At 42.3% G+C, this 42,332-nt stretch carries 31 protein-coding genes and 2 pseudogenes; 12 read left to right on the top strand and 21 right to left on the bottom strand.

Annotation, left to right across the window (positions count from 1 at the left end):
- The first annotated feature begins 615 nt into the window (after positions 1 to 615).
- On the top strand, positions 616 to 1,077 hold the full coding sequence (locus V7K35_RS11245; protein WP_335078951.1) for a hypothetical protein: 462 nt from the start codon (positions 616 to 618) through the stop codon (positions 1,075 to 1,077).
- A gap of 96 nt (positions 1,078 to 1,173) precedes the next feature.
- Here V7K35_RS11245 and V7K35_RS11240 read toward each other — a convergent pair whose 3' ends face one another.
- From V7K35_RS11240 to folK, 3 genes are all read right to left on the bottom strand, one after another.
- A complete protein-coding gene (locus V7K35_RS11240) occupies positions 1,174 to 1,983 on the bottom strand; it encodes a prohibitin family protein (RefSeq protein ID WP_335078949.1) in 810 nt (269 codons plus the stop codon).
- Positions 1,984 to 2,766: 783 nt separating this feature from the next.
- The gene (locus V7K35_RS11235) at positions 2,767 to 3,315 is read right to left on the bottom strand and encodes an NUDIX hydrolase (RefSeq protein ID WP_335078947.1); all 549 of its coding nucleotides are present in this window, start codon (positions 3,313 to 3,315) and stop codon (positions 2,767 to 2,769) included.
- A 68-nt stretch (positions 3,316 to 3,383) separates the two neighbouring features.
- The gene (gene folK, locus V7K35_RS11230; protein ID WP_335078944.1) at positions 3,384 to 3,899 is read right to left on the bottom strand and encodes a 2-amino-4-hydroxy-6-hydroxymethyldihydropteridine diphosphokinase; all 516 of its coding nucleotides are present in this window, start codon (positions 3,897 to 3,899) and stop codon (positions 3,384 to 3,386) included.
- 542 nt (positions 3,900 to 4,441) lie between these two features.
- Here folK and V7K35_RS11225 point away from each other — a divergent pair.
- From V7K35_RS11225 to psb35, 4 genes and pseudogenes are all read left to right on the top strand, one after another.
- Positions 4,442 to 4,681: pseudogene (locus tag V7K35_RS11225) on the top strand (group II intron maturase-specific domain-containing protein); the annotation flags it as partial.
- Positions 4,682 to 4,825: 144 nt separating this feature from the next.
- Positions 4,826 to 5,248 carry an HNH endonuclease gene (locus V7K35_RS11220; protein WP_335078942.1) on the top strand — a complete coding sequence of 141 codons (423 nt, stop codon included), beginning with the start codon at positions 4,826 to 4,828 and terminating at the stop codon, positions 5,246 to 5,248.
- A gap of 421 nt (positions 5,249 to 5,669) precedes the next feature.
- A complete protein-coding gene (locus V7K35_RS11215; RefSeq protein ID WP_335078940.1) occupies positions 5,670 to 7,931 on the top strand; it encodes a transglycosylase domain-containing protein in 2,262 nt (753 codons plus the stop codon).
- A gap of 161 nt (positions 7,932 to 8,092) precedes the next feature.
- A complete protein-coding gene (psb35, locus tag V7K35_RS11210) occupies positions 8,093 to 8,320 on the top strand; it encodes a photosystem II assembly protein Psb35 (RefSeq protein ID WP_334797596.1) in 228 nt (75 codons plus the stop codon).
- Positions 8,321 to 8,454: 134 nt separating this feature from the next.
- On the opposite strand, the gene V7K35_RS11205 is transcribed toward psb35, so the two are convergent.
- The 7 genes from V7K35_RS11205 to V7K35_RS11175 all read right to left on the bottom strand — a co-directional run bounded on the left by V7K35_RS11205 (position 8,455) and on the right by V7K35_RS11175 (position 15,799).
- Positions 8,455 to 8,877 (bottom strand): tellurite resistance TerB family protein, encoded by a 423-nt coding sequence (locus V7K35_RS11205; RefSeq protein ID WP_334797597.1) that lies wholly within the window; start codon positions 8,875 to 8,877, stop codon positions 8,455 to 8,457.
- A gap of 57 nt (positions 8,878 to 8,934) precedes the next feature.
- Positions 8,935 to 10,437 (bottom strand): 16S rRNA (cytosine(967)-C(5))-methyltransferase RsmB, encoded by a 1,503-nt coding sequence (gene rsmB, locus V7K35_RS11200; RefSeq protein WP_335078938.1) that lies wholly within the window; start codon positions 10,435 to 10,437, stop codon positions 8,935 to 8,937.
- A gap of 87 nt (positions 10,438 to 10,524) precedes the next feature.
- Positions 10,525 to 11,976 carry a glycoside hydrolase 100 family protein gene (locus V7K35_RS11195; protein WP_335078936.1) on the bottom strand — a complete coding sequence of 484 codons (1,452 nt, stop codon included), beginning with the start codon at positions 11,974 to 11,976 and terminating at the stop codon, positions 10,525 to 10,527.
- Between the two features lie 532 nt (positions 11,977 to 12,508).
- A complete protein-coding gene (locus V7K35_RS11190; RefSeq protein WP_335078934.1) occupies positions 12,509 to 14,281 on the bottom strand; it encodes a DnaJ domain-containing protein in 1,773 nt (590 codons plus the stop codon).
- Complete coding sequence (locus V7K35_RS11185; RefSeq protein ID WP_335078932.1) at positions 14,265 to 15,140, bottom strand: PspA/IM30 family protein; 876 nt, start codon at positions 15,138 to 15,140, stop codon at positions 14,265 to 14,267. The genes V7K35_RS11190 and V7K35_RS11185 overlap by 17 nt, the downstream gene beginning before the upstream one ends.
- 204 nt (positions 15,141 to 15,344) lie before the next feature.
- A complete protein-coding gene (locus V7K35_RS11180; protein WP_335078930.1) occupies positions 15,345 to 15,599 on the bottom strand; it encodes a ParE family toxin-like protein in 255 nt (84 codons plus the stop codon).
- Complete coding sequence (locus V7K35_RS11175; protein WP_335078928.1) at positions 15,599 to 15,799, bottom strand: hypothetical protein; 201 nt, start codon at positions 15,797 to 15,799, stop codon at positions 15,599 to 15,601. The genes V7K35_RS11180 and V7K35_RS11175 overlap by 1 nt, the downstream gene beginning before the upstream one ends.
- A 182-nt stretch (positions 15,800 to 15,981) precedes the next feature.
- Here V7K35_RS11175 and V7K35_RS11170 point away from each other — a divergent pair, with 182 nt between their 5' ends.
- Together V7K35_RS11170 and V7K35_RS11165 are read left to right on the top strand one after the other, a co-directional pair.
- Positions 15,982 to 17,181: a Coenzyme F420 hydrogenase/dehydrogenase, beta subunit C-terminal domain gene (locus V7K35_RS11170; RefSeq protein WP_335078926.1), complete on the top strand. Its 1,200-nt coding sequence runs from the start codon at positions 15,982 to 15,984 to the stop codon at positions 17,179 to 17,181.
- Positions 17,182 to 17,452: 271 nt separating this feature from the next.
- Positions 17,453 to 17,815 carry a hypothetical protein gene (locus V7K35_RS11165; protein ID WP_335078924.1) on the top strand — a complete coding sequence of 121 codons (363 nt, stop codon included), beginning with the start codon at positions 17,453 to 17,455 and terminating at the stop codon, positions 17,813 to 17,815.
- A 159-nt stretch (positions 17,816 to 17,974) separates the two neighbouring features.
- Here V7K35_RS11165 and V7K35_RS11160 read toward each other — a convergent pair whose 3' ends face one another.
- From V7K35_RS11160 to lepB, 6 genes are all read right to left on the bottom strand, one after another.
- Complete coding sequence (locus V7K35_RS11160; RefSeq protein ID WP_335078922.1) at positions 17,975 to 18,193, bottom strand: hypothetical protein; 219 nt, start codon at positions 18,191 to 18,193, stop codon at positions 17,975 to 17,977.
- Positions 18,194 to 18,423: 230 nt separating this feature from the next.
- Positions 18,424 to 19,803 carry a glycerophosphodiester phosphodiesterase gene (locus V7K35_RS11155; protein ID WP_335078920.1) on the bottom strand — a complete coding sequence of 460 codons (1,380 nt, stop codon included), beginning with the start codon at positions 19,801 to 19,803 and terminating at the stop codon, positions 18,424 to 18,426.
- Positions 19,804 to 19,983: 180 nt separating this feature from the next.
- On the bottom strand, positions 19,984 to 21,717 hold the full coding sequence (locus V7K35_RS11150; protein WP_335078918.1) for a R3H domain-containing nucleic acid-binding protein: 1,734 nt from the start codon (positions 21,715 to 21,717) through the stop codon (positions 19,984 to 19,986).
- Positions 21,718 to 22,668: 951 nt separating this feature from the next.
- Positions 22,669 to 23,898: a circadian clock protein LdpA gene (gene ldpA / locus V7K35_RS11145; protein ID WP_335078916.1), complete on the bottom strand. Its 1,230-nt coding sequence runs from the start codon at positions 23,896 to 23,898 to the stop codon at positions 22,669 to 22,671.
- A gap of 127 nt (positions 23,899 to 24,025) precedes the next feature.
- Complete coding sequence (locus V7K35_RS11140; RefSeq protein WP_335078953.1) at positions 24,026 to 24,811, bottom strand: MOSC domain-containing protein; 786 nt, start codon at positions 24,809 to 24,811, stop codon at positions 24,026 to 24,028.
- Between the two features lie 298 nt (positions 24,812 to 25,109).
- Positions 25,110 to 25,751 (bottom strand): signal peptidase I, encoded by a 642-nt coding sequence (gene lepB / locus V7K35_RS11135; RefSeq protein ID WP_335078914.1) that lies wholly within the window; start codon positions 25,749 to 25,751, stop codon positions 25,110 to 25,112.
- A gap of 408 nt (positions 25,752 to 26,159) precedes the next feature.
- On the opposite strand from lepB, the gene V7K35_RS11130 reads away from it, so the two are divergent.
- Entirely contained in the window at positions 26,160 to 27,479 is a 1,320-nt protein-coding gene (locus V7K35_RS11130; protein WP_335078912.1) for a dihydroorotase, read from the top strand.
- A gap of 567 nt (positions 27,480 to 28,046) precedes the next feature.
- The gene (locus V7K35_RS11125) at positions 28,047 to 29,222 is read left to right on the top strand and encodes a patatin-like phospholipase family protein (protein ID WP_335078910.1); all 1,176 of its coding nucleotides are present in this window, start codon (positions 28,047 to 28,049) and stop codon (positions 29,220 to 29,222) included.
- Positions 29,223 to 30,016: 794 nt separating this feature from the next.
- Here V7K35_RS11125 and tsaE read toward each other — a convergent pair.
- Entirely contained in the window at positions 30,017 to 30,472 is a 456-nt protein-coding gene (tsaE, locus tag V7K35_RS11120) for a tRNA (adenosine(37)-N6)-threonylcarbamoyltransferase complex ATPase subunit type 1 TsaE (RefSeq protein WP_334797613.1), read from the bottom strand.
- A 92-nt stretch (positions 30,473 to 30,564) separates the two neighbouring features.
- On the bottom strand, positions 30,565 to 31,935 hold the full coding sequence (locus V7K35_RS11115; protein WP_335078908.1) for a gluconeogenesis factor YvcK family protein: 1,371 nt from the start codon (positions 31,933 to 31,935) through the stop codon (positions 30,565 to 30,567).
- Positions 31,936 to 32,109: 174 nt separating this feature from the next.
- Here V7K35_RS11115 and ruvC point away from each other — a divergent pair, with 174 nt between their 5' ends.
- Positions 32,110 to 32,601: a crossover junction endodeoxyribonuclease RuvC gene (gene ruvC / locus V7K35_RS11110; RefSeq protein WP_335078906.1), complete on the top strand. Its 492-nt coding sequence runs from the start codon at positions 32,110 to 32,112 to the stop codon at positions 32,599 to 32,601.
- A 418-nt stretch (positions 32,602 to 33,019) separates the two neighbouring features.
- A complete protein-coding gene (locus V7K35_RS11105) occupies positions 33,020 to 35,326 on the top strand; it encodes an NACHT domain-containing protein (RefSeq protein ID WP_335078904.1) in 2,307 nt (768 codons plus the stop codon).
- A gap of 482 nt (positions 35,327 to 35,808) precedes the next feature.
- On the opposite strand, the gene V7K35_RS11100 is transcribed toward V7K35_RS11105, so the two are convergent.
- Together V7K35_RS11100 and V7K35_RS11095 are read right to left on the bottom strand one after the other, a co-directional pair.
- Complete coding sequence (locus V7K35_RS11100; protein WP_335078902.1) at positions 35,809 to 36,474, bottom strand: LabA-like NYN domain-containing protein; 666 nt, start codon at positions 36,472 to 36,474, stop codon at positions 35,809 to 35,811.
- 179 nt (positions 36,475 to 36,653) lie between these two features.
- Positions 36,654 to 36,863 carry a hypothetical protein gene (locus V7K35_RS11095; protein ID WP_335078900.1) on the bottom strand — a complete coding sequence of 70 codons (210 nt, stop codon included), beginning with the start codon at positions 36,861 to 36,863 and terminating at the stop codon, positions 36,654 to 36,656.
- A gap of 338 nt (positions 36,864 to 37,201) precedes the next feature.
- Here V7K35_RS11095 and V7K35_RS29665 point away from each other — a divergent pair.
- Positions 37,202 to 37,267 (top strand): annotated as a pseudogene (locus V7K35_RS29665) (DUF1830 domain-containing protein); the annotation flags it as partial.
- Between the two features lie 257 nt (positions 37,268 to 37,524).
- Here the strand turns inward: V7K35_RS29665 and V7K35_RS11090 are convergent.
- Positions 37,525 to 41,754, bottom strand: coding sequence for a chemotaxis protein CheB (locus tag V7K35_RS11090; protein ID WP_335078898.1), 4,230 nt, complete (start codon positions 41,752 to 41,754; stop codon positions 37,525 to 37,527).
- Between the last annotated feature and the right edge of the window lie 578 nt (positions 41,755 to 42,332).

Raw genomic sequence — 42,332 nt, 5'->3', positions numbered from 1 at the left:
AGGGATCTGAATGCAAGTTTGAATATCAAGGCGCGTGGGATGCACGCCCTAAAAGCTCAATTAATGTCCTCATAGAGGAGTCGTTGAGAAGCCTACACTTACTCGTCAGAGAAGTGTAGGTACGTCACCCCTACACAAGTTAGATACTCGACTTTCGCTACGGCTGGCTGTGACGCTCCTGCGGACGCTCGCTCCTCTCTACGAGACGCTGCGCGAACGCTAACGCTACGCTATCGCTGACGTGTCATATTTCAAAGCATCATTCATTCTTACCCTCACGATTCAATAAAAAGTGTTATTTTATACTTTATAAATTTGCTAGTTTGTAGCTTAATTACTATTTACAAAACTGATTTTGTCTTAAACTGTCATGAATGCTGAGGGACTAACCCAGATTCTCCAAGAAGCGATCGCACTCATCCGCCTTTGGTAGAAATCAGTTATTGTTAAGTTGTAGCTGAGTTAAACCTAAATTTTGCTTTTTACTATTTTGCTGAAACTATGCAGTGGTAAAACTTTCAGCATCAAAAAGCCAAAACGTTATCACTCCTATACTAGACTTTGATTTAATTTATATATTAAACTACACTAAGACGAGAGGAATAGTGGGTTTTTATGGAAAGCGTCCAAAACGTTAGTCAAGAGTTGAATGTAACAGGAGACACAACTCTGGAGGACTTGCAACAATCTACTCCACAAAAGTTCAAAAAAGACATTTTCAAAAAACTCAGAGGTGGATTTTTTCTCATACTGGGATATTTGTTATCACCACTATGTTGGTGGAATGACTTACTATTTAATCTGCCAATAGCTTATGCTTTTGGGTATGCATGTAGTTTACTTTCCCCAAAATTACTTCTACCTTGTTCAATTCTAGGGTACTGGCTCTCTAATATTGTGGGAATTCTCTTGATGCAATTCGGTTCTAAGGACATTTTTCAAAAAGAACCTCAAGAGCACAACCTCAAAAAAGAATTATTCACTGGTCTAATTTCTTCAACAGCTTATACCTTGTTGATTATACTATTGATCCAGTTGAAGATTCTCGATTCTCCCATTTTATTCTCCAACGGTTAATTTAGCTTATCACGTTTCTAAAAAGGAATCGTTTGTAGGGGTACACATCTGTGCGCCCCTATGTTTTATTTAGCAGATATTTCGTGAAAAAGAAGATCAATTTTCATCGAATTTTAAAATTTCACTTAAATTCAACAATTTTGGAGTTTCCTTACTTACAATTAATGGCAGCTTCCCATTCCATTTTTCTATTGCTTGCCTTTGCAGAATTTCTGGAGTTAAACCATCACGTAATAATCTGTGTGCCTCTGCCTCTCCTTTTGCTAAATTAACTTTTGCCTCAGCCTCTTTTGTTGCTTTCAGTGCGATAAACTCTGCTTGTTTTGCCTCTTGTTCAGCAATCTGCTTCGCCTCCACCGCTTCACCAAATCGTTCTGAAAAATGGACATGAACTAGAGAAATATCATCAACTCCAATGTGATAGCTACCCAGTCGTGTGGACAATGCATCATCTACTCCACCTTTGACTTCTCCTCGTTTAGTAATAATTTCTTCAGCAGTATACTTTGCCATTACTGCTTTTAGTACTTCTTCAACTGCTGGATTAATAATCCGAATGACTACATCTTGTTCATCTCCAATTTCCTGAAAAATGGCATTTGCTTCCTGGGGAATAATATGCCAATTGAGAGCGACATCGGTGAAAACATTTTGTAAATCTTTAGAAGAAGCCTCAGTCGAAATTTCCTGTTTTTGGACTCGAATACTTAATTTTTTCACAGTATTGACTACAGGAATAATTAAGTGAAGTCCTTCTGCTAATATTTGGTTTTGTACTTCGCCAAATTTCATCAATACGCCACGTTCTCCAGCATTTACAATCACACAAGGTGTGAGGAAGAGAGTTATCAGGAACAAAAGAGCAGTCAGTTTACCGGCACTGTTAAATGTTGTAATTTTTATCATTTGTGTGAAACATGTATGCGTCTTGCATAGAGGCACATATTTAGGAATTGTGGGCTTCTTCCCGTCATGCTCTTATAACTTTGGATCTAAGTCAATTTCTACGTAACTCTAGCCAAGATAACAAATAGCGCTTCTTGTTTGAATGAGGTACAACGTAAGGGCGTACAGCTAGCTGTACGCCCTTAAGAATTGCTGTACTTCACGCAATTGAAAACTGCTAAAACAGTATTACCAATAACTAGCAAGTCCTTGACTAAGCAATTAATCTGTTCAATGTACAGGCATATTAGGTAAGCTAGCCACGTATACTTCATTACCCAAACTTAGAGATAATCAAGATTAGAGTAGCTTTATGTTTACCTAAATTACTGTAATAATATCGGAAACATGTAGTATTTTAAAAGGTAAGTTCGCCCTTAATTGAGTGAAGCAGCAGGGCAAATCACACTGTTAATTATCAAAAAACGTACCCAGATGCTTCCCCAACGATAGAGAATATGATCATTAAGGAAATTTGGCAGGAAGCAATACGAGCAGCAACGGTATAGCTACCAGGGATAAGTCGAAAACGCGGATGTTCAACGTATTGACTCGAAATACATTGTCAACGATCATCTCCTCTGCATATTCAAAGCCTGCACCGTAGGCATCTGCGATTGCTAACTTTAGTAGTATATTGGTAAGCTAAAACACATCTAATTTGCATATTAAAATTTTCTCAATATCTTGTGGGGTGGGCAACTTGAGCGCCCTGATTATGCAACTTGAATGCCGATTAGCTTATTAAACTAAAAAGGGACGCGCCAGAAAAAAGCTAGAAACTGATTTAGCATCTATCTGCTCTCCTTCCAGAATAGCTTTCTCTAATTCTTCGGGAGTCAAAAACACAGTTTCGATATCCTCGTCTCCATCTTGTGGTGGTGGTGTCTCCAGCTTTTTTAAATCTCGCGCCAGAAATGCATAGATAATTTCATCAGAATAACCAGGCGCTAGGAAAAATTCGCCTAGTTTGTTCCATTTTTGGGCACTATAGCCAGTTTCTTCTTCTATTTCACGCTGTATCGTTTCTAGGGGATCTTCATTTGGTTCTATAGTTCCCGCCGGAAATTCTAATATCCGTCCCTGAATTGCAAAACGATACTGGCGCACGAGTACAAGTTTACCCTCTGGCGTCACTGGCACAGCTAGAGCGCCACCAGGGTGACGAATACATTCCCATTCTCCTTCGGCTTTATTAGGCAAACGCAAACGATTGACTTCAAAATCAAACTTGCGTCCTTTATAAAACAAGCGTTGTTTCAGCAGTTGTGGTAATTCTCTACCTAATGGCATAGTAAAATCTGATTATCTGTGAATACAGAGGTGAAATCAGCGTTCTTCTGTGTTTAAGGATGGTAATTTTAATTGTCCATCAATAAATGTACATCAGAACAGTCTACTTCTTTGAGCAGTTCTTTAATAACACACCCAGAAACTGGTTCTACCCAATCTGAGGCAATTTCTGCCAGTGGTACTAGCACAAAGGCCCGATCTCGCATTCGGGGATGGGGAATCTGGAGGTTTGGTGTATCCACAATCAAGTCATCATATAATAACAAATCCAAATCTAGGGTTCGTGGTCCCCAGCGTTCCTGACGCAGACGCCCAAATTGTTGTTCAATTCCTAACAAAGCTTCTAATAACTGCTGGGGCTGGATTTCTACTTGCAATGTGACGCAGCCATTTAAGTAATCTGGCTGCTGTGGCCCTACTGCTTTGGTTTGATACCAACTTGATCTGGCTTCTAAAAGAATACCTGGCGTTTGGACTAAAGTTTTGATAGCTGCTTCTAAAATCGCCTGTGAATCGCCGATATTACTACCAAGGGCAACAGCGCTTCGTCTGGACTTGGCGTAAGCATAGCCCAACTCAGGCATCACACTCTCCTGGAGTAAGCTGTTTTCAGGCTGTCTTTGCGAATATTCAAAAAATCTCAATAGTTTTTATATTTATAAAAATTATGATAATTGCAGTAGTTTTACAAAACTCAATCTAATATACATTATTCTATAGTGAGTTTTGTTAAATATTTTATTGATCAAGCGTAGCTATCTAGCCTCTCCCACTCGTCTTAACTAAAGCTCAATTGATAAACTTTCGGTCTTTTTTTTATTGATATGGTAGCTAATTTGCATTACCATTTACTGTAGCAGGAAAGGTAATCAACCTGTTTAAAAACCTGATTGCTGTTTAACATGGAGACGCCGCACCTTGACAATTAAATCTATGGGGTTCTACTTTGTTGTTCTAGTGGCTTGACAATTTTTGTTAAGAGTTAAAACCTGAAAAAACCAGGCTAACTCACACATTCCTATCGGAATTAAGCGAGGATGGTAAAGCCGGATTTGACTTTCTTGGTCATCACATCCAGCAATACCCAGCAGGGAAGTACCGCAGCAACAGAAATGGGCACAGAGAAATATTAGGTTTTAACACACTCATCACCCCATCCGCGAAGGCGAGTAAGGCTCATCAAGAGGAAATCGGGAAAAACATCACAAAACATAGGTCTTCACCCCAAACGGCACTAATAAAAGACCTCAACCCTGTCATAAGGGGGTGGACTTCTTTCTACAAAAACTCCGATGTCAAAAACGCTGGAGAATTATCGAAACAAGATTACCTCACATACCTGAAACTTCGACGATGGGCAAAACGCCGATGTGGAAACATAAATGATGGTCACATCAAATATTGGAGTTCTATCGGCAGCAATAACTGGGTATTCGCAACCAGGGAAGGGACAGCGAACCCCCTTCGGTTACTTAATCATAATGAGTTTGCTTGCAGTAGCACTGACTATGTGAAAGTTAAAGGCGATAAAAGCCCTTACGATGGCGACACAGTTTATTGGAGTTCAAGACTAGGGACACACCCCCAAATGCCCAATCGTAAGGCTAAGTTACTTAAGCAACAAAAGGGTAAATGTCCCTGGTGCGGTTTAAGCTTCCAAGGATGGGATGTAATTGAAATAGACCATAAAATCCCTAGAGCATTAGGCGGTAAGGACGAATGGAAAAACCTACAACTATTACATCGGCATTGTCATGACGAAAAGACCGTAATCGACCTAAAGGAAATAAGGAAGAAAGACCACTCAAAATTTCTAGAGAAACTATCTCAATTCTGGGAAAAGCTTGATTGGGAGTGGATAAATGATATTCCGTTTTTCAAAGGGTTTAAGGTCAGGAAGTCCGGAGTGACAAATGGACAACACACTGAGTAGCCGTGTGCGGTGAAAGTCGCAAGCACGGTTTCGGAAGGGAGGGGTGGAATAGTAATATTCCCCTCGACCCTAACCTTAGAGAGAGAACTACCTCTAGTGAGAGTAACGCAAGTTGCTCTAATTAAATGGACTCGTTGAACTAAGAATCTCCGTGGCTTGAGCCAGAAGAGTGTCAAAATATTACAAAGGTGGTGCTATTATAACCTTAAAGTTGATTGATAATAGTTAAGTAGTTACGACTTTAGATAGAGAAATAAACGTATAAAAGCTTACTTCGTGATTGATGCGAAAACCAACTAATTAGAGTGACTCTAATCGGGAGGAACCGCGATTACCGCTTGGTAATCATCATCAACACGAAGAATCGACAATTGAGATACTACCAGCACATCTGGCGCAGGCAAGGCAGTTACTGAGCAAAATGAAAATTTTACCATCTAGGATGAAGACCAATCAGGCAACTGGCGGTAAACCACTTTATCGTCGCTTATGGTTTTGGGCAGGCTTGGGTGTAGGTGGTGGGATAGTAGCTTTCATCTACGGCGTCAGTCTAATAGATCGCACTTTGCCAGATAAGGCCGAGCTAAACGCCGTGCTTAGAGAGCAAACACTGACCATTAAAGCTGCTGATGGAAGCATATTACAACAACAAGGTGAAGCCAGTAGAGAACAGCTAAAGCTAGAACAAATACCAGATAATTTAAAAAAAGCTTTCATCGCCTCAGAAGATAGAAGATTTAAGCAGCACAACGGATTTGATCCTCAAGGAATTGTGAGAGCAAGTTTGAATAATTTGCGATCGCAAGGTGTGGTAGAAGGTGGTAGCACCATCACCCAACAGCTAACGCGGATTCTCTTCCTGAAACAAGAACAGACAATCTGGCGCAAACTCAAGGAAGTGCGCCTCGCCCAAAAAATGGAGCAAGAATTAACCAAAGATCAGATTCTAGAGCGTTACTTGAATCTGGTTTATTTGGGAAATGGAGCTTATGGTGTAGCAGATGCAGCCTGGGTATACTTTAGTAAATCGCCAGATCAACTGTCACTCTCCGAAATGGCAACGATTGCTGGATTAGCTCCTGCTCCTAGCTTGTACGCCCCAAACAAGAATCCAGAAGCTGCAAAACGGCGGCGAGACTTGGTATTGCTACGGATGCAAGAGGATAAAATAATTACGCCAGAGCAAAGGCAGGCAGCAGTTCAGGAGCCACTAACCCTCAAAAGCAGTTCACCCAAGCGAGTGCAAGTAGAATCACCCTACTTTACCAGCTACATCCAAAAAGAATTGCCGAAGTACGTTTCTCCTAAAGTGCTAGCAAGTGGGGGTCTAGTAGTAGAAACTACGCTGAATCCGACTTGGCAGAAGGTAGCAGAAGAAGCAGTTGCCAAAACGCTGCGAAATCAAGGACGCTGGGAGAACTTTAAGCAAGGATCAATGGTTGCCATTGACCCCCGCAGCGGTGAAATTAAGGCAATGGTTGGCGGAAAAGACTTTGGTAAAAACCAGTTTAATCGGGTTACTCAGGCACAGCGGCAGCCAGGATCGACATTTAAAGGGTTTGTATATGCCACTGCGATCGCTAGCGGTAAAAGTCCCTACGATACCTATGAGGATGCACCCATTGTTATAGATGGCTATGAACCGAAAAATTTTGGTAAAAACTTCCACGGCTCAATGGACATGCTAGATGCTCTCACCCGCTCGATCAATATTATTGCGGTGAAGGTGCTGATTGATGTGGGATTTACGCCAACGATTAAACTTGCCCATGATATGGGGATAAAATCTGAACTCAAGCCCACCTATTCTTTGGCTCTTGGCTCCAACGAAGTGAATTTACTGGAATTGACCAGTGCTTACGGCAGTTTTGCCACCCAAGGATTGTATACAGAGCCTCATGGTATTACTCGCATTCTCAACCGCCAAAGCAAAGTAATCTGGTCAGCTAATTTCCCGTCTCAACGCGCCCTTGACGCTGACAGTGCCGCCATCATGACTTGGATGCTACGCAACGTTGTAGAAGCCGGGACTGGTGGTGCTGCTCAGTTAGATAATAGACCAGTTGCTGGCAAAACCGGCACCTCCGACGAAGCCCGTGATTTGTGGTTTATTGGCTACATTCCCCAGATGGTGACAGGGGTCTGGCTAGGTAACGATGACAACCACCCCACAGACGGCAGCAGTAGTAGCGCCGCTTATACTTGGCATGAATTTATGGAAAAAGCGGCAGAGGGGATGCCTGTAGAAAAATTTCCCAAACGACCCAAGTTAGAAGGTCGCAAAGGCACTATCAAAGCCCAGTCCATCAAACCCAAACAAGTGTTGAATCATTCTATTTCTGATGATGATGACTCAGAAAGGGAAAGTTCTACAAATTCTAATTCTGAAGATAGTGGTTCATCTAGAAGACGTAGAAATAGGAGGAGCTATTCTGAAGAAGAACAATCTAAGGATTATACCCCAAGACGGAGAAGGCGCGATCGCAGCCAAGAATCAAGTTCCAGTAACTCTTCCTCAGAATCATCTACTCCACGGCGGCGATCTAGAAAAGTAGAATCTGATTCTTCTCCCCCGTCTCAAAGAACTCGGCGATCGTTCTCTCCTGCAAATAGCTCAGGTTCTTCAGGTTCTTCACCCTCACAGCCATCTTGGCGGGATAAACTTAGACCGTCTCATGAATGAGGAATTGGGCATGGTGGAGTAAAAATATTGCTTTCCGTGTCCCTGCGTCGACATTTCTGTGCAATATCAAGTTGCTTAAACTTAACTACGGGGGGATGTTACGTGATACGCTCATTTGATAGTGTGTTAAGTACTGTTATTTAACCTTGGAGAATATACTCATGCATTTATTTATGCAGACAGCAGCACCAGGCATAGATGCTGCTCCTCATTTTCCCTTGGCTTTTACCTTGGTGTATGTCGTTGGTTTTATTGCTGCTGTAAGCATCGGTTCAATAGCTTGGTACAATTCAAAACGCCCCGCAGGTTGGGAAAGCAAAGAGCGTCCTGATTTTGTGCCTAAGGTTGATAAAGAAGAGACTCCGGGTCTGGGTGAACCGAAGCCATAAGCAGTAATGAGTGATGAGTGCTGAGTGCCGAGTGCTTAGTTGTGAGTGCCAAACTTAAAAATCATCTATCTACAGACGTAATTAATCGCCTCTTGTCAACTCCTAACTCCTAACTCATAACTCATAACTCTTTGTTAGTTTTGCACTTCAACCCAACGGCGGTAAAGCTTTTGAATTTGTTTTAGAAGTTTAGTCTGAACTGGTTGAGTTGAATCATGCGGTTTGGCTATATCTTGCAATTCAGTTAGGAGTCTGGCTTCTTCAACGGCGACTTCACCATCGCTATAAATTAAGCCACTGATGGCTTCAATCAAGTTTTCACAATCTTCAAGGCTGGGGCGATCGCCTAAATACTCCCGCACCCAGTCATAGCACTCTTTTGGTTGTACAGGAACTAATTCGTACAGCCAAGGCTTAATTTCTGGATCGTTAGCCAAACCCTTTGCTTGAGCTATTTCGCGCAGATATTGCCGTTCTTCTGGCTGGATTCTGCCATCGATCCAGGCTGCTCCAATCAGGATTTTAACTAAGTTTTTCACATTGGAATCGGTAACCATTGCTGCCTCCTCTGGTAGATTCAGGCCTCCACCAAATAGTACAATCCCAAACAGTATTCACTCGGAATTATTGGTTTTTCTTAAGCGCACCATAAAAAAGCCATCCATGTCCAGTCGATGGGGCCACACTTTAAACCAACCTTGAGGCGTGGTATGACCAGAATAAGGTAACTCAAGACCTCTGGGAGACTCAATTTGCCAATCAGGTGACTCAGCTAAAAATGTCGAAATCACTTGTTCATTTTCTGCTGGATGCAACGTACAGGTGGCATAAACTAGTACACCACCAGGCTTGACAAAAGTCGATGTATGTGTAATCAATTCTTTTTGCAGCACCGAAAGTTCTCGGACAGATTCTGGTATCTGTCGCCAACGAGCATCAGCATGACGGTGCATGGTTCCTAAGCCAGAACATGGAGCATCAAGTAATACGCGGTCTGCGGTGTTTTGAAATTGGGCAAAATGACGGCTATCACCAGTGTAAATTTGAATAGATTGTAAATTCAGCCGTTGAGAATTTTCTTGAAGTTTGCGAAGACGAGAAGGAGTGCGATCGCAAGCCCAAATTTTCCCTTTATCTCCCATTAATTCAGCGATGTGGGTTGTTTTACCTCCTGGTGCAGCACAGGCATCAATTACCACCTCACCTGGTTGGGGGTCGAGCAAATGACTTACCAATTGGGCACTACTATCTTGTACAGTCCACCAACCTTCTTTGAAGCCAGGTAGTTTTTGAATTGACCCAGCACTACCAATCAATCGTAAAGCTTGGGGTAAATGACGAACACGCCTCACTAAAATACCAACAGATTGCAAAGCCGCCTCAACTTCCTCGATTGAAGTGCGAAGCGGGTTGATACGCAAGTCAATTGTTGGTGATTGGTTCATCCATTCACACAGTTGTTCTGTCTCGCCAAAATCCAGTTGTTCTAACCAAACTTGAATAATCCAGTCAGGAAAGCTGTGTAAAATCCCCAAGCGTTCTACCTGACAATTCACCTCATCTGGAACGGAACCTAACCCCCCAACCCCCTTCCCTACAAGGGAAGGGGGAGAATTCAAAGCCTCTCCCCTTTTAGGGGAGAGGTTTGGAGAGAGGTTTTCCAGATCGGGTGAAAAGTCAAAGCGTTCCACTAGGTTCTCTGGAAGTTGTAACGGATCTCCCTTTATCTTTTCTGCAAGGCGGATGTACTGGCGTAATAGACCGTTAACAAAACCCGTGAGTCCAGAAAAACCGTTTTCTTTAGCTAGTTGGACGGTGGTATTAACAGCAGCTGAGGCGGGGATACGCTCTTGATAGCGCAGTTGGTAGAAACCCAGATGTAAGATAATCCGGAGGTCTTGTGGTTGTTGATGAGATTTCTTTTTGGCGAGTTGATCAATGAGAGTATCAAGAGTGCGCTGCCTTCTGACACTGCCATAAACTAATTCTGTTAGTAAGCGGCGATCGCAATCAGCTAAATTAACTTTTTGCAGCACTCTATCTAGGGCAACATCAGCATAAGCCCCCTTATGAACATCTCGCAAGGCAATAAAAGCTAGTTGACGGGGGTTTGTCATGGAAACATGAGTCAGGAGGCTTTTGTATTTTAACTCCCAACTCCTGTAGAGACGCGATTAATCGCGTCTCTACTCCTAACTTCCCTATCAAGTCATATATGGGTCTACAGTAGCGATTTCAAGCTCACATGCTCTAGAAACCTGTTCTGCTGGTAATTTCCCAAAGCTGATTAATGGTAAATATGTGGGGTTTGCCATCAGTTCTTTTGCTAATAAAAACCCAGTAATTGTCCAAGTTTGATATTTCCTAGCTTGTTTCCCAATCAGTCGCCCTTTCTTACCGTCGTAATACTCTGGCCATTCATCTGTACTGAGCCGTCCTTGGGCAGTTTCAATAGCCTTTTGTGCAAGACTTATTTTGTTAGTTTTCATAGCCGCAGCTGCCAACATCCACATTAAAACTGGCCAACTACCAGCATTATGATACGACCAGGGGATATTTTTTGGGTCACATCCAGTTACAATTCTATATTCTTCATGTTCCAAAGCTGGGAAACAAATTTTCATTGGCATATCTCCCACCAAATCTTCCCATCGTTCCTCGATGAGAGTCATAATTGCTTGTGATTGTTCTTCGGTGGCTAAGTCGGAAATAATTGCCATTAAGTTTCCCAGTGAAAAGAAGCGAGTATCTAACTGCGAGGGCCCAACATTACCTGCTAAATAACCACCTTTTTTTGATAACCACTTATCTAATTCATAATAGGGAACAGAATCTACATATATGTTGAACAGATTAACAGCACCCTTGCCATATTCTTCACTTTTGAAGTGATAAATTGCATTCAAACGATTAATATCTATCCAATAATGCTGGCGAATATGAGCACATAAAAGAGGCAACCGATTGTCAATGGCTTCAACAATATCAGAATTTCCTTGACAAATTAGCAGTTCACGAGATGCACGCAATGCCGTGTAAAAAAGAACTTGTAGTTCTAGAGGATGCCCATAAATGCCCATCCGACGGTCAATCATACAAGCACCATCTGGAACCAATAGCGTTGGGTACATATCAAAACGATTCGCCAAGCAGATTTCCATAATTAACCTGATACCATTTTGAAATTCAGGTTGATAGGCTAAAGAAAAATCTTCTGTGGCGACTACATAAGCACGTAATAAAATAATCCACCATAGGCAAGAATCTACAGGTGTAACTCTAGCGATCGCATGTTCACCAAAGTCTGCTTCTAAATATTCTTGCCCATTTTCTGATACAACTTTAAAGCTAGCTGGTATTAATCCTCGTCCCGGTTTATAGGCATCTAATGCCTTTTCTTTCGGCTGTAACTTTAAGGTTTCTTCTAAGAAATTACGAACAATATCTGTTCTACCTTTGATCAGAAAAATTAGACCGGCAGAGACAAAATCCCGAACAAAGCACTGATCATAATTAAGCGCCGCTACAGATTCATCATAAGCGGCTACCGTACCAACGGGGCGGCCTTGATAATAGAGAATTGATTTTTCTAGTGTTTGCCATGCTTGTTCCACTTCTTTTAAATTTTCAGTAGTTTCCAATTCGTTTAGGTGCATCGCCAGAATAACTCCATTTGGGTTGTGAATTTGTGGTAGATGCGTCTTCTTTTCTTATTTTTGCTATTCTCAGCATAACAAAAACGCTTCTTTGAATAGCAAATATAATTTATATAAAATTAATCAAATAACTATAAATAAATCTGCTGACATTTATGCAGCTTCATTGCTAGTAAATTTGCTTATAATCGATTACTCTTTTAATGAATTATAGTTGTTGTTATTCACTACAATCAGTAATATAATTATTAAAAATATTCACACAAAATATATTTTGAGATTATTTATTGTTCCGTTTCATGTCCGGAATTTTTGCTTTACTAAACAAAAATATATCTTCAGTGCTGTTTAGGATTTGTGTGAAGTGAAAACTGGTTGCAGTATATTTACTTGAGCAGGATTAGTTTTTGACACTAAGAGGTGAGATTATTCCCCTATAAACTAATAATTTATAACTTTTTGTCAGAATATGCAAGATGAATATTTGAAAAAGTTAAGATGTCAATAGTTCTGAAGAGTTATATATTTTACCCTACTGACATTTGTAAGCGTTTAACTGCTCCTGGAATTCTTTATAAGCTTGATTAATTCCTTGCATTAAAGCTTTTGCGATTGCACAACTGTTGACATCAGGATGATACTGTCTTGCCAATCGAAGGTAAGCAAGTTTAACAACATTGGCATTATCACTCTGATCTACACCCAAAACTTCCCACCATTCCCCAGATAATACGGAGTCGAGAGTAAATTTATCAAAGTTTTGGATTTGACTCCAAATCTTGATGCTTCCGCCATTACCGCCACTTACCAGCGTCTTGCCATCAGGACTGAAAGCAACGGCATTTCGTCCAGAAAGATTTTGTAGTAGTTCCCCAGTATGTAGGTTCCAAAGTTTGATAATACCGTCTTTGCTGCTACTGGCGAGAGTTTTTCCATCGGGGCTGATGGCAACAGACAAAACCGCCGCTGAGTGTCCAGTCAGAGTGGAGAGTAATTCTCCAGTTTGGAGATTCCACAGTTTTATTGTGGTGTCTGTGCTACCACTAATAAGAGTTTGACTGTTAAGACTAATAACAACTGTATTCACAGCTCCCAAATGTTCAGTAAGAATGTAGCGCTGTTGCCAAGTTTTTAAATCCCAAAGCCTAATAGTTTGATCAGCGCTACCACTTGCAAGGATTTTACCATCAGGACTAATGGTGACAGATAAAACTGCATCTGAGTGTCCATTCAAGGTGCGTTTTATTGTTCCCGTGTAACGTCCCCAAATTCTAATCGTCTTATCGGCAGCGCCACTGGCAAGAATTGCCCCATCAGGACTGTAGGTTACCGACTTAACAAAACCATTATGACTGTAGGGAGAACTTAAATAAAAGAATGTCCGGTGAAATTTTTTTGTGTCCATCTGCCAAGTGCTGATTTTGCGATCGACATTACCACTTGCAATTTGTTGTCCATCAGGGCTGATAGCAACAGATAAAACTGCCTCTGCTTGTCCAGAGAACGTGTAAAGCCATTTTCCTGTTTTCAAGTTCCACAAATAAACTTGTCTGTCATCACTGCCACTGCTCAAGGTAGTACCATCAGGACTGATAGCGATCGCATTAACTGCCCCTAAGTGACCCTTGAGTGTGCGTACACATCTCCAGCTTTCAGGTAGCTGGGTTGTCAGAGATATTCTTTCTGGTTCAATATTGGGAGTAGAAGGTTTAGGGGTAACAAATTTTGATTTTTTCTTTAATTTAGCTTTGAGCGCCTGTAACTCAGCTTCGACTTCCAAAGCAGCAAATTTTTGGTTGAAATCTTCACCAGATAAAAATGCTTCTAATTCTATCACTGCTTCTGAATAAGCATCCATCTGCAAAACTTTCTCTTCTATTCGCTCAAAAAGCTGTGCTGGAGTTTCGCTAATTTCAGATTCGTCTAACAGTTTGGCAATACCATAGGCGGCGAGTCCCACCACTGCACCAATTCCCGCCATCGGGACTGCACCAATCCCAAATGCCAGCCCTACTTTAGGCGCAACTAAACCCATACCACCGACGACGTTATAAACACCAGCACCGCCGACTGCACCAATTCCCATTGCACCAAAAGCAGCAGCATCTCCCTGTGCGATCGCATTAATCGCACCATAAGCAGCAGCACCAGCCACAGCGCCAGCAGCCACTACTGGAGTTGCACCAATGCCGACTGCACCAAATCCGCCTGCTAATCCCATTCCGCCTACCGTTGCGGAAACACCAGCACCTGCTAGGGTTCCACCTGCGATAAATGCTGCGCCTGTTTTAGAGTTTTGTGTCATTGCCTAATGTTTTCTTGAAATTTTCTAGAGTTATCAGATTTTGTCTGAGTAAAGCTACTGTTGCTTCCTGCTGCTGAAGCTGAGTTTGAAGAATAAATGCAATTTTGTTTTGAACTTTTTTCTTGAGTACAGCTTTAATAGCTAAATTATCATCATTATTTTTCAAAGCTATATGAGCCTTTCTATTCCAGAATTTAACTTCTTCTTGAGCTTTGTCATAATCTTTCTGGATACACTCTTTATTGTTAACAGCAGTGTTTACAGCTTCTTTTGTCTCGCAAATAGCCTCTGCTAATCTTGCTTTAGTATCCTTTTTATCTGTAGATTGACCTTGCAGTTTAACTTGTGGTGATATTTGTTCTTTGAGCCGTTTTAATTCCTCGTCGGTGTGTTCAAAGTTGAGCAAAATCTCCTTATGAAAATCATCGGGCTGTGAAACCACTTTTGAACTGGCTTCAATCTGTACAACTTTCTCTTCCATACGCTTGAAAACACCCATATAAATATTGGAATTAGGATTGCTGAGTAATACTTCATTCTGCGTTTCACAAATCTTGCTCTCCCAAGAAGCCAGGTTACGTTTAATGTTATCTACTTGTGGTGTTTGCTCCTCTACAAGGTTTTTCAGTCTGCCAGCTATTGCTTGGTAACGTTCCTTCTGGAATTGTGCATGACAAGCTAAATCCTCACGACCTTCTTTCAATGCAAGTTTATATCGTTGTACCCATTTATCAGCTTCAGTTTGAGCTTGCTCGTAATCTCGTTGAGCAATTTTTTGAGCTGCACTGGCGCTAGCTGTTGCTGCACGTAACTTTTTTAGAGCGTCCTGCGCTGAGTTAGTTTGGTCGTCGAGTCCCATGAGTTTATCTGAGTAGCCTTATTACCCAGAGCGTAGACTGATTAATACTGTTGCGTCTTCGTAAAAATTACTTAAGCCTTTAATTCTGCTTTTAATACTACGTCAGAAAAGTCTCAGTACAATATTTCATTACGGCAGGTAAGCTTGAACCCTCACCGATAACCTCTGTTCTGTCCGTACCAACGCAGTGTTGGGCTTCTATAACTACATATCAATAAGCTTGTTGTACTCTGCGTGAGTCCCGATCCAAAACCACAAAATACCATCCTTAACTTCTACACCCAATGCCCTATAGTTTCGCCCTGCCCGGACTGAGCAGTATTTACCAACCTTCTTGAAATGCAGTGATGGATGGGAGAGATCAGACTTGAGTAACTCGTAACACTGATCCGCTATTCGCTGAACCTCTTCAGGCAGAACATTGTAACGTTCCCAAAATCGACGAGTTGTGTAATGCATCAAATTGCTTGAGAGTTCCCCGCCTCAAACTCAGCGATCGCCTCCTGTGCAAAAGTTTCCAATTTGCCATCAGCAATGTCTTTCTCAAATTGTTCATCCCACCGTTGATAGTCTAAATCAGCAAACCATTCAAGGAGCTTATGATACTCGTTAGGTGACAGTTGGAGAATCGCGGACTCAATTTGCTCAAGCGTCAGCATAAGGATACATCACCTTTAATCTAAGCAAATTATAGCTTGCTCAACTAATGATCTTGAGGCAGTAAAACCAATCACTTCTGCTTATTGCGTCCATCCTCTTCTTGTTCAATCTCTATCGTGAAGTTCATAGCTAGTGAAGGTATTGTAATAAAAGCGATTCCTGGATAAAACAAAAAATTTATATGGCCTCAGTTAATTCTAGCAAGCATAAAAAAGCCAGAGCCTTAAAGCCTACCAGCCGCCGCCCTGCGAAAGAACTCTGTAGCGAGTGCGGACTATGCGATACATACTATATTCACTATGTCAAGGAAGCCTGCGCTTTTATTAATCAGCAAATAGGCGAACTTGAAGAAGAAACGCACACGCGATCGCGCCATCTCGATAATCCTGATGAACTCTACTTTGGTGTTCATCAAGACATGATAGCAGCGCGGAAACAACAGCCCATTGAAGGCGCACAATGGACGGGTATTGTTAGCAGCATTGCCATTGAAATGCTCAATCGCGGCATAGTTGAAGGTGTCGTCTGCGTGCAAAACACCAAAGAAGACCGCTTTCAACCCATGCCCGTCATTGCCCGGACTCCAGAAGAAATACTAGCAGCGCGGGTAAATAAACCAACACTTTCCCCGAACCTTTCAGTGTTGGAACAGATAGAAAAATCGGGGATGAAGCGGCTATTAGTAATTGGTGTTGGTTGCCAAATCCAGGCATTACGAGCCGTAGAAAAACAACTTGGCTTAGAAAAGCTGTATGTTTTGGGTACGCCGTGCGTAGATAATGTTAACCGCGCCGGACTGCAAAAATTCTTAGAAACCACCAGCCGATCGCCTGATACAGTTGTGCATTACGAATTTATGCAAGACTTCCGGGTTCACTTCAAACATGAGGATGGCTCATCAGAAACAGTGCCTTTCTTTGGCTTGAAAACAAACCAACTTAAAGATGTCTTTGCCCCTTCCTGTATGAGTTGCTTTGATTACGTCAACTCCCTAGCCGATTTAGTTGTTGGCTACATGGGCGCACCCTTCGGCTGGCAATGGATTGTAGTTAGAAATGACACTGGTAAGGAAATGCTAGATTTGGTGAAAGACCAGTTAGACACTCAACCAGTCATGTCTAAAGGCAACCGCAAGGAAGCTGTACAGCAAAGCATTCCCGCTTACGATAAAGGCGTTACCCTCCCGATGTGGGCAGCAAAACTAATGGGTGTAGTCATCGAAAAAATTGGCCCCAAGGGTTTAGAGTATGCGCGGTTTTCGATTGATTCTCACTTTACTCGGAATTATTTGTATGTAAAGCGAAATTATCCAGAGAAATTAGAAGCGCACGTTCCAGAGTTTGCCAAGCGTATTGTTGGGCAATATAAGTTACCAGAATAGAAAAGTACACAGAGAATCTGGTGACTGGGGCATGGGGTACTTGTACTGAGCTTGCTCTGAGCGTCTTACCCTGAGCAGAGTCGTACCTGCGGCATAGCTACGCCCTAAGCGCCAGCCTCTCTAAGAGTTGGGCGGCATCGTTGGCGCAGCCTGTCGTAGAGAAGTATTGGGCATTGGGTATTGGGTATGGGGCATTAGTTATTCTCCTTGTCTCCCTTATCTCCCCCTATGGTGTACACACAAGTATGACTAGCATAGGTTTCAATTCTAGTTGTTTCATAGGGTTCGTTATGGAGACGCCAAAATAACAAATGAGTACGCCGAAATAACAAATGAGTTCGCCGAAATAACAAATGCGTACGCCGAAATAACAAATGAGTACGCCGAAATAACAAATGAGTACGCCGAAATAACAAATGAGTACGCCGAGATAACAAATGAGTTCGCCGAAATAACAAATGAGTACGCCAAAATAACAAATGCGTACGCCGAAATAACAAATGCGTACGCCGAAATAACAAATGAGTACGCCGAAATAACAAATGCGTACGCCAAAATAACAAATGAGTTCGCCGAAATAACAAATGCGTTGGCTAGCAAGAACCGGAGGCATCGCCAGATTGCAACAATTTAGCTTTGACGCAGGAGGTAACGCACCCTTTTTAAGACACGAGACGCTCTTGCGTTCGGGTGACGCTCCTTTCTTACAAAGTGACGCTCCTGCGTCCTTCGCTTTAGCGTCTCCGAAGGAGAAAAGGCTGCGCTAACAGCTAGTCGTCTGCTCCGGGAAACCCTACCAAGAGCGCTGCTGAACCTTCTGCGTTGTCCCGATGCTCAATAAGCGAGTAATTTCATCAATGATCACCTTGTTGAGCCAAATGGCGATCGTTGGGCTTGAACCACCCAGTAATGTCAAAATTGCCACGTAGCGTAGCTCCTTTGGAACTACCTGCATTACCGTTGCCACACTGCGGCGAAATGCTTGAGATGGAGAAATTTCAATTATTTGCATATGGCTTGAAGTAGCAAATAATAACAAAATTCTCAGAGGTTGTTTGAAAAGTCTAAAAGTATACTAAAAACCTCGCTTCCATTCCTCTCTCCGAAAGGTCAAGAAGCTTTGAAACCCCCATTCCTTTGTAAGGAATGGGGGTAGAAGGGTTATGTTTGGGAGCTTTTGGTGTTAGCAATAATACTTTTCAAACATCATCTCAGTCATTTGCTATCGCTGAGGTGTAAACATTACTGTGGACTAGTTGATTTTTGGAAGTTTCCATATTCTAATTCCTTGAGGTTCACGGGACGATGTATCGCTTCTTGCTTGGCAACATATCCAAAATTAGCAAAGTCAGTAAAATAGCCATCTATTCCTAACTTAATGAACTGTTCAAACTCACGAAGTGGTTGCCCGTGGTAGTCAGGGGACAGAAAATATGAATCGCTGCGGAAGGTGTAAGGATGGAGTAGCAAGCCAGCATTATGAGCATCACTAACTAAAGAAGTTGGCTTTCCGAGGAACTTATCAGCATCACTGATCTGCCCATCTCCATTAATATCAATCGGTTGACCTTGCTTATTCAATCGTGCAGAGGCAGGCACAATTAGCCGTTTATCAGGACCAATTCCTGTTGCGTAAGTTTTAACTTGGGTCAACCCTTTAGGAGTGATCAGATCAGCGTAGGTTTGAGGAACCTTGTGGTAAATAAAGTCATAAGGAGCGCCACTGCTATCAATTAACTGAATCAGAGGAATATCGACTCCAGCAGCTGGCATGATCTTGTTTTTTAATTCTTTAAGATTAGAGACTTCAAAAGATTGAATAAAAATGCGATCGCGATTGGTGTAGCCGTTCGCAACCAACTGATTAATCAGAAGTTGTGAAGTATTGACATGGATCGGAGTGCCATCTAAATATTTACCAGCTTCAGCAAAATATGTCGGGTGCTTGGTTTCGGGATAGATACCAATTTTCCGACCAGTTTTTGCTTCGCTACGTTTGGCAAGGTTGATAACTTCATCAAAAGTAGGGATTTGGAACACACCATTATACTGAGTATTCTGAGGACGAATCTTGGGGAGGCGCTCGATTGCCCGCAGTTTCTTAATCTCAGCTAAAGTAAAGTCTTCTGCAAACCAACCTGTAACACGATTCCCATCAAGGACTTTAGTTGTTAAACGTTTAGCAAATTCGGAAACATCGGCAACGTTTGTTGTGGCTTCTTGGATAGTAGGTTTCCCATAAGCATCGTAAACAATCTTGCCATTGTTATCTGTTTTCACTGTTGCCAATAGAGGTTCGTGGCGAACAATCAGGACTCCATCTTTGGTTACTACCAAATCAGGTTCAATGTAGTCTGCACCAAATTCGATTCCTAAGTTGTGAGAACCAATCAGATCACGCCCAAAATTTCCCACCGTATGTTCTGGACGATAACCAGTTCCACCGCCGCGATGACCGATTACTATCGGAGGCTGTCCATGTAGAGTATTTAGCTTGGGAAGGTTTGGGTTGTGGCTGTACAAGTCAATAGCGTGAACGAAATTGATACTACCTAGAATTACTGAAACTGATAATGCTAGAAAAAAGCAGAGAAATAATACATAACCTTTGAGCCGAAGCATATTTTCAAACCTCGCAAATCTATAACTTTATAGTTTGAGAGTTTGAGGTTAAAGCAAGGTTTATAGGAGTTTAAACTCTGCAATCGGCTGTCTTCTGGGGGATAAGTCCTATTTTCTGATTCCCCTCTCCGCTATGCCTAACGGCAGGCTGACGCCAACGGAGAGGGGCTGGGGATGAGGTTATGCCGGATAAATCCGCAATCTTCTATTTGGTTCTTCGCCAAAACTATGCGACTTGAGGCGATAATGTTCTACCAACTCATGTTGCATTTTGCGGACTTGGGGAGAACGCGGCAATAACTCGACTGGCTGTCCTTTAGGAATCACGATTTGCTCAACAGCAAGTCTGGCTTCTTCAAGAGCGTCCATCTCATCATCGCTACCACTGTGCAAAAACAGTTGCAGTTCGCGGTCATCGGCCATTTCTGGGTCATCCATGTTCAGCAATCGCCGCAAACCACGGGTAATTTGGGGAATGGTGCTGGACTTAATCACGTGGATGGGTACATGACGGGCTTTAGCCATTTGGCGTAATTTGGCGTGGTTTTTGACGTGCGATCGCAGTGCTAAAATTGCATCAGCACTATCTATATCTTTTGTCAATACCACGGGCAAAATTAGCACGCTGATTACCTGTTCTAGTTGGTGGCGGCTGACGCCATAGGGGTAAACATGCAGTGGCAAATCTTCACCATTAGGGCCTGGCTGTCTGGTAGCAGCACCTAAATCAATGCTCTCCGAATAATTGAAGGATTCATCCAGCAAACGGTCAAACTCACTGCGTCCAGTCACCCGCTCTACTGGCAATTGCGGCAGTGCTACCATTTGTCCAGATGAACGCCAGCCATTAGACGGTCGCGCCGGTGCGAAAGATTCCTCCACTGTCGCTAGCTGTCCACCGCGACCGTTGACAACGGCTAACTGCCTTGTAACCCCAACTTTGCCGTGGTCATCAACAGTTCTCGTTTGTGGAGTAGGCTGACGCCCCCGCAGCAGATTATCTACTGTGTCAGCAACACTTTCATGTACTGTCCAGCGTTGCCGTTCCAACATTTCCACAGCAATCTCGAAGGTAGGAGGCGCTTTCCGCTCCAAAACAGTCTTTTGAGAACCCCGGCGTCTGGCTTCGTCGTCTCCCAGTGTCACAGCTTGGATACCCCCAACTAAATCAGCAAGGGTGGGGTTTTTAATCAGATTTTCTATCTGATTCCCGTGGGCAGTACCTACCAACTGTACACCCCGTTCAGCAATGGTACGAGCCGCTAAAGCTTCCAGTTCCGTGCCAATTTCATCAATAATAATGACTTCTGGCATATGGTTTTCCACTGCCTCAATCATCACCTGATGCTGTTGTTCTGGATGAGCCACTTGCATCCGCCTAGCGCGACCAATGGCGGGGTGGGCAACATCACCATCCCCAGCTATTTCGTTAGAGGTGTCAATAATCACCACTCGCTTATCCAGTTCATCCGCCAAAACACGGGCAATTTCCCGTAAGGCAGTAGTTTTGCCCACGCCTGGACGCCCCAGCATGAGAATCGATTTCCCAGTTTCTACCAAATCGCGGATCATGCCAATGGTTCCGAATACCGCCCGACCAACGCGACAGGTCAAGCCAATAATCTTACCCGTGCGATTGCGGATGGCGCTGATCCGATGCAAAGTTTGCTCAATTCCTGCCCGATTATCTCCGCCAAAGATTCCGACTCGTTGAGTGCAATCATCTATCTGTTCTTGAGTAACGGGTACTTCGCTCAGATACTCAGCTTGATTGGGAAAGCGAGCCTCTGGGCGACGACCCAAATCCAAAACCACTTCTACTAAACTATCTCGTTTGGGATGACTCTCTAGTACTTGTTGCAAATCCTGGGGCAAAATGTCTAATAACTTTTGGAGATCGTCTGTAATCGTCATGCTTTATATGGTGACGGAAACAACAGCAAATGAATACTTTCAGCCTTTAACTGTTCTCAAGCGCTCACTTCATGCTCAAACTCCCTACCTTGACTATACGAGTATCAATTATTAGTAGAACTCGATACTCAGTGTTTATGCTTAACAAATGCTCACTCTCTCAACCTATCGGGGAATGAGGGACAAAAGCATACTTCTATTTTATATCTTTAAAGTTGTTGAAGTAATAGTCTAAGAACTTTCACTACGTGGAACCTACAAAAAAACCCCAACCTTTTTAGGGTCGAAAACTAGGTGCGTTATGGTTGTAAACTGATTTACTGATTTAGCAGTCTGATAGCTATCTCAAGCTGCATTTTAGCCTTGTACAGGTTGAGTAAGTTCTCTTGATCCTATCTGTCTCGGTAATTCATAGCCTTGCCTTCCATCGTCAATTTAATCAGCGCTGCTTGTTGAGCAGTCGGTGAGTTGATCTCATCTATTACACCCTCAAGGAATTGGATGACCCTAAAACCTGGGGACTTTCACCCTTTTCCTTGCGTTGACTGTGCTGTTGCTATTTGAGGAATACCATCGAGGAAACAATGTAGGATGTTTTGTATCCTGCATTCTCAGTACGACTAGATACCGGCTCGACGGCACAAGTCGCGTAATTCAGTAATGGTTTTGATTTCGAGTTCTCAACTGTAAATATAGAGTTACCCATTTGTAAAAGTCTTATCGGTGGTGAACCATTTACCAGATGCAGGATACCACCGATTTAAAACTCTAATCCAATGGTTTTATTAGCATCAAGCGTTATTTACATCTCTCAAGAATGCCGAATCTCAAAGGTAATCCTCAGAATTTTGAACCAGCGCAACCAAAAGGCGAAGAACCGTTAACTGACCAATTAAGTTTCAGATTTGCGTGCAAGAGAACCCGTTCTGGGTAATTGTCCTGAGCAATAAATTAACGCTCCTGCTGTAACTTGATTTGGGAAACGAGAGAATGGGCAAGTTCTACAGCTTGCCAAAGTAATCCGTCATCTTCTTCTAGGCGAACAGTCGCCTTAATATTCGTGTTACTTACTTCCTTATTCTCTAATTGATCGAGAATCGGTGACAGCAGTACACGGGCGTAGCTACCGTAGGCGACGCCGGCAATTTTGGATTTTGGACTTTTCTGCGGAACGCTACGCGTAGCTTGCTTCCCCGTAGGGATACGGCGTGAGCGCTCAGTCGAACGATTTTGGATTTCAGATTGGGGATTAGCCTCTTCTAATCCAAAATCTAAAATCGGCAATCTAAAATCGTTTAGCAGTCCCATTGCCTTTAACTTAGCAACGGTATAGCTATTAGTGCCGCCTGCTAACTGCACATATCCCGGTAATTTAGCTGCCAAAACTTTTTGCCCTAATTTCACCGCGGCTATTGTAGTGCCATCGCCAATATCGCCGCTCATGGGGCGACCGTCGGTTTGCCATATTAAAGCACTCTTGAGTGGGGCAATCAGGTCATATATTGCTTTTAGGTAGTCAGTCATCCCATCGCCATCAGGACAGCTGATAGCTAGTAGCTTTAATTGGTCGGCCCACGGTGAAATTGCTTGCCACAATCGCTGAAATTCTGCCAACCGCCCTACTTGTGTATGGATTTCTACGGCATCTACTCCCGTTGACATTATCAATGGCGCGATCGCTCCCGGCGTTGTCACATATGAAGAGGTATAGATTATACCATATGGACAAACTGGTATGCAACGACCGCAGCCATAGCACTTTTCGGATACTACTCCCGAAAAGTCTTCTTTTTTATTGTTGAATATGATTGCTTGTGCCGGACAAATCCGTTCACAGGGTCTAGGGCAATCTGTAGGACACTCTGTAGGATTAAATTCTGCTTTCCGAAAATGGGGGTCTTCTCCATCGTTCAGGCTGACCATCAAAAAGGGTGAATTGCCTTTGTAGTCAAATCCTCGCTTTTGGGCATCTCTAGCAAGAGTTCTGGCTACAAGTAGCGCTGCTTGCGCCGCTGCAATTACCGCTGGATCAGCTGCAACATCTATACAGTCAGCGCCCGCCAAAGTATAGGCTAACGTTAAATTTCTGACTGCCGACAAATGCTGGAAGCTGGCTCCGCAGATCAGCTTGAACCAGTCACCTTGTTTGAGAGATTGTAAAGGGGCGAATATATCGGTCACACTTACTTGATTTTCCAGTTTCAAAAGCTCTCAACTTGTACAAAAATCTATATTTAACTACAACAATTTTAAAATTTTCATGCAAAAAAATTTACTTTGTATTTTTTATTTTAAATAAATGTTAATTTTATTGTGGAAGTATGTTTACATGATCGCCGATTTGTAAAATTTTTCCGGCTGACGATGGAGGTAATTGGGTATTGACACTCAATCTGTAAAAGTGATTAAAAGGCGATGAAGCAACCCAATCTGGCAAGGTTGCTTGCCGCTGGTTCGCAAATATTTTTTGAAAGTTTGGGTAAGCTTCACCTAAGTAAGAATCGCGTGTTGGGACTATACAACGCTGACACGGCTTAACCCCAAAAAAGTGGACATCTCCCACTTGAAAGGAAAATAAATCACCTTGTTCACTAAATAGCTGATCTTCCCAAAATGCTGGTACACCATCAATCTCAATGTTGGCACGCATCCGACGACGCATTTCATCTACACTTAAACCGGGAAACCAAGAAGCTACCTTTGCCAACGTTGCTGTACTAATTACCGTTGAACCTGGTGCAGATGTATCGTCAGGAAAGCCCATTAAAGAGTTTTGCCTGAATGTGACAGCAAACCCAAAAAAATCGCTCAAAGTTGCTTCTAGCGCTTGCCGTTCGTCATCTAGATGAAAAATTTGTTGTGAGTCGCCGCCTGGGATTTGTAGCGAGATAGTTCTATTGAAGAGTGCAAATTGCGCCCTTAGTAAATGGATTTTAGCATGACGCTTGGCATTGACAAATTTACCCTGTTCGTCAAAAATGGCAAACTCACGGTCATACTGTAGTGCGCCACTGGCAAGAACTCCAGCGTTCTCAACTTCAACACCATCCAGTGACTTAACTGGATACACTAAAATCTTGGCTAGGTAAGGCATCATAGCAATTTTGGATTTTAGATTTTCCGAAAAGTTGCGCGGGTTAAGAGCGTTGTAACAAGTCCCTCCGTAGCCAACTTTTCAAGACAAATTTTAGATTAAAGATTGGTGATTTAGCAGTTACCAATCTAAAATTCTTTTGTTACTTATCCACATTAGGAATAAGAATTAAATAACATACAATTTATGTCCCTGACTTACCTCACCCTCAATCCCTCTCCGATATATTGGAGAGGGAAGCAAGATAGAGGATGAAGTTTTGCATTTTATTTAATCCACATTCCTTAGTAATATTAATTTATGGATATAGTGGCGATTTATCTATTCCTCCAACATGATTTAGAGGCCAGAAGCGAACTACAGCCCGTCCAATAATATTCTGGCGGGGGACAACACCCCAGCAGCGACCATCATAACTATTGGTACGATTGTCACCTAATACTAAGTATGAATCGGTTGGTATAGTCTGGGGTTTCGCCAAAAAAGGTGGCTGTGGCCCTGATTGGCAAACATCAATTACTGTACTCTGCCCAGAACTGAGGTAATTGGCTTCTGAGAGGGGTTTGTTGTTGATATAGACTTTGCCATCTCTAAGTTGTACTTTTTCTCCAGGTAAGCCAATCACCCGTTTAATAAAAGCATCCTGGTATTGTTCCTTTTGTAGTTCTTTAGTCGGTGAAAATACTACAATATCTCCCCTCTGCGGGTCAGCAAATTTATATTTCAACTTATCGACAATGATTTTGTCTGCCTCCCACTGGTTTGGCGTACCATGCAGAGTCGGTTCCATCGATCCAGAAGGAATCCAGCGTGCTTCAGCAACAAATGTACGAATTCCCAGAGCTAGAACAATGCTCAATACAATTGTTCTACCTAGCTCTGCGATCCAAGAATTATCAGGTTGTTGACTAGAATTGTTATCAGGCACTTGATTTTGCATGAAATTACTTAACTGAACGAAAGATGTAGGTAATTAACTCGCCTAGTGAGACTTTATTTGTTAATCTTAACGGGAAAACTTTAATTTCCTAGTCATGTTCGCATCTTGACTACCAATTTTAGATTGTGGATTTGAGATTTGGGATTGGGGGTGTTTCTTACGGGTCATGCCTCGCCTTTGATGGGTGAAACCAATGTAAAATCCCCAAACGGCATCCCTTCTAGGGTACGATCAATAACAAAATCCTAAATCTAAAATCCAAAATTGATTAACGGGCTTCTTCGTAAATTAAAAATAAACTTTTTTTTAGCACACGGCAAAAATTGGTTACTCCGATCGCGAATAAGTTTAATCTAAAAGCATGGTTCTCTGTAATACATAGCTCCCTGTCTGAACAAAGTTAACTTTATGTCATCTCCACAAAATTTACTGATTCGCCGCGCTCGTATAATTCTACCCAATGGTGAACTGATGATTGGGGATGTGTTGACGCGCGATCGCCAAATAGTCGAAGTTGCCCCAGAAATCTCCCAAACAGCACTAGCCACTGAAATTGACGCACAAGGGTTAACTTTGTTGCCAGGAGTTATCGATCCGCAGGTGCATTTTCGAGAACCTGGACTAGAACATAAGGAAGATTTATTCACCGCCAGTTGTGCCTGTGCTAAAGGCGGAGTCACTTCTTTTTTAGAAATGCCCAATACGCGCCCCCTGACTACGACACAGCAGGCTTTAGACGACAAGTTAGAACGTTCCTCCCACAAGTGCTTGGTTAATTATGGCTTTTTTATTGGGGCCACAGCAGAGAATCTCCCAGATTTACTTTTGGCAAAGCCAACACCAGGAATTAAGATTTTCATGGGGTCGATGCATGGTCAGTTGCTGGTTGATGGTGAAACAGCCCTCTCGACGATATTTGCTAAAGGTTCGCGCTTGATTGCCGTTCATGCCGAAGACCAAGCTAGAATCAACCAACGACGCCAAGAATTTGCCAACATCCACGATCCAGCTGTTCACTCGCAAATTCAAGATAATCAAGCGGCCTTGCTTGCAACCCAACTGGCATTAAAACTTTCTCAAAAATATCAACGTCGTCTGCATATTCTGCACATGTCAACTGCCGAGGAAGCAGATTTGCTGCGTCAGGAGAAACCTAGTTGGGTAACAGCAGAGGTGACACCACAGCATTTGTTGTTGAATACTAGTGCCTATGAGAAGATTGGTACATTAGCACAGATGAATCCACCTTTGCGATCGCCCCACGATAACGAAGTTCTCTGGCAAGCTTTGCGCGATGGCGTGATTGATTTCATCGCTACAGATCACGCGCCGCACACCTTAGAAGAAAAAGCTCAAGAATACCCCAATAGTCCTTCAGGAATGCCTGGGGTAGAAACTTCCCTAGCTTTAATGTTAACTGCGGCGATGGAGGGAAAGTGTACTGTTGCTCAAGTTGTGAACTGGATGTCTAAAGCTGTAGCTGTGGCCTATGGTATTCCCAATAAAGGAGCGATCGCACCTGGTTACGATGCTGATTTAGTGCTTGTAGATTTAAACACATACCGTCCAGTCCGGCGCGAGGAACTTTTAACTAAGTGCCGTTGGAGTCCCTTTGAAGGTTGGAACCTCACCGGCTGGGTTACAACCACCATTGTCGGTGGTGAGATAGTTTATGATAAAGGCCAGGTAAATACGCAAGTCCGGGGTCAAGCTTTAACTTTCTTGTAGCAAATATTTATTTAAGCTTACGTAATAGACAAGGAATTATACATTGAAGTCATACTTTAACTGGCAAGATTTTCATCTACCAGAGTTAAGGTTAGTAGTCTGTCAAGTTTAAATTGATGGGTAAGCAAGTTCGTAGTTAGGACTTTAGTCCTAACTTTCTAAATATTAAAGTGCTTACTACAAACCCTGAAAACTAACTTGACAAAGTACTAAATCTTGCTTGATTAATTAACTTGTCGCTTTATCCGCAATCGCGACTTGAAACCTTAAATTTATTAGTATCTTAGGTAAGAAACAGTTTTTGTACCTGCGGCCACTCTCAATACAGTTCAGATCAAAAAACCCCCACTTCCATTTACCCCCTCTCTAAAGAGTAAATGGAGGAAAATAGCCCCCTTCCAAGGGAAAGCAGTGCATTGCAAAATAATTCTGTCAGAACTTTGGAGAGTTGCTTCGCTTGTTGTACTTCAAAGGAGAATCCGCTATGAAAGCAACTGCGATAGGTTCGAGGGATCTTCGAGAGCTAAACAAGGTAATGGAACCTAGAAATAATTAAGGAGAATTGCTATGTCCTTCAAAATTTTGGCTTTAGACGGTGGCGGTATTCGTGGAGTCATTGCAGCACGAATACTTCAACAAGTAGAACAAGAAATAATAAATCAGGGGAAAGGAAACTTTTTACACGAATACTTTGACCTGATTGCTGGCACTTCTACCGGCTCAATATTAGCAGGAGGGATTGCTATAGGAAAAAAAAGTGATGAAATGATTAAACTGTATAGAGATAGAGGTAAAGATATATTTCCGCCAGATAGAAAAGAGCGCTATAAAAACTTGCCGTCCATCATCAAACCAATTCTTGATGTATTTTCAGCACCTAAATATTCTCATGATGGAATTATTAGTGCCCTCAAAGATGCGTATAAATCCACAAGAATAAAGGATATTGAAAAACCTATTATCTTGATTCTTGCTTACGATACGCTATATCGTAATACAACCTTTTTTACAAATTGTCATCCCGATCTAGGGGACAGATGGTACGATGACTGTTATTTATGGGAGATATGTACCGCTTCTGCCTCAGCTCCCACTTTTTTTCCACCATATAAATTAAAACCTGTAGATAAAGAAAAATTTGGTGATTGGGAATTCCCACACATTGATGGAGGAGTTTCTGCTAATAACCCCTCTCTTGCAGCTTTGAGTCTAGTTATGAGGATCAGTCAGTCTTCAGTTTCTCCAACAATTAAGCAAAAATATAAACTTGATAATCTGCGATTGGAAGATATTTCTATCCTTTCTATTGGCACAGGTCAAACTGGTGAACCATATCAATATGAGCAAATAAGCAAATGGAGAGGCTTAGACTGGGTGCAACATATTTCTAATATCTTTATGGAACCTACATCTGAGATTGGTAGTACGATTTGCCGACAAATCATGGGTGGATACGATTCTAAACGTTACTTACGGCTTCAGTTTGACTTAAATGAGACATTTAAACCAAAGCCAAAAGAGACTTATAAAGATCCTCGGATTGTATTACCTCCAGAAGACCGAAAAAACCGATTTACAGGACAAAAAGTCACTGAAGAAATAGATAACGCTAGTTCGGAGATTATTCAGCAGTTAATAGATACTACCTCTGCATTCATTGATAAAGGTCTTACGTACTATACCAGAGACGACTCCGGTTCTCAGGTTAAAAAGGCGATCGCTTCTTTCATTAAAGATAACTAGTGCATCCACGTAGGCATATTAATCTCAACTAATTTAGGATAAAATATCTCGTATTTCTACGAAAATTATGTAGAAACACGAGATATTTTATTTTAATTGTTTTTGATGTCAGTGCTAATTACAGATGTGAATATAAAAATCATTTGCTATTTAAATTTATTTAAAATAATTTAAAAAATCATCAAATAGTTTATTTTTTTGGATAGATTTTGAACTAACTTGGGAATACTAAGCGTAAGGAAAGTTAGACAGAATTATACAGAACTTGATTGTTGTTTAACTTTTCTCTTTTAGCTTTCGCTGCTAAATAATCCAGATTGCTTCTCTGAATGACAGTAGGAAACTAATCTGGTTCAACCAAGCTGACTAAGTTCTGTAAAAACTCTCATTTAACCCAAGAACAGTTTATTTACATTTGTTTGATTCATCCACCATCTATTTAAATCATGTTTTTACTGCTGATTACAGCAATAAAACCACTAGATGCCAATCCGGAATATCTGTCAATACTGTTCAGTTATGAATCACTATAGGTTCATTACTAAAAGAACCGGATTGTAATTCAACCTTGGATCTCTGTTTTTAGCTTTAACTGAACCTGATTGCAAAATATCTGCTGTTGAATAATTCTTTCGTTTATTTTTGGTTTAGATAACAATGTTAGTGATTTACAATGGTGAGCGTGGTAGTGGCAGATAGGACGAGTGGGGAGTTCTCCCTCGACTATTTGCAGAAATTTTCTAGTGTTGTGATCAAAAAAGTGAAATCCCCCATATTTAAGTCGGGAGATGAGCTTAAATCGCGGCAATGACTTCGCTAATGGTACAATTGAATGGTATAAGTTCGACTTGACGTGTACCCCCATGCCCATAAGTCAAACTCACACTTAGATAACTGTCTGGCTTGTAGGGTAATCGTTCCGCCCATTCAACTGCCACAACTCCTGGTATGACCTCAACACCTTCCCAGTAGCTTTCTAAATTCAGGGCTGCAACTTCTTGTGGTTCTAAACGATATAGATCTAGGTGGTAAAGGGGGAGGCGTCCTTCCGTGTACTCATTAATTAGGGTAAAAGTGGGACTGACAATAGGTTCAGCGATTCCTAAACCCTTGCCAATACCTTGAACTAGGGTAGTTTTACCAGCACCTAAATCACCTTCTAATAAAATTACACTGCCAGGAGTTAGGGATTGACTGAGAGTAATACCTAAGCGTAGCATCGCCTCTGTATCTGCAAGAAAGATTTTCATAATTAGTCAAGAGTCAAGAGCAAAGCCGGAGACTTGCGTTGCCTCCGGTTAAGAGTCAAGAGCTAGCTCACTATGAACTTTGGACTATTAACTCATCTTCCATGATGAGCTCTACCGTACCACCGCAACAACACTTGTGCTAGTTTCTGTGGATTGTGACGGACAAAACCCGTTTCATCTTCATACAAAACATTGGCTGGAACAATCCTTCGCCCTAGCTGAGTTACGGCTTCTCTATCCAGGAAAACCGGATGGGAGTTTTGTTCGGCGTAGCGGATGAGTGATTGCTCCGAGGGGGATTTTTTGTGGATTAGTACAGCATCGAATAGCCGCCTTTCTCCACAAGCAGCATCAATTGCTCTAATATGATCTGCAACAGTGTAGCCTTCGGTTTCACCTGGTTGAGTCATTATATTGCAGATATAAATACGGGGGGCATTTGTTTGAGCGATCGCATCGGCAATTTCTGGTACTAGTAAATTAGGAATCAGGCTAGTATAAAGACTACCTGGGCCAATAATGATGTAATCAGCTTCTTTAAGTGCCTTAATAGCTGCTGGGATTGCTGGGGGATTAGCTGGAATGCAGCCAATTTTGACAATTTTACCGCCAGCTTTGGGAATGCTAGACTCCCCATCAATGCGGCGACCATCGGCTAATTCTGCCCAGAGGCGAACATCACTGAGAGTTGCTGGTAGTACTTGTCCCCGTACCGCTAGCACTTTGGAACTGGCTGCAACTGCTTGTTCTAAATCTCCAGTAATATCGCTCATTGCCGTTAAAAACAAATTGCCAAAACTGTGACCCGTCAACCCATCTCCAGCCCGAAAGCGGTATTGAAACAATTCTGTTAATAACTTTTCTTCATCTGCTAGGGCAGCCAAACAATTGCGAATATCCCCTGGTGGTAGCACTCCAAATTCTTGACGCAACCGCCCAGAAGATCCACCATCATCGGCGACAGTCACAATAGCAGTAATATTAGCACTGTAGGTTTTCAGTCCCCTCAACAACGTAGAAAGTCCCGTACCACCACCAATTACTACTATTTTCGGGCCTCGGTACAATCGATGATGTGCCAGCAAGACATCGATAAGTTCTTCTCCGCCTTCTGCTCTTAGTACCTTAGTAATTGAGCTTACAGTGCGAGTTTGCCCCCAAAGCACTAACAGCAAGCCGCCAAGCAGCACCAAAGGCCCACTGATATAGTTGGGTAAGAAGTTGGTGATTACTAAGAGAAAATTTTTAAACAACTCGATCATCCAAAAAATTGGGGTCAGCTTAATCCAAATAGCTAACCCCAAACTCGTTAGCAGTACACCCCCAACACTGATCAACAACCAACGTTTTACCGATAGTCCAGGGGATAACCATTTGAACCACTGATTAACCCGATAGGAAGTACGAGAGCGCGACTGCTTTTGCAGGGCGTTGAGGGCTTGTCTGAGAAAACCAATTGACATACCTGATTTGGAGCAGTGCTACAAACAATAATTAACAGAAAATGTACACCACTTGGTTTTAAACACCAGGCGTGGAACTATTATATTTGTCAATTCCTTTAGACTAAGAGCAAGTTGTGAAGATTGCCAGTATTCCTAGTTAAACAATACCCTAGCTTGGTAAAAGTGAATTTAATGGAAAAACGAATTTTAGGATTAGATCCAGGACTGGCAATTTTAGGATTTGGAGTAATTACCTACACACAAATTCCCAACAAAGTGCAAGAGACTACAGTAAATATGCTGGATTTTGGGGTAATCAAAACGTCAGCAGATGTAGAAATGGGACAGCGCCTATGTACCTTGTTTGATGATTTACATACCCTGATGGAGGAATTTCAACCAGATTTAGTAGCGATCGAGAAACTATTCTTCTATCGGATGTCAAATACAATCCTAGTTGCACAGGCGCGGGGCGTACTCATTTTAGTGTTGGGCCAGCGTCGTCTTCCCTACGTAGAGTTTACTCCTGCTCAAATTAAGCAAGCTTTAACAGGCTATGGCAATGCTGATAAGTTAGATGTGCAAGAGGCGGTGGCGCGGGAGTTGGATTTAGATGAAATTCCTAAACCTGATGATGCTGCGGATGCTTTAGCGGTAGCTTTGACGGCTTCGTATCAGTTGTAAATGTATATATAAACAATAAAATTCTTAAATTAACAATAAACTTTTTAAGTTAGAATACATTCGTCAAAATCAAGACGCTCGTGGACTCGCTACCGCTACGCATACACAATTATATTCAAGCGTATAGAAGTGGTACAATAATTATGAGTACTCAATCGTAGAAAAATTTTAGACTTGCCACAGCGCTATATCTACTAGATATAGAAAAACGTTCTCCGGCACAAAACATTAAGTTACAAAAGATACTTAAAGCTTGAGTATGTATTAAGAATAATTCCATTACAGGATATTGGCTGAAGATGCTTTAAACAAATCATTAGCATTTAAAAATAGCTCACTTAGTTTCTAAGTAGTTCCGAAACGAAATGTTGCAATAATGTCAAATTGAAGAATTCTTATTTGATATGTGTAAGCTCCTATGGTCAAGCGATCGCTCCAGGGATCAGTAACTGGAATTCAAGAAGCCAAAAAAGCGTTCGCTGATAAGGGGTGGACACAAGACAATTTGGCTTTTGAAGTCAACTTAAAGACTCGCCAACCAATTTGGCGGTTTTTTACTGGGCGTCCGGTTGAGCGTCATATCTTTATAGAAATTTGTTCGGTGTTGTCGTTGAACTGGCGGGAGATTGCGGCTAATCCTCCAGAAGAATTTCCGGAATCAAAAAAACTTAGTGCTGAATTATTAGATATTCATGCTCTAGTACAACAAGTGCGATCGCAACGCTTTGAGAAAATTGAAGACCAGTGCGGCACTTTGCAGTTATTAGATATTGGTCGCCCTGTTAGAATGGACGACATTTACATCGATCTCAACATTTTGGAGGAGATTGCCAGCCTTCAGTGGTTAGAGTTTGGTGACTTGCAAAATTTTACCTCAAGAGAATTTGATCGCTTTGGCTTAGGTGAGGTATCCCAGATACAAATCGCGGGTATTAGTGCAGTTGAAACTTATTCAAAGCTGCGCGTGTTGGGAAAACCAGGAGCAGGTAAAACTACCTTTTTGCAACATCTGGCGATTCAATGCAACCGAGGTAGATTTGCCGCAAATCGGGTTGCCATTTTTGTTACCTTAAGGGATTTTGCAGACGAATCTAGAGAAGCAGGGGAGTTCCATTTACTCAATTATATTTGCAAGGAATTCTTTACCTCTGGGATTTCAGATGCATTTGTGCTTGAAACTTTGTTGTTGGAGGGCAGAGTGTTGCTGTTGCTGGATGGATTAGATGAAGTGCTTGATCAACAGAGCAACGCTGTCGTCAACGAAATTCGCAGACTCTCTGAAAAGTACCAAAAGAATATTTTTGTCGTGACTTGCCGCACCGCAGCTAAAGCTTCGAGCCTCAGACGCTTCACAGATGTCGAAATTGCCCCATTTACCTCTGAGCAAATTGTTGCCTTTGCTCAGAAGTGGTTTACAGCACTCTCAAAAACGAATGTCTACCAGAGGCTTGAACAGGCAGTTGAGTTTACCCTGAAACTAGATTTGCCGGAAAACTTACAATTTCGGAGACTTGTCGTCAACCCTTTATTTTTGCACCTCGCTTGCTGGGTTTTTGATCAGCAGAACAAATTCCCAAGCCAAAAAGCTACGTTTTATAAGCAATGTTTACACCTTTTGCTGATCAAATGGGACGAAACTAAAGCAATTGAGCGGGATGAAATATACCAAGGTTTTTTATTACCACAAAAGCTGAAGTTGCTAAGTAAAATTGCTAGCGCCACATTTGAGCAGGGTAATTACTTGTTTGAACAACACATTGTTGAGCAATACATTGGCGACTATATTCGTGATTTGCCAAATGCTTCGACAGAACCAGAGGAATTGCAATTAGATAGTGAAGCGGTACTTAGGGCAATAGAGTTGCAACATGGATTACTGGCAGAACGAGTGCGGGGGATTTTTTCCTTCTCTTATTTGACGTTTCAAGAATACCTGACTGCTCGACAAATCGTTGCTAATTATAATTTACAAGCATTAGAACAACCCTTACAACGTCTGGTGAGTCATATTACTGAACCCCGGTGGCGTGAAATCTTTTTGTTAACGGTTGCCATGCTGCGGAGTGCAGATTTCCTGGTACAGTTGATGAAGCAACAAGTTGATGCGTTAGTGGCTGAAGATCCATATTTGCAAAAATTTTTAACTTGGACAAGCCAAAAGTCTGTTGTCGCTCCCCCCCAGCCTGCTGCAATTCGGGCGTTTTACCTTGCCTTAGCTAGGACTCCTCACCTTACTCAGCCTTTTGCTCTTGCCTGCATCCTTGATAAGGATATTTTTTTGGATGCGGCATTGGACAAGCTAGTAATGGAATGTACTATTGACTGCAAATCTAATTTTGGCAATGCCCTAATCTGCGACGATGCTTTGAGTAATGCTTTAGCGATTGTTCAAGATGCTGGCTTACACCAAGCTTTACAACAACTTAAAGACCTACTGCCTGATCCAAAACAAAGTAAAGAAAGGTTTCAGACATGGTGGCAAAAAAGTTTTTCTGCCTGGATGGAGCAGTTAAAGGCGACGATCGCCAAGCATCGAATTCAGTATCACTGGCACTTCAGCCCTGAGCAACAGCAAGTATTGCAACAATATTACTATGCCAATCAGTTGCTTATCGATTGCCTCAATAGCAACTGCCAGCTAACAGACGTTGTGCGGCAGGAGATTGAAGCTAGTTTGTTCTTGCCGATAGAAGAACTCTCCCAGCGAGAATGGCAGGGATTGTGATGAGGCAGGGGGGAGAGGAGATATATTTTAGAATGCAATAATGAGTCTTTGAACTCGATTAATAAGGCTTTGATATTAGACCTCTTGCAAAAATCCTTGAATCACCCCTCCCCTTGTGAAGGGGCTACGGTGTACACACAAGTTATCGAATTACTAACCAGTCCTCGAATTACCCCACCCTAACCCTCCCCGATATATTGGGGAGGGAACTAGATTTCTTTTTTTCCCCCTTTAGAAGGGGGGATTAAGGGGGGTAATTCGACTTGTGTGTACAGCGTAGTTGTGAAGGGGAGGGGGCAAGATTTCAAGTTTTCCCCCAATATATCGAGGGGATTAAGGGAGGTCTATTCGACTTATGCAAGAGGTCTATTAATGAGACTTATACTATTCCTTTGTGAGGCTGTGCCAAACCCTCTCAATGGCTTTGCTACAAAACGAACTATTGCCACAATAGAGGAAGATCAGCCGGAGTAGTTATAGGCTCACCCTTGGGAAATAGCCAATTGCTGGCAAACACTGTTGTCAAGCTTTTGAACAATTTGTTGAATGGCTGCGAGGTCGGTATAACAGTTAGCAACATTAATAAGGCTAGTACTGGTCATCGATCGCAACCCGACCACTTCAACCCGAACTCCTTGACTAGCAATGGTATTCACCACATAAGCAAAATCTCCATCGCCACTGACTAACACAGCTGTATCGCAATATTGAGCCAGCCTGATCATATCCACTGCAATTTCTACATCCAGATTGGCTTTTTTGGGATTATTCCTCAACTGTGTCACTGCTTTAGTAATGACGCGGAAGCCGTTGTGACGCATCCAGTAAAGAAACCCATGCTGCTTCTCGTTCGTCGGATCGTAGCCCGTGTAGTAAAAAACATGAACCAGGTAATCTCTAGCTGTCAAATAATGCAACAGTTTGATATAATCAATTTCAATATTAAGGTGTGAAGCCGCATAAAACAGATTCGAGCCATCAATGAAAACAATCACTCGACCGCGATCGCTTTGATTGGAGATGCAGTTTTTATCAACAGTAAGTGAATCGGTCGCTTCAAGCGTGGTATCTGTAAAACTGGATTTTTGATTAGATACCTTCTGAGTTGCTTTTCCTAAAATCTTTTTCTTAATAACAGTATTTGCCACTTATAACTCCTTGATGAGGTGGCTGTATCGCAAGGCGGAATTCAAAATTCAAAATTCAAAATTCAAAAAGCTATATAGGACAGACTTTTTGGCGATTTGGAATGGATGGTTTATTTACGCCGTGCTGTACTAGAAAAACTTTCTTTGTTTATCAAAGCAGAATAAAGGCGTGACTAATACTAATACGTCCGCAAATCTGCCTCGGTGAGGAGTATCATCGTTTCTGCACCGACTCTGCCAAAGTCAGGCTCTAGCCCTAATGCCATCTCAATGAGATACGTCCATGTGCCAGATTCAGGTGTGTAGCTGCGTACAATCCCTTCTCCACCAACAAAGCTCACCCATTGAGTATTGCGAAACTTAGGTACCTTCATGAAGGTTACAGTCATGCTTTTGATTCCTCACTTCATAATTGATACTTTCTGTTTTAGTAGAATAAATTAAATATGTTTTGTATCTTTTTAAGTAAAGATGTCAAATATTATCTATAACTTTTGAATGTTTTAGGGGCAAATTATACAATTTATACGTAATTGAAACGTTTGCTTCAACATGATTTTTGACAACAGCATGTAAAGCTAATTGCCAGCAACAGATTGATTGTAAAATCCGCCGTTATGACTTGAGGCTTTGAATCTTACCCCCCAACCCTTGTAGGGTTGGGGTTGGAGGTTAGGTGTGTATTGGACTCAACTGCAAACCGCTATAAACAAAATTCTGATGTTTTTATGTCAATTACACTCGTCATATTGAGATATTTCAGATTAAAAATATTCCAAATTGGTACTTTTAGCGCATTGTTTTTTAGGAGAAAAACTCTTGTTTACAGCAGTTTTCATGTATTTGAACCACATCTGTCGTAGGGGCACAGCAATGCTGTGCCCCTACCGCGTGATCTATTTACCTAAAAATAGCTGTAAAGCACTACTCAACTAAAAATTTCTCCAATCAGGTTATTTAGTGTAGTTTTAGTAAATAAAATCGCTGACATCGCCTACTTACTAAAAATTTTCCGGCTCAATTTGTCAACTGAGTCAGCGGTACAGCCACTCATCTGGCTCGGAGTCCACACAAGTTTGCAATCATCAATACCAATTGAGTCGCGTCAATCGGTTTAGCCATATGCATTTGGAACCCAGCATCAATTGCCATTTGCTGCTCTTGCTCGCTGACATAGGCAGTGATTGCCACTGCTGGAATTTCTCCTCCCGCAGAGGCGTCAAGCGCTCTCACCTGACGAATCAGGGAGTAACCATCTTCCTCTGGCATCCCAATATCTGCTATAAGCAAATTATATCTGCCAGGAGATTCAGTTAGAGCCGCGATCGCTTCCCTTGCAGATGTCACAACCATTACTTCAGCCCCGAAGTCTTCTAACATCCACTTGATTAAGTCGCGGCTGTCTGCTTGATCATCTACAGCTAGGATGCACAGCCCTGCAAGGGTAAGGGATGGATTTTTACCATCTAATGTGTTCATCCCTGACAAAATACTCGCCTCTAAATAAGTTGGCGGTGTAATTGGCGGTGTAATCTCCGGTGGCATTGAGCGCAGAGGCAGGCTGACGATGATCGTGGTTCCTTGTCCCTCGCCTGGACTTTGCGCTTGAACTGTTCCACCGTGAAGTTCTACAAGATGACGGACGATTGACAAGCCCAATCCAAGTCCCTGAGCTGCTTTGCTGCTGCTAGAATTTCCTTGGCGGAAACGCTCAAACACATAGGGCAGCAAGTCTGCCGAGATGCCAATTCCTGTGTCGCTGACTCGAATCTGGGCGTGAGTATCTACAGCTTCGAGCGTGATTTCCACTCGCCCACCGACTGGAGTGAACTTAATCGCGTTAGAAAGTAAATTCCACAGAACTTGTTGTAAGCGGTCAAAATCTCCGACAACCGTCGCCGAGTTCAACTGTGAAACAATTTGAATGGTTTTCGCCTCTGCGGACAATTTGACAGCCTCAATGGCGACATCCACTACTGAAACTAGATCAATTAAACGATTGTTTAAATAAAGCTTTCCACTCGTAATCCGTGAAACATCCAGCATATCATCAATTAACTGAGCTTGCACCCTAGCACTCCGCTCCACCACTTCCCAGGCATGAGTGGTTGCTGAAGAATCGAAATCACGGGTACGCGAGAGTTGCGCCCAGCCCAGTATAGTATTGAGCGGGTTACGAAGTTCATGGGAGAGGTTCGACAGGAATTCATCTTTGGCTCGGTTGGCGATTTGGGCCTGTTGACGGGCTGACTGCTCTTGTGCTAGAAGATTTGATCGCTCTAACTCAAACTGCTTGCGCTCCGTGATATCTTCAATCGTCAACAAAATCTTTTGAGGTTCTCCCTCTTGAATAATTTTCCAACCATTGAGCAGTATGGTTTTTTGCCCAATTTGCTCAAAACGATGCTCTATCTCTAAGTTTTGAATACTGATATCATTGGCGAGAATGTCTTCTAAGAGCGATCGCAATCCCGGCAGGTTCCACTGACCGTTGCCTAACTCAAAAACCACAGATTGCGCTGTCTGTGATGGTGAAACTTGAAACGTTTCGTAAAACGAGCGATTGGCTTTGTTCACCCGGAAATCAGAATCAAGCACGATTAACGGCACTTGTACCGTCTCCACAATTGCTTCAGCGTAATTCCGGGCTTGTTCTAAGGTTGCTGCACTGCGTTTAAGACCATCAATATCTACCAATACCAACACTATACCGTCAATCTGGTTTTCTATAGTCCGATAAGGACGGATGCGGAGATTGTACCAATGTCCCCCAAAGGTTTGGACTTCTAATTCTTTGATGGTGAGTGTGTCAAGTACATCTAAAATTAGAGCTTCTAAGTCAGGAATATCGAGATTTGCTCTGATGTCGCTCAAGGGTCGTCCAGCATCGGCGGAAATTAAATTGAAAAGCCGTTGCCCCATTGGCGTAAAACGTCGAATGCGTAAGTCCAAAGTCAATATCAAAATTGGGATATTGATACTGGCAAGCAAATTCGTCAGATCGTTGTTAAGTTGGTGTAATTCCAGATTTCGAGAGCGAAGTTCTTCATTGGTTGTGTTAAGTTCTTCGTTGGTTGCTTGAATCTCTTCTTTAGCAGTTTCTAGTTCCTCATTGGTGCTTTGCAACTCTTCATTACTAGAGAGGATTTCTTCATTGGCAACTTTCAGGTCTTGATTGATCTGCTCCTGCTCTTGGATCACCGCTTGCAGATACTCTTGAGTCGCAGCCTGCTCTTGCTTGGCAGTTGCAAGTTCCTGCTTGAGCCGAACAATCTCACCCTCTAATGATTGCTCTTGGCTTTCAGGATCAAAAGAGCTAAGGTTGTTAACCGTGGGTAGAGCTTGTTCAAATAAAATCAGAAAGTAGAGTTCTTTACCAGTCGCAGGATAAAATGGAATCACCTCAAGATTGATGATTCTTGATTGATTGCTCTCTTTAATCTGTAATCCTTCCTTTCTAATTAGAATTTTTTGCCGTTGTGCCTGATAAATTGTGGCGCGTAGCTCGATGAGCAAGCCGGAGCGCACCATTTGGAATAAGTTGAGACTGGGTTTCCCAGGTACAAGTTTGAGGTAAAGATCGATTTCTCCCCGAAATTGCAGTACCTCCATCTTGTCGTTGATCACCACACCCACTGGGGCATAGTGATTCAAGATCAATTCGTCAGTTTTTTTCTCTAAGTTAAACTCATTCGATGGATTTGAATTCTCAGATTGAGGCTCGTCCAGTTTTGCCATTGGATAATTGCTGGTAACGAAAGAAAAAATTGGACGATTTGCGGTTAGCCTTTTGCCATAGATTTTATACTTTTTGTCAATTACAGTAAACAACTCCGAATATTTACCTGTACTTTCTGAAGTCCCTAACACCAAAAAGCCAGTTGGCTTGAGACTGTAATGAAAGATGGGTAGTATCCGTTTTTGCAACGTTTCGTCTAAATAAATCAGTACATTCCGACAGCTAATTAAATCTAAGTTGGAAAAAGGGGGGTCACTGCCCAAGTCTTGTCGAGCAAACACACACAGGTCGCGGACAGATTTGTTAATTTGATATCTACCGCCCTCAAGGACATTAAAGAATCTGCGGCGGCGCTCTGATGAAACTTCCACCATTTGATTTTCTAGATAAATGCCGGCTCTAGCTTTGTCAATTGCCATCTCGCTGATGTCTGTGGCAAAAATCTGGATCGGCTGCGGGGTTACTTTATGCGACAAAAACTCCAGCAAGGAGATGGCGATCGAATAGACTTCCTCGCCTGTCGAACACCCTGCCACCCAAATCCGAATCGGCGATGCCGACTTGGAGAGGATGAACGTGGGAAAGACTCGCTCTTTTAACAGTTGAAATAATTCGGCATCGCGGAAAAAATAGGTAACGTGGATCAGAATTTCTTCATAGAGCGCTCCGACTTCAGCCGGATTCTGTTGTAGATACTGGGCATAATCCTCTAATCGTTCTAGTTTGTACAACAGCATTCGCCGCTGGATTCGGCGATCAAGCGTGCTGGGCTTGTAGTGGGTGAAGTCAACGCCAAGTGTCGATCGCAATAACGTAAAAATAATCGCCAGGGCATTTCCCTGTTCGGGCAATTTCTCAGGCGTTATCAGCGGCCGTGAGTCAAAAATAAGGGGATTGCGACTGAGGTTTGCCAGTTCCTCGGCAATTTTTTCAGGCGGTAGCACAAAATCGACATTCCCTGTGGCAACAGCGGTATTGGGCATACTATCGAATTTGGCCGTGTCTTCACACTGAGCAAAAGTCACACCTCCGGCTGCCTTAATTGCCTTCAGTCCTAGTGAACCGTCTCCATCCGCTCCAGATAATACCACTGCGATCGCTTTGCGTCCTTGCTCTACCGCCAATGAACTAAAGAACGCATCAGCAGGCATATATTTCCCATCAACTCTCTCTCGCGCCGTCAGTTGCAACACTCCACCAGACAAGATCATCTTAGTATTAGGCGGAATGATGTAGACTTGGTTTGGTTCTACAGTCATCCCAGATTCCACTTCCCTGACAGGCATTTGAGTTACTCTCGCCAGAATCTCGCTCAACAAACTCTTGTGGTTAGGGTCTAAGTGTTGAATCAGCACAATTGCCATTCCTGTATCGGTAGGCAAATGCTGGAGTAACTGCGTAAATGCGTCTAATCCACCCGCAGAGGCGGCAATGCCTACGATGGGAAATAAAGCATTTATATTCTCAAGCTGCTTTACGTCCAACGGTTTATTAGCGGCAGATTCAGATGCAGGTTGCTCAGAGGGTTGATCAGATGTCATAGGATGAAATTTAGTACTGCAATGGTTTGGCAGCTAAGGTTTATATTTTAAATCAGTTTGCTTACTTGCCCAATATTTATTAAGAGTTTGAGTATAAATTCAACAAATTAAGATTCATTCGATGAATTAAGCTTTTAAATTACAGATAGTTATTATTGTCTCGATTTTGACCTTAGCATAAGCCTGATCAATATGATTTTTTTTCTCTTATGCATTAGGAAAATGCTAAAATAACCAACTTGGAAAACACAGGTCATTTATTTGTAAAGTATCAAGCAATTAAATGAACTAGCAAGCTTTATACAATATAGTATTATAAACCTCATCTATGTTAAAAACTATAGTTTTTGCCCTCACCCTAAATTCCTCTCCCAAGTAGCACGGTGTACACACAAGTCGAATTACCCCCCTTAATCCCCCCTTGTAAAGGGGGGAAACAAGAAAATCCGGTTCCCTCCCCTTTATAAGGGGAGGGTTAGGGTAGGGTAAAACCTTGGGTTAATCAGCTATTTCAAACTTGTGTGTACACCGTAGCTCCCAACTAGGCACAGGGAAACAAGAAAATCCGGTTCCCTCCC

Origin of the sequence: Nostoc sp., from assembly GCF_036917275.1 — a bacterium.
Classification (GTDB): domain Bacteria; phylum Cyanobacteriota; class Cyanobacteriia; order Cyanobacteriales; family Nostocaceae; genus Nostoc.
The sequence above is the reverse complement of the archived record's forward strand: the minus strand, read 5'-3'. Positions and strand labels throughout refer to the sequence as shown.

What these genes read in the sequence shown, in the direction of transcription:
- V7K35_RS11245 (WP_335078951.1), top strand. Translation starts at nt 616, where the DNA reads ATGGAAAGCGTCCAAAACGTTAGTCAAGAGTTGAATGTAACAGGAGAC.
- V7K35_RS11240 (WP_335078949.1), bottom strand. Translation starts at nt 1,983, where the DNA reads ATGATAAAAATTACAACATTTAACAGTGCCGGTAAACTGACTGCTCTT.
- V7K35_RS11235 (WP_335078947.1), bottom strand. Translation starts at nt 3,315, where the DNA reads ATGCCATTAGGTAGAGAATTACCACAACTGCTGAAACAACGCTTGTTT.
- folK (WP_335078944.1), bottom strand. Translation starts at nt 3,899, where the DNA reads ATGCCTGAGTTGGGCTATGCTTACGCCAAGTCCAGACGAAGCGCTGTT.
- V7K35_RS11215 (WP_335078940.1), top strand. Translation starts at nt 5,670, where the DNA reads ATGAAAATTTTACCATCTAGGATGAAGACCAATCAGGCAACTGGCGGT.
- psb35 (WP_334797596.1), top strand. Translation starts at nt 8,093, where the DNA reads ATGCATTTATTTATGCAGACAGCAGCACCAGGCATAGATGCTGCTCCT.
- V7K35_RS11205 (WP_334797597.1), bottom strand. Translation starts at nt 8,877, where the DNA reads ATGGTTACCGATTCCAATGTGAAAAACTTAGTTAAAATCCTGATTGGA.
- rsmB (WP_335078938.1), bottom strand. Translation starts at nt 10,437, where the DNA reads ATGACAAACCCCCGTCAACTAGCTTTTATTGCCTTGCGAGATGTTCAT.
- V7K35_RS11195 (WP_335078936.1), bottom strand. Translation starts at nt 11,976, where the DNA reads ATGCACCTAAACGAATTGGAAACTACTGAAAATTTAAAAGAAGTGGAA.
- V7K35_RS11190 (WP_335078934.1), bottom strand. Translation starts at nt 14,281, where the DNA reads ATGACACAAAACTCTAAAACAGGCGCAGCATTTATCGCAGGTGGAACC.
- V7K35_RS11185 (WP_335078932.1), bottom strand. Translation starts at nt 15,140, where the DNA reads ATGGGACTCGACGACCAAACTAACTCAGCGCAGGACGCTCTAAAAAAG.
- V7K35_RS11180 (WP_335078930.1), bottom strand. Translation starts at nt 15,599, where the DNA reads ATGCATTACACAACTCGTCGATTTTGGGAACGTTACAATGTTCTGCCT.
- V7K35_RS11175 (WP_335078928.1), bottom strand. Translation starts at nt 15,799, where the DNA reads ATGCTGACGCTTGAGCAAATTGAGTCCGCGATTCTCCAACTGTCACCT.
- V7K35_RS11170 (WP_335078926.1), top strand. Translation starts at nt 15,982, where the DNA reads ATGGCCTCAGTTAATTCTAGCAAGCATAAAAAAGCCAGAGCCTTAAAG.
- V7K35_RS11160 (WP_335078922.1), bottom strand. Translation starts at nt 18,193, where the DNA reads ATGCAAATAATTGAAATTTCTCCATCTCAAGCATTTCGCCGCAGTGTG.
- V7K35_RS11155 (WP_335078920.1), bottom strand. Translation starts at nt 19,803, where the DNA reads ATGCTTCGGCTCAAAGGTTATGTATTATTTCTCTGCTTTTTTCTAGCA.
- V7K35_RS11150 (WP_335078918.1), bottom strand. Translation starts at nt 21,717, where the DNA reads ATGACGATTACAGACGATCTCCAAAAGTTATTAGACATTTTGCCCCAG.
- V7K35_RS11140 (WP_335078953.1), bottom strand. Translation starts at nt 24,811, where the DNA reads ATGCCTTACCTAGCCAAGATTTTAGTGTATCCAGTTAAGTCACTGGAT.
- lepB (WP_335078914.1), bottom strand. Translation starts at nt 25,751, where the DNA reads ATGCAAAATCAAGTGCCTGATAACAATTCTAGTCAACAACCTGATAAT.
- V7K35_RS11130 (WP_335078912.1), top strand. Translation starts at nt 26,160, where the DNA reads ATGTCATCTCCACAAAATTTACTGATTCGCCGCGCTCGTATAATTCTA.
- V7K35_RS11125 (WP_335078910.1), top strand. Translation starts at nt 28,047, where the DNA reads ATGTCCTTCAAAATTTTGGCTTTAGACGGTGGCGGTATTCGTGGAGTC.
- tsaE (WP_334797613.1), bottom strand. Translation starts at nt 30,472, where the DNA reads ATGAAAATCTTTCTTGCAGATACAGAGGCGATGCTACGCTTAGGTATT.
- V7K35_RS11115 (WP_335078908.1), bottom strand. Translation starts at nt 31,935, where the DNA reads ATGTCAATTGGTTTTCTCAGACAAGCCCTCAACGCCCTGCAAAAGCAG.
- ruvC (WP_335078906.1), top strand. Translation starts at nt 32,110, where the DNA reads ATGGAAAAACGAATTTTAGGATTAGATCCAGGACTGGCAATTTTAGGA.
- V7K35_RS11105 (WP_335078904.1), top strand. Translation starts at nt 33,020, where the DNA reads ATGGTCAAGCGATCGCTCCAGGGATCAGTAACTGGAATTCAAGAAGCC.
- V7K35_RS11095 (WP_335078900.1), bottom strand. Translation starts at nt 36,863, where the DNA reads ATGACTGTAACCTTCATGAAGGTACCTAAGTTTCGCAATACTCAATGG.
- V7K35_RS11090 (WP_335078898.1), bottom strand. Translation starts at nt 41,754, where the DNA reads ATGACATCTGATCAACCCTCTGAGCAACCTGCATCTGAATCTGCCGCT.